The sequence below is a fragment of the Paraburkholderia ferrariae NBRC 106233 genome (genome assembly GCF_000685035.1).
GTDB lineage: Bacteria > Pseudomonadota > Gammaproteobacteria > Burkholderiales > Burkholderiaceae > Paraburkholderia > Paraburkholderia ferrariae.
Genome location: NZ_BAYB01000006.1, coordinates 1 through 55119 on the forward strand (window position 1 = coordinate 1; position 55119 = coordinate 55119).

The 55119-nt window shown below is 65.5% G+C and carries 56 protein-coding genes and 2 pseudogenes (1 of these 58 only partly in view); 28 read left to right on the forward strand and 30 right to left on the reverse strand.

Going from position 1 to position 55119, the window contains the following annotated elements; all coding sequences use genetic code 11:
* Nucleotides 1–174: 174 nt before the first annotated feature.
* From BFE01S_RS06085 to BFE01S_RS06105, 7 genes and pseudogenes are all read right to left on the reverse strand, one after another.
* On the reverse strand, nucleotides 175–804 hold the full coding sequence (locus tag BFE01S_RS06085; protein WP_028224703.1) for a hypothetical protein: 630 nt from the start codon (nucleotides 802–804) through the stop codon (nucleotides 175–177).
* A 133-nt stretch (nucleotides 805–937) separates the two neighbouring features.
* Nucleotides 938–1288 carry a hypothetical protein gene (locus tag BFE01S_RS41785; RefSeq protein WP_052420796.1) on the reverse strand — a complete coding sequence of 117 codons (351 nt, stop codon included), beginning with the start codon at nucleotides 1286–1288 and terminating at the stop codon, nucleotides 938–940.
* The gene (locus BFE01S_RS06095) at nucleotides 1289–1507 is read right to left on the reverse strand and encodes a hypothetical protein (protein WP_028224704.1); all 219 of its coding nucleotides are present in this window, start codon (nucleotides 1505–1507) and stop codon (nucleotides 1289–1291) included.
* Nucleotides 1508–1616: 109 nt separating this feature from the next.
* Nucleotides 1617–2057, reverse strand: coding sequence for a hypothetical protein (locus tag BFE01S_RS45685; protein ID WP_028224705.1), 441 nt, complete (start codon nucleotides 2055–2057; stop codon nucleotides 1617–1619).
* Nucleotides 2003–2251 (reverse strand): annotated as a pseudogene (locus BFE01S_RS45690) (Arm DNA-binding domain-containing protein); the annotation flags it as partial. The pseudogene BFE01S_RS45690 and the gene BFE01S_RS45685, both read right to left, overlap by 55 nt.
* Before the next feature lie 637 nt (nucleotides 2252–2888).
* A complete protein-coding gene (locus BFE01S_RS44040) occupies nucleotides 2889–3317 on the reverse strand; it encodes a hypothetical protein (RefSeq protein WP_156966925.1) in 429 nt (142 codons plus the stop codon).
* Nucleotides 3314–4483, reverse strand: a complete 1170-nt coding sequence (locus tag BFE01S_RS06105) for a DUF6402 family protein (RefSeq protein ID WP_028224706.1) — start codon at nucleotides 4481–4483, stop codon at nucleotides 3314–3316. Before BFE01S_RS06105 ends, BFE01S_RS44040 begins: the two co-directional genes overlap by 4 nt.
* A gap of 247 nt (nucleotides 4484–4730) precedes the next feature.
* Here BFE01S_RS06105 and BFE01S_RS06110 point away from each other — a divergent pair, with 247 nt between their 5' ends.
* The 3 genes from BFE01S_RS06110 to BFE01S_RS06120 all read left to right on the forward strand — a co-directional run bounded on the left by BFE01S_RS06110 (nucleotide 4731) and on the right by BFE01S_RS06120 (nucleotide 7684).
* Nucleotides 4731–5783, forward strand: coding sequence for an NADP(H)-dependent aldo-keto reductase (locus tag BFE01S_RS06110; protein WP_028224707.1), 1053 nt, complete (start codon nucleotides 4731–4733; stop codon nucleotides 5781–5783).
* A 255-nt stretch (nucleotides 5784–6038) separates the two neighbouring features.
* Nucleotides 6039–7100 carry a permease gene (locus BFE01S_RS06115; RefSeq protein ID WP_028224708.1) on the forward strand — a complete coding sequence of 354 codons (1062 nt, stop codon included), beginning with the start codon at nucleotides 6039–6041 and terminating at the stop codon, nucleotides 7098–7100.
* A gap of 161 nt (nucleotides 7101–7261) precedes the next feature.
* Nucleotides 7262–7684 (forward strand): hypothetical protein, encoded by a 423-nt coding sequence (locus tag BFE01S_RS06120; RefSeq protein ID WP_028224709.1) that lies wholly within the window; start codon nucleotides 7262–7264, stop codon nucleotides 7682–7684.
* 38 nt (nucleotides 7685–7722) lie between these two features.
* Here the strand turns inward: BFE01S_RS06120 and BFE01S_RS06125 are convergent, their stop codons facing one another.
* Entirely contained in the window at nucleotides 7723–8559 is an 837-nt protein-coding gene (locus BFE01S_RS06125) for an ABC transporter permease (protein WP_028224710.1), read from the reverse strand.
* A gap of 99 nt (nucleotides 8560–8658) precedes the next feature.
* On the reverse strand, nucleotides 8659–9573 hold the full coding sequence (nodI, locus tag BFE01S_RS06130) for a nodulation factor ABC transporter ATP-binding protein NodI (protein ID WP_028224711.1): 915 nt from the start codon (nucleotides 9571–9573) through the stop codon (nucleotides 8659–8661).
* A gap of 277 nt (nucleotides 9574–9850) precedes the next feature.
* Between nodI and BFE01S_RS06135 the strand changes: the two genes are divergently transcribed.
* Nucleotides 9851–10324, forward strand: coding sequence for a universal stress protein (locus tag BFE01S_RS06135; protein WP_028224712.1), 474 nt, complete (start codon nucleotides 9851–9853; stop codon nucleotides 10322–10324).
* Between the two features lie 89 nt (nucleotides 10325–10413).
* On the opposite strand, the gene BFE01S_RS06140 is transcribed toward BFE01S_RS06135, so the two are convergent.
* The 3 genes from BFE01S_RS06140 to lexA form a co-directional block, all read right to left on the reverse strand.
* On the reverse strand, nucleotides 10414–11133 hold the full coding sequence (locus tag BFE01S_RS06140) for a DUF2939 domain-containing protein (protein WP_028224713.1): 720 nt from the start codon (nucleotides 11131–11133) through the stop codon (nucleotides 10414–10416).
* A 150-nt stretch (nucleotides 11134–11283) separates the two neighbouring features.
* On the reverse strand, nucleotides 11284–11664 hold the full coding sequence (locus BFE01S_RS06145; protein ID WP_028224714.1) for a hypothetical protein: 381 nt from the start codon (nucleotides 11662–11664) through the stop codon (nucleotides 11284–11286).
* A gap of 27 nt (nucleotides 11665–11691) precedes the next feature.
* Complete coding sequence (gene lexA, locus BFE01S_RS06150) at nucleotides 11692–12342, reverse strand: transcriptional repressor LexA (RefSeq protein WP_028224715.1); 651 nt, start codon at nucleotides 12340–12342, stop codon at nucleotides 11692–11694.
* Between the two features lie 271 nt (nucleotides 12343–12613).
* Here lexA and BFE01S_RS06155 point away from each other — a divergent pair, with 271 nt between their 5' ends.
* The 6 genes from BFE01S_RS06155 (at nucleotide 12614) to BFE01S_RS06180 (ending at nucleotide 18878) form a co-directional block, all read left to right on the forward strand.
* Nucleotides 12614–13660 carry a sulfate ABC transporter substrate-binding protein gene (locus BFE01S_RS06155; protein ID WP_028224716.1) on the forward strand — a complete coding sequence of 349 codons (1047 nt, stop codon included), beginning with the start codon at nucleotides 12614–12616 and terminating at the stop codon, nucleotides 13658–13660.
* Nucleotides 13661–13759: 99 nt separating this feature from the next.
* On the forward strand, nucleotides 13760–14671 hold the full coding sequence (gene cysT, locus BFE01S_RS06160; RefSeq protein WP_028224717.1) for a sulfate ABC transporter permease subunit CysT: 912 nt from the start codon (nucleotides 13760–13762) through the stop codon (nucleotides 14669–14671).
* A complete protein-coding gene (gene cysW / locus BFE01S_RS06165) occupies nucleotides 14668–15636 on the forward strand; it encodes a sulfate ABC transporter permease subunit CysW (RefSeq protein WP_028224718.1) in 969 nt (322 codons plus the stop codon). Before cysT ends, cysW begins: the two co-directional genes overlap by 4 nt.
* Nucleotides 15637–15670: 34 nt before the next feature.
* Nucleotides 15671–16735: a sulfate/molybdate ABC transporter ATP-binding protein gene (locus BFE01S_RS06170; protein ID WP_028224719.1), complete on the forward strand. Its 1065-nt coding sequence runs from the start codon at nucleotides 15671–15673 to the stop codon at nucleotides 16733–16735.
* Between the two features lie 50 nt (nucleotides 16736–16785).
* Nucleotides 16786–17712: a CysB family HTH-type transcriptional regulator gene (locus BFE01S_RS06175; RefSeq protein WP_028224720.1), complete on the forward strand. Its 927-nt coding sequence runs from the start codon at nucleotides 16786–16788 to the stop codon at nucleotides 17710–17712.
* Between the two features lie 131 nt (nucleotides 17713–17843).
* Nucleotides 17844–18878: an asparaginase gene (locus BFE01S_RS06180; RefSeq protein ID WP_028224721.1), complete on the forward strand. Its 1035-nt coding sequence runs from the start codon at nucleotides 17844–17846 to the stop codon at nucleotides 18876–18878.
* A 442-nt stretch (nucleotides 18879–19320) separates the two neighbouring features.
* Here BFE01S_RS06180 and BFE01S_RS06185 read toward each other — a convergent pair whose 3' ends face one another.
* The 3 genes from BFE01S_RS06185 to gcl form a co-directional block, all read right to left on the reverse strand.
* Nucleotides 19321–20229 (reverse strand): 2-hydroxy-3-oxopropionate reductase, encoded by a 909-nt coding sequence (locus BFE01S_RS06185; protein WP_028224722.1) that lies wholly within the window; start codon nucleotides 20227–20229, stop codon nucleotides 19321–19323.
* 51 nt (nucleotides 20230–20280) lie between these two features.
* The gene (gene hyi, locus BFE01S_RS06190; protein ID WP_028224723.1) at nucleotides 20281–21078 is read right to left on the reverse strand and encodes a hydroxypyruvate isomerase; all 798 of its coding nucleotides are present in this window, start codon (nucleotides 21076–21078) and stop codon (nucleotides 20281–20283) included.
* Between the two features lie 150 nt (nucleotides 21079–21228).
* On the reverse strand, nucleotides 21229–23013 hold the full coding sequence (gcl, locus tag BFE01S_RS06195) for a glyoxylate carboligase (protein ID WP_028224724.1): 1785 nt from the start codon (nucleotides 23011–23013) through the stop codon (nucleotides 21229–21231).
* Nucleotides 23014–23230: 217 nt separating this feature from the next.
* Here gcl and BFE01S_RS06200 point away from each other — a divergent pair, with 217 nt between their 5' ends.
* Nucleotides 23231–24145 (forward strand): substrate binding domain-containing protein, encoded by a 915-nt coding sequence (locus tag BFE01S_RS06200; RefSeq protein ID WP_028224725.1) that lies wholly within the window; start codon nucleotides 23231–23233, stop codon nucleotides 24143–24145.
* 6 nt (nucleotides 24146–24151) lie between these two features.
* Here BFE01S_RS06200 and BFE01S_RS44045 read toward each other — a convergent pair.
* Nucleotides 24152–24250 (reverse strand): annotated as a pseudogene (locus BFE01S_RS44045) (cupredoxin domain-containing protein); the annotation flags it as partial.
* A 191-nt stretch (nucleotides 24251–24441) separates the two neighbouring features.
* Here BFE01S_RS44045 and rpsF point away from each other — a divergent pair.
* From rpsF to BFE01S_RS06235, 7 genes are all read left to right on the forward strand, one after another.
* The gene (gene rpsF, locus BFE01S_RS06205) at nucleotides 24442–24813 is read left to right on the forward strand and encodes a 30S ribosomal protein S6 (RefSeq protein ID WP_028224726.1); all 372 of its coding nucleotides are present in this window, start codon (nucleotides 24442–24444) and stop codon (nucleotides 24811–24813) included.
* 36 nt (nucleotides 24814–24849) lie between these two features.
* Nucleotides 24850–25149 (forward strand): primosomal replication protein N, encoded by a 300-nt coding sequence (gene priB / locus BFE01S_RS06210; RefSeq protein WP_028224727.1) that lies wholly within the window; start codon nucleotides 24850–24852, stop codon nucleotides 25147–25149.
* A gap of 2 nt (nucleotides 25150–25151) precedes the next feature.
* Nucleotides 25152–25427, forward strand: coding sequence for a 30S ribosomal protein S18 (gene rpsR, locus BFE01S_RS06215; RefSeq protein ID WP_028224728.1), 276 nt, complete (start codon nucleotides 25152–25154; stop codon nucleotides 25425–25427).
* Nucleotides 25428–25454: 27 nt separating this feature from the next.
* The gene (rplI, locus tag BFE01S_RS06220; protein ID WP_028224729.1) at nucleotides 25455–25907 is read left to right on the forward strand and encodes a 50S ribosomal protein L9; all 453 of its coding nucleotides are present in this window, start codon (nucleotides 25455–25457) and stop codon (nucleotides 25905–25907) included.
* Nucleotides 25908–26072: 165 nt separating this feature from the next.
* Entirely contained in the window at nucleotides 26073–27458 is a 1386-nt protein-coding gene (locus BFE01S_RS06225) for a replicative DNA helicase (protein WP_028224730.1), read from the forward strand.
* 180 nt (nucleotides 27459–27638) lie between these two features.
* Complete coding sequence (locus BFE01S_RS06230) at nucleotides 27639–28265, forward strand: DUF47 domain-containing protein (protein WP_028224731.1); 627 nt, start codon at nucleotides 27639–27641, stop codon at nucleotides 28263–28265.
* A 10-nt stretch (nucleotides 28266–28275) separates the two neighbouring features.
* Nucleotides 28276–29286 carry an inorganic phosphate transporter gene (locus tag BFE01S_RS06235; RefSeq protein WP_028224732.1) on the forward strand — a complete coding sequence of 337 codons (1011 nt, stop codon included), beginning with the start codon at nucleotides 28276–28278 and terminating at the stop codon, nucleotides 29284–29286.
* A gap of 70 nt (nucleotides 29287–29356) precedes the next feature.
* On the opposite strand, the gene BFE01S_RS06240 is transcribed toward BFE01S_RS06235, so the two are convergent.
* From BFE01S_RS06240 to BFE01S_RS06295, 13 genes are all read right to left on the reverse strand, one after another.
* Nucleotides 29357–30160 (reverse strand): SDR family oxidoreductase, encoded by an 804-nt coding sequence (locus tag BFE01S_RS06240; RefSeq protein ID WP_028224733.1) that lies wholly within the window; start codon nucleotides 30158–30160, stop codon nucleotides 29357–29359.
* Nucleotides 30161–30284: 124 nt separating this feature from the next.
* Entirely contained in the window at nucleotides 30285–31463 is a 1179-nt protein-coding gene (locus BFE01S_RS06245) for a C40 family peptidase (RefSeq protein ID WP_028224734.1), read from the reverse strand.
* Between the two features lie 225 nt (nucleotides 31464–31688).
* Nucleotides 31689–33512, reverse strand: a complete 1824-nt coding sequence (locus BFE01S_RS06250; protein ID WP_028224735.1) for a PhoH family protein — start codon at nucleotides 33510–33512, stop codon at nucleotides 31689–31691.
* Nucleotides 33513–33617: 105 nt separating this feature from the next.
* Nucleotides 33618–33809, reverse strand: a complete 192-nt coding sequence (locus BFE01S_RS44050; RefSeq protein ID WP_156966926.1) for a hypothetical protein — start codon at nucleotides 33807–33809, stop codon at nucleotides 33618–33620.
* 81 nt (nucleotides 33810–33890) lie between these two features.
* A complete protein-coding gene (locus BFE01S_RS06255) occupies nucleotides 33891–34352 on the reverse strand; it encodes a peroxiredoxin (protein WP_028224736.1) in 462 nt (153 codons plus the stop codon).
* Nucleotides 34353–34497: 145 nt separating this feature from the next.
* Complete coding sequence (locus BFE01S_RS06260; RefSeq protein ID WP_028224737.1) at nucleotides 34498–35394, reverse strand: polysaccharide deacetylase family protein; 897 nt, start codon at nucleotides 35392–35394, stop codon at nucleotides 34498–34500.
* Between the two features lie 25 nt (nucleotides 35395–35419).
* Nucleotides 35420–36466 (reverse strand): bifunctional UDP-4-keto-pentose/UDP-xylose synthase, encoded by a 1047-nt coding sequence (locus BFE01S_RS06265; protein ID WP_028224738.1) that lies wholly within the window; start codon nucleotides 36464–36466, stop codon nucleotides 35420–35422.
* Nucleotides 36463–37407 (reverse strand): formyltransferase, encoded by a 945-nt coding sequence (locus BFE01S_RS06270; protein ID WP_028224739.1) that lies wholly within the window; start codon nucleotides 37405–37407, stop codon nucleotides 36463–36465. The genes BFE01S_RS06265 and BFE01S_RS06270 overlap by 4 nt, the downstream gene beginning before the upstream one ends.
* Entirely contained in the window at nucleotides 37404–38453 is a 1050-nt protein-coding gene (locus BFE01S_RS06275) for a glycosyltransferase (protein WP_028224740.1), read from the reverse strand. The genes BFE01S_RS06270 and BFE01S_RS06275 overlap by 4 nt, the downstream gene beginning before the upstream one ends.
* Before the next feature lie 57 nt (nucleotides 38454–38510).
* Nucleotides 38511–39665: a DegT/DnrJ/EryC1/StrS family aminotransferase gene (locus tag BFE01S_RS06280; protein ID WP_028224741.1), complete on the reverse strand. Its 1155-nt coding sequence runs from the start codon at nucleotides 39663–39665 to the stop codon at nucleotides 38511–38513.
* A gap of 145 nt (nucleotides 39666–39810) precedes the next feature.
* Nucleotides 39811–40182 (reverse strand): EamA family transporter, encoded by a 372-nt coding sequence (locus BFE01S_RS06285; protein ID WP_028224742.1) that lies wholly within the window; start codon nucleotides 40180–40182, stop codon nucleotides 39811–39813.
* A 208-nt stretch (nucleotides 40183–40390) separates the two neighbouring features.
* Nucleotides 40391–42085 (reverse strand): glycosyltransferase family 39 protein, encoded by a 1695-nt coding sequence (locus tag BFE01S_RS37655; protein WP_042337283.1) that lies wholly within the window; start codon nucleotides 42083–42085, stop codon nucleotides 40391–40393.
* A 143-nt stretch (nucleotides 42086–42228) separates the two neighbouring features.
* Nucleotides 42229–42603, reverse strand: coding sequence for an Mth938-like domain-containing protein (locus tag BFE01S_RS06295; protein ID WP_028224743.1), 375 nt, complete (start codon nucleotides 42601–42603; stop codon nucleotides 42229–42231).
* 359 nt (nucleotides 42604–42962) lie between these two features.
* Between BFE01S_RS06295 and BFE01S_RS06300 the strand changes: the two genes are divergently transcribed.
* From BFE01S_RS06300 to BFE01S_RS06335, 8 genes are all read left to right on the forward strand, one after another.
* A complete protein-coding gene (locus BFE01S_RS06300; RefSeq protein ID WP_028224744.1) occupies nucleotides 42963–44210 on the forward strand; it encodes a pyridoxal phosphate-dependent aminotransferase in 1248 nt (415 codons plus the stop codon).
* Between the two features lie 42 nt (nucleotides 44211–44252).
* Nucleotides 44253–45584 carry a homoserine dehydrogenase gene (locus BFE01S_RS06305; RefSeq protein WP_028224745.1) on the forward strand — a complete coding sequence of 444 codons (1332 nt, stop codon included), beginning with the start codon at nucleotides 44253–44255 and terminating at the stop codon, nucleotides 45582–45584.
* Nucleotides 45585–45605: 21 nt separating this feature from the next.
* Nucleotides 45606–47057: a threonine synthase gene (thrC, locus tag BFE01S_RS06310; RefSeq protein WP_028224746.1), complete on the forward strand. Its 1452-nt coding sequence runs from the start codon at nucleotides 45606–45608 to the stop codon at nucleotides 47055–47057.
* A 211-nt stretch (nucleotides 47058–47268) separates the two neighbouring features.
* A complete protein-coding gene (locus BFE01S_RS06315; protein ID WP_028224747.1) occupies nucleotides 47269–48519 on the forward strand; it encodes a molybdopterin molybdotransferase MoeA in 1251 nt (416 codons plus the stop codon).
* A 10-nt stretch (nucleotides 48520–48529) separates the two neighbouring features.
* Entirely contained in the window at nucleotides 48530–48787 is a 258-nt protein-coding gene (gene moaD, locus BFE01S_RS06320; protein ID WP_028224748.1) for a molybdopterin converting factor subunit 1, read from the forward strand.
* A 20-nt stretch (nucleotides 48788–48807) separates the two neighbouring features.
* Entirely contained in the window at nucleotides 48808–49296 is a 489-nt protein-coding gene (locus tag BFE01S_RS06325; RefSeq protein ID WP_028224749.1) for a molybdenum cofactor biosynthesis protein MoaE, read from the forward strand.
* 186 nt (nucleotides 49297–49482) lie between these two features.
* Complete coding sequence (locus BFE01S_RS37660; protein WP_042337292.1) at nucleotides 49483–49809, forward strand: helix-turn-helix domain-containing protein; 327 nt, start codon at nucleotides 49483–49485, stop codon at nucleotides 49807–49809.
* The gene (locus BFE01S_RS06335) at nucleotides 49809–51173 is read left to right on the forward strand and encodes a HipA domain-containing protein (RefSeq protein WP_042337284.1); all 1365 of its coding nucleotides are present in this window, start codon (nucleotides 49809–49811) and stop codon (nucleotides 51171–51173) included. Before BFE01S_RS37660 ends, BFE01S_RS06335 begins: the two co-directional genes overlap by 1 nt.
* A gap of 136 nt (nucleotides 51174–51309) precedes the next feature.
* Here BFE01S_RS06335 and BFE01S_RS06340 read toward each other — a convergent pair whose 3' ends face one another.
* Nucleotides 51310–51852 (reverse strand): group III truncated hemoglobin, encoded by a 543-nt coding sequence (locus BFE01S_RS06340; RefSeq protein WP_028224751.1) that lies wholly within the window; start codon nucleotides 51850–51852, stop codon nucleotides 51310–51312.
* Nucleotides 51853–52020: 168 nt separating this feature from the next.
* Here BFE01S_RS06340 and BFE01S_RS06345 point away from each other — a divergent pair, with 168 nt between their 5' ends.
* Both BFE01S_RS06345 and clpB read left to right on the forward strand, forming a co-directional pair.
* Nucleotides 52021–52530, forward strand: a complete 510-nt coding sequence (locus BFE01S_RS06345; RefSeq protein WP_028224752.1) for an Rrf2 family transcriptional regulator — start codon at nucleotides 52021–52023, stop codon at nucleotides 52528–52530.
* Between the two features lie 114 nt (nucleotides 52531–52644).
* A protein-coding gene (gene clpB, locus BFE01S_RS06350) for an ATP-dependent chaperone ClpB (protein ID WP_028224753.1) crosses the window boundary here: on the forward strand, nucleotides 52645–55119 show its 5' portion. Its footprint extends 123 nt past the window's final position; only the first 2475 of its 2598 coding nucleotides appear in the window; it begins with the start codon at nucleotides 52645–52647; its stop codon lies off the right edge, out of view.

A 55119-nucleotide genomic window follows, 5' to 3' on the forward strand; every position in this document is an offset into this window, starting at 1 on the left:
GGCATGGGTTCGGTGCGGTCCTGTGTGGATAGGGTCGCACCACGCTATGGCGCACCGCATGCAGCGTCAATCAGACAAATGCTGAAAATATGCAAACATTTGTCAGAAAGCAGCCGCTGCGTTGCCTGGCGGACCCCGCCGCGCTCCCTTGGGTTTAGTGCCGCCGCCCGCGCTTCACTCGTTCCGGTTGCAATTGGACACACTTGGCCGGTCCCATTTGTCGAACGGATGCGCCAGCACCGGCAGCAGGTCCACGCGCACCGTGGCGGTGTCAAAATCTTCGAGCGGCCCCACCTCCTCGCGGCACAGGTCCAGCACCTCCCAGGCGGACAGGTCGAAGCCGTGGCCCCTGATCACACAATTGAATGCTGCATCACCCTCCCGGTTTTCAGTGCCCGCCTCGCGCACCTGGAAGCCGCCCCAGTGCCCGTTATCGCGCACCTCACTAAGCAGGGCAACCCAGCCCACGCACAAGGCCGCCTGGCGGGCGCGCTCGTCCTGCGCCTCGTCGTTCCAGTCGAACGTCTGCCCCCAGTCGAGCGCCGCCAGCCGCGCGGCAATCACTTCGCGGCGCAGCGTCACGAAGTCACCGCGCCGGGGCCGCCCGCGCCGCACGGCGGGCGGTTCGGGATTGAGCGGCGGCCCCCCCTCCCGGCGATTGCGCGCCAGTTGCACGTCACTCGCCGCCACGTCCACCAGCGGGCCAGCCATCACAATGCGCCCGTCCTGTTTCCACTGATTGACGGCGGCACGCGTGACGTTGCAGCGCCGCGCATAGTCCGCCTGGGTCATGGTCAACAGCATGATCTCCTCCCCCGTGTGTAAAGCGTCAAGACGTTTTGAAATGCCTCAGCTACGGGAAAATCGCGGTCTGCGCAACCCGCGTATCAGATTCACCCAGGAAGGACCCATCGTGGGTGGGGGGGGGTGTAAGCCTTCAGTGGCCGCGCCCGTCCGCTCCCTCCGCACGCCCGCGCCCGGCGTGGCCCTCCTGAAGAATCGCCATCAGTTCTTCGTCGCTCATGGCCCTCACATCAAGCGGAGCGGACTTCAGTGCACCTCTTACCTCGGCATACACGGCGGGCCTGCCTGCGGCACGGTCCAGCAGTTCGCGCGCAGCACCCAGGCGAACCTGTTCGCTTTCGGCGTGCTGCATCAGTGCCACGAGCGTTTCAATGGCGCTTGCCGTGTACTCGCCCGCCAGCGTCTTTACGTCCGCCGTTGCGCGGTTCGGCGTGCCGCGCGCCCTGCCACCAGATTTAAAACCTCGCGCCATGATCGATCCCATCTACTTGCCACTACTACAGACGCGCGGCGCGCCTTCGTAGCAGCCGTCGCACCCGCAGTCGCCCTCATCCTCGCCGTCGTCGTCGGCCCCGTACTGGCGGCCAGCGCGCAGGCGATACGGCGCGTGTTCAGGCTCGCGCGCCACCCAGTGTGCCTGGCCGCTTTCGAGTTCGCGGCGGATGCGTTCGAAAGTGGCGCGGCCCGTCTCGTGATTGCCCATGATCGCCCCGGATACACCATATGTTGCACGATCCTCCGTAATCACAACATACGACGCATCTCGCGCCACCGCCAGCAAACCGGGCTTCTCCGCCGCGTTTCACGCCCGGCTAGAACGGGATGTCGCCCGACATCGAATCGAAGCCCCCAGCGGTGTCGAAGCGGGCCGCCGCCTCGGGCGTGGGGCGAGGCACCACGCGCTCGCGCGGGCGGCGCGCAGGAGCCTTGCCGCGCGTCCCGGCACCATTCGCCGTGGCAAGGTTGGCCCCGCTGCGGGCGTTCGCCGTAGCGGCCCAGTCGCGCGACTCCATCGCCTGCTCCTGCAACCAGGCGGGCAGGCGGTCGAAGCCCTCGCAGCGGCCCTCGCGCACGTCATACAGGCCCGGCTTGTTGTAGGTGGGTGGCAGGCTGGCGGCATCGCTCCCGGCGAGCGGTGCAAGGCCCGGCAGACACGCATAGACGCGCCCGTTGCGTGTCTCGTGGGCAATGGTTGCGCATCCACAAGTACCCGTAGCCGTGCGGCCTCGGTGCGCGCTTTCTTCAGCGGCCATGCGTGCGCTGTCCCGATGGTGATCCGCACCGTGCGACCGTGCAGACGGCTTTCAAATATGTAGGCCCGCGCACCGCCCTCCGTCACACGCAATCCCAAACCGGGCGTATCAGCGTCCCAGTGGATGGTCTGCCGTCTGCCCGACTCGCACTCGAAAGCGGCGACCCGCGCCGCCGTGAAAGTGATTTTCGCCATGTTCGTTTGCCTATAACTCGTGCCGTGTAGGCACCATGTAGGCAAATTCTACGGCAATCGGTCAATTTCAATCAACGTGAGAGCTAGTGAAAAAACCGATAACTATCTGTATTTATTGATATTTACAAACACCAAGCAATCACCATCAACTTAGAGGAATACACGTTGGACAGGATTGTGATTCCTGTCGTCGTGGGTTCGAGTCCCATCAGCCACCCCAAAGAATTCAGCGATAACAACCGGTTAGCCGCTACCGAAAATTGCACATAGCGAAATTCGGAGTGAAAATCAGAATTTCGGAATCGAGCCCACGCACTGACGTGGGCTTTTTCGTTTCTGCGGGGCTTATTCCGTAGCGCTGGCGCGCATCGAGCTTCGCCGTGATGGCGGCGCTCCGCACGTCTGAGAGGGCGAAGTAAGCCGGGTGATTGACCTGCTTCAGATCGACTTCGTTACGCCTCTGGAATTCTCGGCCTTGACGGAGGGCTGGCGGCGTACGGGCATAGCCCCGGTCCCCCGCGCACCGGGGCGTGGGCGGCGCATGTGCGAGGGCTGGCGGGTTGACTCAATGGACAAAGCCGCCACAAGGTTGGCCTTCTGGTGCAACGAAATGGGGGCGCGCGGGGCGTCTAGCTAGTCAGCGGTTCCAGGGCAGCCGGGGCCTCATTGCTAAGAGTCGGTCCCACAAAGATGGGGGTAGTTCGAAATTTGAACCGTCGCCTTCCTCGCCGCCACGTTGAAAATAAACTGAGGCCCCGTCGTGCTTGACCGTTTTTCCTCCATCGTCAGAGTAATCGAGGCCATTCGACCAGTTGAACGAGGTTTCCATTGTGTCAAATGTACTTTGAGCCAGCAGCTTTCCGGTTTTTTTGTCAAATAACCTGGCAACATACTCATAATCACCGGGCCACGTATTGAGACTTAAAGTACATCGTTCGGCCATGTATTTGCTATTCGGCGAGATGGATGTTTCGCAGTTCACTCCATTTGGAGTGTGATCAAAAACAAGGCTATACGCGATAATGAAAATAGAAAAAGTCAAAATTAATTTAGTTCGGCGTTTCATAGGTGCACCACGATCGCCTTTTTAAGGCTGACAAATTTTTTGTCAGAAAAGCTTATAAAATCGCCGCCGCGATTATGTTTTTTCTGCCATGCCCGGAAGTCATTGTTGTGAACCGGATAATATAAATTCGATTTTATGCGCATGTCGCCAACCGCGACAGGGTAATCCAGATAGGGAGCCTCAGATACCTTGGATTCGATAAAGGCATAGGGAGCGAGTGTAACTCCATTCATTCCCCAATGCCCGAGATAGGTTGACCGAGACTGACCAATGTCGCTGAATGAGAAGGGATTTTTCACATACACCCATATCCCGGTTATAGAGACAACACGCCCTCCCGATGGGGTTTTCTCAAAATTGGCCTGGGCTATTGCCGCATAGAACGCAAATCCACCCAATGCGGCATAAAGATCATCAGGAATTCCACGATTATCTTTGGTAAAACGCAAAAAATCTTCGATCTTTTCGGGTGGCGTTGTGTCAACCGGCATCTTCTGGAATTCAAGGTGGTCATGCAGTTCTTTCAGATTATTGTCATCACATACGCGGCCTGAGAGAAGCAAGCCATAATGATTTTTGTAAGATTCGAGTATTCCTTTGGCCGCTTTTAGTGCTGCAGTGTCGTAAATCTTCGATTTGATGAGTTCATCAAATTTAATCTTCGCCCTGTTGTGCTTGAGCACCCAATCAAGCTTGATGTCATCGTAATCATACATATCGTCTGAATAGGGATTTCCATTCTGATCAATACCATTATTGTCTGGCGAATAATTAAGCCTTCCTGCGAACCACCGCTCCATAAGTCTGGCCCCAATCGGCATATGTTCCTTGCGCATGGCGTTGGGAATTTCCTGAATGTCGAATGGCGGCACCGTTTCCACTTTTGGCTCAGATTTGGCCTTGGGTGGTTTGGGCGGGTCAGGGGTGTCGAGCCACTTCTTGAAGCGCGAGAAGGCCCCAGCGGCCTTCAAAATGTCGCTCGCCATCTTTGCAGCCGGGGCGGGCCTGGGCGTGTGCGGGACTTTCGGTTCAGGTGGCTTTGGCAAGGCCGGCGGGGCCTTGTCCATTGACAAACTGACGTCGTGCACGAGACGAGCGCCATCCTTTTTGCTCCAGCGCCACAACAGCTTGTTGATTTCGTAATAGGGGAGTGCATTACCCGCCATAACATGCCCATTCGAATTGAGTTTGAGTGCTCACCAGGGTGTGCGGAGCCATCCTTCGATGGTGACTAAAACGCAATCACGGAGCCATCGGACAGATTCGAAAAAGGGCCAACCAGAAATTCAAAAAAGCCGCACGGCTTTTCTTTTTCTGCGTATTTCCAGTCCACCGCCCGACCGCCTCCCTGAAAAATCCGCGCCGCCGTGGTAGGTTTCGTCGCCTGACCAACTGACGACGGAATACGCTTCGATGGAATACCGCACACTCGGCGATACGGACGTAAAAGTGAGCCTGATCGGCCTCGGCACGATGACCTGGGGCGAGCAGAATACCGAGCGCGAAGCACACGAGCAGATCGACTACGCACTTGACCACGGCGTCACGCTGATCGACGCCGCGGAGATGTACCCCGTGCCGCCGCGGCCCGAGACGCAGGGCTCGACCGAGCGCTATATCGGCACGTGGATCGCGCAGCATCGCGGCGCGCGCGATCGCTTCGTGCTCGCCACCAAGATCACGGGGCCGGCGCGCCAGCCGCACAATCCGCGGCACATTCGCGGCGACGCCAACCAGTTCGACCGCAAGAACCTCACCGAAGCGCTGGACGGCAGCCTCAAGCGCCTGCAGACCGACTACGTCGATCTCTACCAGCTGCACTGGCCCGACCGCAGCACGACGACGTTCGGCCGCAGCGTCTATCCGTGGATCGACGACGCCTATACGGTGCCGATCGAGGAAACGCTCGCCGTGCTCGCCGATTTTGTGAAGGCCGGCAAGGTGCGCCACATCGGCGTGTCGAACGAGACGCCCTGGGGTGTCGCGCAGTTCCTGCGCGCAGCCGAAAAGCTGGGCCTGCCGCGCATCGTCAGCATCCAGAATCCGTACAGTCTCGTGAACCGCACGTTCGAGGGCGGCCTCTCGGAGTTCTCCCATCGCGAGGGTGTCGGCCTGCTCGCGTATTCGCCGATGGCGTTCGGCTGGCTCTCCGGCAAGTACGAGGGCGGGGCGCGTCCCGAAGGCGCGCGCATCACGAAGTTCGAACGCTTCCAGCGCTACAGCAAGCCGCAGGCCATCGCGGCCACGTCGCGCTATGTGGCGCTGGCGAAGGAGCACGGCTTGACGGGCGCGCAGTTTGCGCTCGCCTTCGTCAACAGCCGGCCATTCGTCACGAGCAACCTGATCGGCGCGACCTCGATGGCGCAGTTGAAGGAAAATATCGCCAGCGTGGACGTGAAGCTCTCGCCCGAAGCGCTGGCCCAGATCGACGCGCTCCACGAACTCCAGCCCAATCCCGCGCCCTGAATGGCCCGGCGCCACGGGGCGCCGCGGCCGTGTTACGGCGGGTAATACCGCCTGATTTCCCGCCTGCACCGCAGCAATGGCGGCGCAGGCTTCTGCGCGCCTTCCCGGGGCGCGCTGTGACGCCCATTTGCCTCATCGGTCCACAAGCCGTTTGGCGATTCCCGCCGCATACACTACGATCCAGCTTGCACTGTCGGGGCCGCATCACGGACGCGATCCGCGGCGGCCATCCCCCTTTCCCGGAGAACCCTCACGATGACGAGCGCACGCGACGCGCAAACGACGCCCTCGTACGGCTGGCCCATCTTCCTTTTGCTGGCGGTGGCCGGTCTCTTTTACGTGAAGTGGTTCCCTTATTACCACCGCACTTTCACGGCGGAGGCGACGCATTCGATCGGCAAATCCATTCTGATGGGCGCGAACGCCAGCCCGCCGGGACCGTCGTTTACCGCGGCGCTCGATTACGCGTGGGCCTACGGCAAGGCGATCTGGCAGGCGATGGTGCTGGGCCTGCTGCTCGGATCGGCGGTTCAGGCGCTCTTGCCGGTGCAGTGGGTCGCGCGCGTGCTCGGGCGCCAGGGCTTCGGTAGCGTGGCGGCGGGCGGGCTGCTCGCCGTGCCCGGCATGATGTGCACCTGCTGCGCCGCACCCGTGGTGGCCGGCCTGCGCGAGCGCAATGCGTCGGCGGGCGGCGCGATCGCGTTCTGGCTTGGCAATTCCGTGCTCAATCCCGCCACGCTCGTATTCATGGGCTTCGTGCTGGGCTGGCAGTGGAGCGCGTTGCGCCTCGTGCTGGGCGTGCTGATGGTCTTCGGCCTCGGCTGGCTCGCCAACCGCTTCGTTACGCGCGAGGAGGCGCGGGCCGCCGACGACCGGCTCGCCCAGCTCGCGCAGCAGCAGGCGAGCGGCGGCAATATGTTCGTGCGCTGGCTGCAGCTCTTCGTGCGCATGGCCGTGCGCCTCATTCCCGAATACATCGTGCTCGTGCTGCTGCTCGGTGCGGCGCGTGCCTGGCTGTTCCCGCACATCGGGCCCGAGGTGACGAGCAGCCTCGGCTGGATCGTCGCGTTCGCCGTGGCCGGCATGCTGTTCGTGATCCCGACGGCGGGCGAAGTGCCGATCATTCAGGCGATGCTCTCGCTCGGCATGGGAGTCGGCCCGGCCGGGGCCTTGCTGATGACCTTGCCGCCCGTGAGCGTGCCTTCGCTGGCGATGCTGGCGGGGTCGTTCCGCACGCGCATCCTGGCGCTGGTGGCGGCGGTGGTGGTGCTGTTCGGCATCGTCTCCGGGCTGGCGGTGGTCGCGCTGGGGTTTTAGCGGCGCGCAGCATAGGGGACAGGGCGGATACCGCGGACACGGCAGCGCGCCGCGTTGGCAATGCCAGGTTGACAGCGCAACGGATTCACGCATCAATGGCGGACGACGCGAAGCACGTCGGCCCGCACGCATAGGAGAGGGGCTTCGGCCCGGCAATCAGCATGGCACAGCAAAAGACGAATCCGAAACTCGAACAGGCGCTCACGCGCGGCGATCTCGCCATACGCCAGGCCAATTCGGCCCGCGCCACGGCAGTGCTGCGCGCGCTCGGCAAGATGATCGTGGAGGCTTCGGCGACCATCGGCGTCGAGGCGCACACGTCCATTCCCGACGGCGACCGCATCTACGATCCCGGCGAGGGCCTGTGGCCCCAGCAGCTTCTGGTCTCGCTCGACGGTCCGGTGGAAGACTCGGACCCCGAAGAGATCCGCACGGTGCGCCTGCTTGCGGAAACGACAGCCACGATGTTCCGCGTGGAGTGGCACCGTGCCGACGGCAAGCTCGGCCGCCAGGAGGGCGGCCCGTTCGCGACGGTCGCCTTTATTTCGGACGTCGATATTCCCTGGGGCGACGACGAGGATTGAGCGGCGCAGGCGTGTCGTGCCCCGTGCGCGGCGGCGCCTTAGCGCATCATGCGTCGGCGGAACAGCACCGTTGCGATCGTGAAAGGCACTGCCACGTACAGCGCGAGCACGAGCAGATGCGTGCCCGCGTTTTCGATCGGCCGCCCGAGCATGGCCGGACGGATCAGCGCTACCGCATGAGCGAGCGGCAGCATCAGCGTGATGTGCTGGGCAGCCGACGGCAACTGCGTGATCGGGAAGAACACGCCTGAGAGCAGCAGCATGGGCGTGAGCACGAGCGTCTGGTAGAACATGAAGAAGTCGTACGAAGGGGCGAGCGCGGTGACGATCATCGCGCAGCTCGCGAACGCAAGCCCGGCGAGCGCGATCACGGGCAGCGCGAGCAGCATCGACGGAAAGCTCGCGTAGCCCAGCACCCCGGCGACGATCATGATGGCCGCGCCCGAGAGCATCGACTTGCTGGCGGCCCACACGATCTCGCCCAGCACGATGTCGCCGAGCGAAAGCGGCGTATGCATGATTGCCTCCCACGTGCGTTGCACGTGCATGCGCGAGAAGCCCGAATACATCGACTCGAAGCTCGCCGACATCATCACCGACGACGACACCGTGCCCGCTGCGAGAAAGGCGATGTACGAGACGCCGTCCACATGGCCGACCATGAGCCCGAGCCCGAAGCCGAGACCGAACAGGTAGATCATGGGATCGGCGAGATTGCCGAACATCGAGGCGATCGCGAGCTTGCGCCACACGAGGTAGTTGCGGCGCCACACGGCGATCCAGTGCGTGGCGTTCGAGGGCAGCGCGGCGCGCGGCTCGCGTTGCGGGGAACGGGCGGGGCGCGCTGCCGCGCGGTCTTCGGTGCGTGCTTGCATGGTGGAGAGGGGGAGTCCTTGCGGGTTTCGTCGTGCCGGGACATGCGCGTTGTCGTCGCTGCGGCCCTTGGGCTTTAAGTCCTTTGTCCCTTAGCCCTTTTAGTCCTGCATCTCGCGGCCCGTGAGCCGCAGGAAGACGTCTTCCAGATTCGCGGGCCGGTGCAGGTAGCGCAGGTCCGCGCGATGGCGCAGGCGCTGGTGCACGGGCTGGGGGTCTTCAACGTAGCAAAAGAGCGTCTCGCCGCTGATCTCCGTGCGCACGGCGAAAGGCGCGAGTTCGTCGCGCAGCGAGGCGGGGTCCGGGCCATAGACCTCGATCACGTCGCAGCCGATCTCCGATTCGATCAGCGCGTTCGGGGCGCCTTCGGCGATCTTGCGGCCTTCCTCGATCACGCACACGCGCTTGCAGAGTCGTTCGGCCTCCTCCATGAAATGCGTCGTGAGCAGAATCGTCTTGCCGCGCGCGAGCAGCGAGCGCAGCCGCTCCCAGATGAGATGGCGCGCCTGCGGGTCGAGGCCGGTGGTGGGTTCGTCGAGCACGAGCACGTCGGGATCGTTGACGAGCGCGCGGGCGAGCGTGAGCCGCCGGCGCATGCCGCCCGAGAGTTCGCCCACGCGCGCATCGGCCTTGTTTTCGAGGCGCGCGAATTCGAGCAGCGGCGCAACGAGCGCGCGCGATTCGCTGGCGGAGAGGCCGAAGTAGCGGCCGAACACCAGCAGGTTCTCGCGAACGGTGAAGTCCGGATCGAGATTGTCGAACTGCGGCACGACGCCTACCCGCGCGCGGGCTTCGCGCGCTCGCGCGGGCACGGGTTCGCCGCACAGGCTGATGCGGCCCGCATCGGGCGCGACGATGCCGAGCAGCATGCGCAGCGTCGTCGTCTTGCCCGCGCCGTTGGGCCCGAGAAGCCCGAAGCACTCGCCGGGCATGACTTCGAACGACAGGCCGTTGACGACCCGCCTGTCTCCATAGTGTTTGATGACCTGCTCGAATTCGATGGCGGGTGCGGGCATGGGCCGTAATGGGCAATGAAGGAAGAGAGTCGATCAAGTGGTGCACGCGATGCACCATGAGGGGGCCTATTCTAGAGCAATCCTGCGTATCCGTCTGACAGCGAAACCTGTCGCGACAAGCTTTGCCTCAGCAACGACGCCCGCCGCCGCGAGGCACTGTGCACGCAACGCAACGGGGGCCGGACCTGGCGTTTTCCAGCCCTTGCATGTGCAATTGCGGCGCACCATCATAAAGTTGCACGGCCCGCGCTTCCGAGCGGGCGGGGGAGAAAACATCATGGCGAGCTACAAAAAAATTCTGCTTTGTTACGACGGCTCGCGCGAAGGCCGCAAGGCATTGCGCTGCGGCGCGGATCTCGCGCTGGACCTGCATGCGGAAACGCATCTGCTCTCGGTGGTCGACATGCGCTCGACGATCGCACAGAGCGCGGGTCTGCTGACTGACGTGGCCTGCGGCCGCTTTGAAGAGACGGCGCGCGAAATCCTGCAGGAAGGGGTGGACTGGCTGACCGAGCGGGGTGTGCACGCGCAAGGTCACTTCGCGTTTGGCCATCCGATCGACGAGATCGCCAATCTGGCCAACGAGTTGAACGTCGATCTGGTGGTGGTGGGGCATCGCTGCCGTACCGGGCTCTCGCGCTGGTGGATGGGGGCGGGCAACACGCTGCTGCTCGACCGGGTGTCGTGCAGCATTCTGGTGGCGTGTTCCTCGGCAGCGGAGCAAAAGCAGCAGGCGCAAGCGGCGGCTTGAGTGCTGCCGCGAGCGCCGCTGCGTGAGACGGGTGCGCTGCAGGCGTTAAACGTACTATAGGCGCGTGCTATAGGTGCGTGCTATAGGCGCTACTGGCCGGAATCGTTCAGTTCGACGGCCGCGAGCTTCCACGAAAACAGCCCATGGCGCTGCAGGATGGCGGCATAACGTTCGCCATTCGCGTCGTGCTGCCACGTCACGACGAACTCGTTGAGGCTGCGATAACCCGCCGTGGTTTGCGGCCGGGATGCCGGTTGCTCGCTTTCTGCGGGCGCTGTTGACGTGGCGGGAGCGGTTGAGTTTTCCGGTGCCGTGCCAGGTGCGCTGCCCGATGTGCTATCCGATGTGCTACCCGATGTACCACCCGGTTTGCTGCCGTCTGCGGCCGCTGTCGCGCCATTGTCGGCGGCACCTGCCGGTGGCGGCGCTTCGCCGGGCTTGCCCGAGGGCGGCATGCCGTTGAGCAGCGCGGCTACGCCATCGGGTGTTGCATACGCGTCCACGAGCGGACCGATGAGCGCGGCGCCGATCACCGCGCCGAACAGCAATAGCGGATTGCTGCTGTGCTGCGCTTCGATGCGCCGCTGCAGCAACTCGCCAACCTGCTGTTTCAGGCTCGCCCGCAAGGCCGGGTAATCGACATACTCGTTCAGCGTCGCCGCGTCACGCGCGTCGGCGGCCGTTTTCAGGCGGTTCAGCGCCACATACGGCGAGGCGTAGCCGTAGCCCAGCGCTGCCACGATCACCAGCGCTATCAGCGCGATGGCGACCGGTTGGGTCCAGCTTTTTTTCGAAACGGATTCGGTCATCGTTCAATTCGGGTATCAGCCCGGTGCAGTGGGACACGTCGTGTTGACCGCGCCGGCACCGAAACGATCCCGAGTTCTTCCCTTTACGCTCCGAATTGCGTCCGGCGTGCACGCTCGCGGCAAGCCGGCCGGCCGCCCCCGACTTTCTGTTCAGCGGGCGGGCGCCGACGGATCGGCCTGCTGTTCGGCGATGCAGCGGTCGATCATGCGGCACACGGCATCCACGGTGCCCACCATGATCAGGCGCGACTGCCCGTGATACACGCGCACCGGCGCGCGGCGTGCGGGCTCGGCGTGATTGAGCGCGCTATTGAGCGAAACACGCGCGAACGCCGGCTGGGCGGAAGGCAGCGGCGGCAGATCGACCGGGGTCGGAGCGGCCGCTGACTCGTAATCGGCCGCCTCGAAGAGCGAGCCGGACAGTGCCGCGGCCGTAGCGCGCGCATTGCGTGCAGCACAGTCGGCGAGGCCGCGCAGATGGCGCAGGCGGCCAAATTGGCGAAAGGGCAGCAGACGGGCAAGACGTTCCATAACTCCCTCCAGACAGCGTTCGGATTATCAGAATTCGGTGGGGCGGATCAGGCCGACCGCAATGCCTTCCAGCGCGAAATCCGCGCTGCCGGCTTCGACGAAGATGTTGTCGTAATCCGGGTTTTCGGCAATCAGCTCGAGGCCGTTCGGGCGGCGCTTCAGGCGCTTGACGGTCACGTCGTCGCCAAGGCGCGCGATGATGATCTGGCCGTCCTTCGCTTCGCTTTTCTTCTGCACCGCGAGCAGGTCGCCGTCCAGAATGCCGGCGTCGCGCATCGACAGGCCGCGCACCTTCAAGAGGTAGTCGGGCTTGCTCGAGAAGAGCGCCGGGTCGCAGGCGTAGTGCTGCGAAATGTGCTCCTGCGCGAGGATCGGGCTGCCCGCCGCCACCCGGCCGACGAGCGGCAGCGAGAGCTGCATGATGCTGGCGTGCGGCAGCGTGAACTGGTGCGGGAGGTCGTCCGGGCCGGGCATGAGACGGATGCCGCGCGACGCGCCTGCGGCCAGTTCGATCACGCCCTTGCGCGCCAGGGCGCGCAAGTGCTCCTCGGCGGAGTTCGCGGAGCTGAAGCCCAGCTCGGCCGCGATCTCGGCGCGGGTGGGCGGGAAGCCGGTGCGCTCGATCGCGCGCCGGATCAGATCGAAAACCTGCTGCTGTCGTGCGGTGAGTTTGGTCATGGCGCCACTGTATGGATAGACAGGTGACTGTATTTTTATACAGTATCGGGCGCTTTTCAAGTGTTACTTGAACTTCTCCGTTCCGCCGACGCTGATGCGCCGCATTCCGGCGTCCTGACGGCTGAAAACACGCCTTGGCGGACGCGTCGTCCGCCCTTACCACTTTTACGTATTAAAAAATGAGCAAACATTATTTTTAATGATTTAAGCCAATCGTTAGACTTCCCCTCATCGTTCGCGGCAACCACATACGACAACACGGAGAAAGTGGATGGGTCACAGGAATACGGGGAAAGCAGGCTGGCTGAAGACGCTGGCGGCGAAACTGATCATCGGCCTCGCGCCGCTCGCCGGCATGGCCGCACTGGCGCCGGCCGCCCATGCGGATACGTCGCTGCTGAACGTGTCTTATGACCCGACGCGCGAGCTCTATCAGGACATCAACGACGCCTTCATCAAGAACTGGAAGGCGAAGACCGGCGAAACGCTCACGATCAAGCAGTCGCACGGCGGCTCGGGCGCGCAGGCGCGCTCGGTGCTCGACGGGCTGCAGGCCGACGTCGTGACGCTCGCGCTCGCCTACGACATCGACGCGCTGGCGAAGAAGGGCCTCGTTGCCGCCGACTGGCAAAAGCGCCTGCCCGACAACGCCTCGCCGTACACCTCGACCATCGTGTTCCTCGTGCGCAAGGGCAACCCCAAGCACATCAAGGACTGGGACGATCTCGTGAAGCCGGGCGTTTCGATCGTCACGCCGAACCCGAAGACCTCGGGCGGCGCGCGCTGGAACTACCTCGCGGCCTGGGCCTACGCGGAGCATCAGCCGGGCGGCAACGACGAGAAGGCCAGGGAGTTCGTCACGAAGCTCTACAAGAATGCCGGCGTGCTCGATTCGGGCGCGCGGGGGGCGACCACGAGCTTCGTGCAGCGCGGCATCGGCGACGTGCTGATCGCATGGGAAAACGAAGCGTTTCTCTCGCTCAAGGAATTCGGCCCGGACAAGTTCGAGATCGTGGTGCCTTCGGTGAGCATCCTGGCCGAGCCGCCGGTGGCCGTGGTGGACAAGGTGGTGGACAAGCGCGGCACGCGCAAGGTGGCCGAGGCGTACCTGCAGTTCCTGTACTCGGAGCAGGGCCAGGAGATCGCGGCGAAGAACTTCTACCGCCCGCGCTCGGACAAGGTTCCGGCGGCGCTCACGGCGAAGTTCCCGAAGCTCAAGCTGTACACGGTGGACGATACGTTCGGCGGCTGGGCGAATGCGCAGAAGACCCATTTCGCGGATGGCGGCGTGTTCGATTCGATCTACCAGCCGCAGTGACGCGACAGGCGGCCTGAAAGGGCTCACGACGAGCGCGCCCGCGAGGGCGCGCTTTTTGGCGCACGGCGCCGCAGCATTCTGAACGAAAGAGCGACGAGCATGACGACGTTTCGATTCCGCAAGCCCAGCGCGCTGCCGGGTTTCGGCCTGACGCTCGGCATCACGGTGGCCTACCTGAGCCTCGTGGTGCTGATTCCGCTTGCGTCCACCTTTCTCAAGACGGCGACGCTCGACTGGAGCCAGTTCGTGCGCGCCGTGGCGTCGCCGCGCGTGCTCGCGTCGTACCGGCTCACGTTTTTCTCCGCGCTCGGCGCGGCGCTCATCAACGCGGCGTTCGGCTTCCTGCTCGCGTGGGTGCTCGTGCGCTACACGTTCCCGTTCAAGCGCATCGTCGATGCGCTCGTCGATCTGCCGTTCGCGCTGCCCACCTCGGTTGCGGGCATTTCGCTCGCGGCCGTCTATGCGGGCAACGGCTGGATCGGGCAATTTCTCGAACCGCTCGGCCTGAAGGTCGCGTTCACGCCGCTCGGCGTGCTGGTGGCGCTGACCTTCATCGGCCTGCCGTTCGTCGTGCGCACGGTGCAGCCCGTGCTCGAAGAGTTCGAACGCGAGCAGGAGGAGGCCGCGGCCTGCCTCGGCGCGTCGCGCTGGCTCACGTTTCGCCGCGTCGTGCTGCCCGCCGCGCTGCCCGCCCTGCTCACGGGCTTCGCGCTCGCGTTCGCGCGCGCGCTCGGCGAATACGGTTCGGTGATCTTCATCGCCGGCAACGTGCCGATGAAGTCCGAGATCACCTCGCTCCTCATCATCACGAAGCTCGAGCAATACGACTATGCGGGCGCCACCGCGCTTGCCGTCGTGATGCTGTGCGTCTCCTTCCTGATGCTGCTGCTCATCAATACGCTGCAGTGGTATCTGCAACGGCGCACGAGCCGCGGCGCCTCGTCCGGTCCGGCAGCGGGCCCCGGCACCGACGATGCCACGCGTGTCGCCCTTGCGGGAGGTGCACAATGAGCCCCCAGGCACAACGCGCACGGGCGCCGCGCCGACCCGATCCCGTCACCGAGGCGCCGTGGGTGCGCTGGCTGCTCACCGGCATCGCGCTTGTCTTTCTCGCGCTCTTTCTGGTGGTGCCGCTCGTGGCGGTGTTCTGGCAGGCGCTTGCGAAGGGCATCGGTTTTTACTTCGAATCGCTCGCCGACCCGGACGCTATCTCTGCGATCAAGCTCACGCTCATCACGGCCGCGATTGCGGTGCCCCTGAACCTCGCGTTCGGACTCGCGGCCTCGTGGGCGATCGCGAAATTCGAGTTTCGCGGCAAGGCGCTGCTCACCACGCTGATCGATCTGCCGTTCTCGGTCTCGCCCGTGATCTCGGGCCTCATCTACGTGCTGATGTTCGGCGCCCAGGGCTGGCTCGGCCCGTGGCTCGAAGACCACAACGTGCAGATCATCTTTGCGGTGCCGGGCATCGTGCTCGCCACGATCTTCGTGACGTTCCCGTTCGTCGCGCGCGAGCTGATTCCGCTCATGCAGGCGCAGGGCAACGACGAGGAAGAGGCCGCGCACGTGCTGGGCGCCTCCGGCTGGCAGATGTTTCGCCGCGTGACGCTGCCGAATATCCGCTGGGGCCTGCTCTACGGCGTGATTCTCTGCAATGCGCGGGCGATGGGGGAGTTCGGCGCGGTGTCGGTGGTGTCGGGTCACATCCGCGGTCAGACCGACACGATGCCGCTGCACGTCGAAATCCTCTACAACGAATACAACTTCGCGGCTGCCTTCGCCGTGGCGTCGCTGCTCGCGCTGCTCGCGCTCGTGACGCTCGGGCTGAAGCTGCTGGCGGAGCGCCACCTTGGCGCGCAGCTTCGCGACGAAGGCGAGGTGCCGGCGCATGCCGGGGCCGGGGGCACCGCGGCAACTGCTGCACAAACGCAATACAGCGCGCAGTCGGGCCTTGCCCGCCAGGCGCTCGAACCGTAATCACACTCCGGATCGACAGGGAGAGCCGTACATCATGGGCATCATCGTTCGCAATCTGCAAAAGCGTTTTGGCGACTTCACCGCGCTCGACAATGTTTCGCTCGATTTTCCGCCGGGCGAACTCGTGGCGCTACTCGGGCCGTCGGGCTGTGGCAAGACCACCCTGTTGCGCGTGATCGCGGGCCTCGAGTACGCCGATTCGGGCGAGGTTCTGCTGCAGGGCCTGGACGTGGGCGAGGTGGGCGCGCGCGAGCGCCAGGTGGGCTTCGTGTTCCAGCACTACGCGCTCTTTCGCCATATGACGGTCTTCGAGAACGTGGCGTTCGGCCTGCGCGTGAAGCCGCGCAGCGAGCGCCCGAGCGAAGCCACGATACGCGAGAAGGTGCACGAACTGCTCAAGCTCGTGCAGCTCGACTGGCTCGCGCAGCGCTATCCGTCCGAGCTTTCGGGCGGCCAGCGCCAGCGTATCGCGCTGGCCCGCGCACTCGCCGTCGAACCCAAGGTGCTGCTGCTGGACGAGCCGTTCGGCGCGCTCGACGCCAAGGTGCGCAAGGAACTGCGCGGCTGGCTGCGCCGCCTGCACGACGACCTGCACATCTCGACGATCTTCGTCACGCACGACCAGGAAGAGGCGCTCGAAGTGGCCGACCGCATCGTCGTGCTCAATCGCGGGCACGTGGAGCAGGTGGGCAGCCCGCAGGCCGTCTACGATCATCCGCAGACGGCCTTCGTGTATGAGTTTCTCGGCGCCGCGAACCGGCTCTCCGGCCATGTCGATGCGCGCGGTTTCGTCGCCGACGGCGCCGCGCAGCCCATCTCGGTGCAGGCGGGCTTCGAAGGCCGCGCGCTTGCCTATGTGCGCCCGCACGATCTCGTGCTTTATCCGCAGCAGAGCGATCATCGCGACGGCATCGTCGTCGATGTGCGCCGCGTGGTGACGCTGGGCGGTTCGGTGCGCGTCGAGCTCGAAAGCCGCACGGGCGGTGCGCTCGAAGCGCAGCTCGACCGCGAGGCCTGGCGCGCGCTCAGTCTTGCCGTGGGCGACAACGTGACGGCGGTGCCGCGCGGACTGCGTGTGTTTCCCGCGCAGCACGCCTGAGACATTCATAAAATCAACTGAATCCTTCGGCCTTTCCGGAGACAAGAGCGATGAACTTCCAGCAATTGCGTTTCGTGCGCGAAGCCGTGCGCCAGAACATGAACCTGACCGAAGTGGCGAACGTGCTGTATACGTCGCAGTCGGGTGTATCGAAGCAGATCAAGGACCTCGAGGACGAGCTCGGCGTCGATATTTTCGTCCGTCGCGGCAAGCGCCTCACGGGCCTGACCGAGCCCGGCAAGGCCGTGCATCAACTGATCGAGCGCATGCTGCTCGACGCCGAGAACCTGCGCCGCGTCGCGCGCCAGTTCGCCGACCAGGACAGCGGCCATCTGGTCGTGGCGACCACGCACACCCAGGCGCGCTATGCGCTGCCGAAGGTCGTGCACCAGTTCCGCGAAGTGTTTCCCAAGGTGCACCTCGCGCTGCGCCAGGGCAATCCGCAGCAGATCGCGCAGTCGATCATCAACGGCGAGGCCGACATCGGCATCTCGACCGAGGCGCTCGACCGCTATCCGGACATCGTGACGTTCCCGTGCTATTCGTGGCATCACGTGGTGGTGGTGCCGAAGGGCCATCCGCTCGTGGGACGCGAGAACCTCACGCTCGAAGAGATCGCCGAGTATCCGATCATCACCTATGACCAGGACTTCACGGGCCGCTCGCATATCGACCAGGCCTTCGCGAAGGTGGGGGCGGTGCCCGATGTCGTGCTGACCGCCATCGACGCGGACGTGATCAAGACCTACGTCGAGCTGGGCATGGGGGTGGGCGTGGTGGCGGCGATGGCCTACGACCCGAAGCGCGACACGGAGCTCGTCGCGCTCGACACGGAGAACCTGTTCGAGGCGAGCACGACGCGGGTGGGCCTGCGCAAGGGCGCGTTCCTGCGCCAGTATGCGTACCGGCTGATCGAGATGTTCGCGCCGCACCTCACCGAGCAGCAGATCGCGAGCCAGTTGCGCGAAGTGGCCTGATGGCGTTTGCGGCTCGTTTGAGGCCCGTTTGAGGCCTTTCGGCCGCAGCCTGGCTGCTTCTGACCGCACCTGGCCGCACCTGGCCTTTCGGCCAGGTGGCGCGTGGCGGCGGATCGCTTAAAATCGCCGCCATGAATACTCCCGTTCCGACTCCCTCTTCCTCGGCGGCGGCCCGGCCGCTGCCGCGCATCGCCCTGCTGGCCACCGGCGGCACCATCGCGGGCGCCGCGCCCGACGCGGCCAACACCGCCGGCTACCAGGCCGGCGTGATCGGCGTCGCGCAGTTGCTGGCGGCCGTGCCGGGCCTTGGCGCCATCGCCGATATCCAGGCCGAACAGGCCGCGAGCATCGACAGCAAGGACATGGCGCTTGCGCTGTGGACCACGCTCGCGCAGCGCGTGAACACGCTGCTCGCGCAGGACGATATCGACGGCGTGGTGATCACGCACGGCACCGACACGCTCGAAGAAACCGCCTACCTGCTGCACCTCGCGGTGAAGAGCGCCAAGCCCGTGGTCATGACGGCGGCGATGCGGCCGGCTTCGGCGCTTTCGGCCGACGGCCCGCTCAATCTGCTCAACGCGGTCACGGTGGCGGCCAGCCCCGCGGCGGCCGGGCAGGGTGTGCTCGTCGCGTTCAACAACCGCATTCATTGCGCGCGCGACGTCGTCAAGGTGAGTACCTACGCCGTGGACGCGTTCCAGTCGCCCGAAATCGGCGCGCTGGGGTGGGTGCAGGATGGGCGAGTGGAGTTTCAGCGGCGCGCGTTGCGTCCGCATACGGTTGCCACGCCGTTCGCAGCCGTCGAGCGGTGGCCGCAGGTGGAAATCGTCGCGAGCTATGCGGGCGTTTCGCGCGTGGCCGTCGATGCGCTCGTGGCGGCGGGCGTGCGCGGGATCGTGGTGGCGGGCACCGGCAACGGCTCGATACACGCTACGCTCCAGCAGGCGCTCGCGGAGGCCGCGGCGCAGGGCGTGGCCATCGTGCGCGCGTCGCGCGTGGGGTCGGGCCACGTGATGCACAACGGCGCGGCCAGCGACGACGCGCTCGGCTTCGTCTCGGCGGGCACGCTCAATCCGTACAAGGCGCGCGTGCTGCTCGCGCTGGCGCTCGCACAAGGCACGGCGGAGCGCGTGGCCTTGCAAGGCGTGTTCGATCGCTATTGAGGGAGTAGCAGAGCGGGCGGCCATGCCGGGCGTCCCGCGGAAAGTGTGGCGCGTGCGCTTCGATCGAAGCGTGGCCATTTGCGATGCCTGCAAGCGGCTTGCGAATAAGGATGGCTGTATGCAGCGGCAAAGGGCAATCCGACAAGCGGACACCCGATGACGACGTCTGACCGACCAAGGCTTCCCCGCCGTCACCGGGCGCCGCTGCGGACCCCACTGGCCGCCCTCAGCCCAGAGCGGCCCCGATTTGCCCCGCGACGTTGCCGCCGCCGCGGAGCGCCCCACCATTGGCCGTCGCGCGTGGCGCGCCAGCCTGAATCTGTGCGTACCGTGACAGGCTGCCTTGCGGCGATGTCACGATGTCCAGCCTGCCCGGGCGGCACGGGGCCGCCCGGTATACGACATGACTTCCTGCGTGCTGCTTACGCGCCAATCACGCGTTTCAGGCCGCCTTCTCCTTCGCCTGCTCGCCTTCGGCGATCTCGAAGTTCGCCATGATTTCCAGCGCGCGGATCAGGGCCGAGTGGTCCCATGCCTTGCCGCCGTTCGCTGCGCACACGCTGAAGAGCTGCTGCGCGCTCGCCGTATGGGGCAGCGCGATGCCAAGCTTGCGCGCGCCGTCGAGGGCGAGGTTCAGATCCTTCTGGTGCAGCTCGATACGGAAGCCCGGGTTGAACGTGCGCTTCGTCATGCGCTCGCCGTGCACTTCGAGAATGCGCGACGATGCGAAACCGCCCATCAGCGCCTTGCGCACGCGCTCCGGGTCCGCACCCGAGCGGGCCGCGAACAGCAGGGCTTCGGCCACGGCTTCGATGTTCAGTGCGACGATGATCTGGTTCGCGACTTTGGTGGTCTGACCGGCACCGTTGTCGCCGACGAGCGAGATGTTCTTGCCCATCAGGTCGAAGAGCGGCTTCGCGATGTCGAACGACTTCTGCGGGCCGCCGACCATGATCGAGAGCGTCGCTTCGCGTGCGCCCACTTCGCCGCCCGAGACCGGCGCGTCGAGGTAGTCGCAGCCGAGCGCGTTGATCTTCTTCGCGAATTCCTGCGTTTCCAGCGGCGAGATCGAGCTCATGTCGATCACGAGCTTGCCGGCCGTGAGGCCCCTGGCTACGCCGTCGTCGGCGAACAGCACGTTCTGAACGTCAGGCGTGTCCGGCACCATCAGGATGACGATGTCGGCGGCTTGCGCCACGGCCGTCGAATCGGCGACCACGTTCGTCTGCGTGCGCAGGTCGTCCGGCACCGGATACTTGCCGTTCACGGTGAGCGTGTGGCCGCCCTTCAGAAGGTTGCGCGCCATGTGGGCGCCCATGATGCCGAGGCCGATAAAACCAATCTTTGCCATCTTGCGTTTCTCCGTTAAGTCTTTTCAGTGCGTTGCCGTGTCGGGGTGCGCTCAGGCGAGCGCGGCGGCGCGCTGCTGCGCGTTGCGCAGCCAGCCGAGACCTTCCACGGTCGTCGTGCGCGGCTTGTACTCGCAGCCGATGTAGCCGTCGTAGCCGAGCGTGTCGAGCAGGTCGAACAGGAACGGGTAGTGGATCTCGCCCGTGCCCGGCTCGTTGCGGCCCGGGTTGTCGGCAAGCTGGATGTGCGCGATCTTCGCGAAGTGCTTCCTGATCGTCGCCGCGAGTTCGCCTTCCATGCGCTGCATGTGATAGATGTCGTACTGCAGGAACACGTTGTCCGAGCCGGTCTGCGCGATCACGTCGAGCGCTTCGGCCGAACGGTTCAGCGCGAAGCCCGGGATGTCGTACGAATTGCACGGCTCGACGAGGAGGCGAATGCCTTCGCTCTTGAGCGCGGCGGCGGCGAACGTGAGGTTATCGACGATCGTCGCAAGCGCCGTGTCGCGCGAAATGCCCGCGGTCGGAATGCCGACGAGGCAGTTCAGTTGCGGCACCTTCAGCGCCTTCGCGTATTCGATCGCGCGGCCCACGCCTTCCTGGAACTCGCCTTTGCGCTCGGGCAGGCAGGCAATGCCGCGCTCGCCCGCTTCCCAGTTGCCGGCGGGCAGGTTGTGCAGCACGAGCTTGAGCTTGTTCGCTTCGAGGCGTTCTGCCAGTTCGGCGGCCCGGTACGGATAGGGGAAGAGGAATTCCACGGCGTCGAAGCCCGCGCCCGCGGCCGCGGCGAAGCGGTCGAGGAAGGGGACTTCGTTGAACAGCATGGTGAGGTTGGCTGCAAATTTCGGCATGATGCTGGGTCTCGCTGGTCGGTCGGTAAAAGAAACTACGGGAAGCGGCGGGACGCCCGGGCGGCGGCGCGCCGATGCTGCGCGCGCTGCCGCCGCGTGCGAGGCATGGCCGGGCGCGGGGGCCCGGCTGCCTGTACCCGGTTACTACGATCAGTCGAGCGCGTTCAGTGCGCTGACTGCCGTCGGCGCGTCCTCCGGCTTCTCGGCCAGTTCTTCGAACTCGTTGATCGCGTCGATTTCGGCGCCCATCGCGATGTTCGTCACGCGCTCGAGGATCACTTCGACCACCACCGGCACGCTGTACTCGGCGGCGAGTGCCTGGGCCTGCTTGAGCGCCGGTTCGATCTCTTCGGGCTTGAACACGCGCAGCGCCTTGCAGCCGAGGCCTTCGGCCACCGTGACGTGATCGACGCCGTAGCCGTTCACTTCGGGGGCGTTGATGTTCTCGAACGCGAGCTGCACGCAGAAGTCCATGTCGAACGCGCGCTGCGCCTGGCGGATCAGGCCCAGATATGAGTTGTTCACCACCACGTGAACGTACGGCAGCTTGAACTGCGCGCCCACGGCCAGCTCTTCGATCATGAACTGGAAGTCGTAGTCGCCCGAGAGCGCCACGATCGGACGCTGCGGATCGGCCGCACGCACGCCGAGCGCCGCCGGAATCGTCCAGCCGAGGGGGCCGGCCTGGCCGCAGTTGATCCAGTTGCGCGCCTTGTACACGTGCAGGAACTGGGCGCCCGCGATCTGCGAAAGGCCGATCGTGCTCACGTAGCACGTGTCGCGGCCGAACACCTTGTTCATCTCTTCGTAGACGCGCTGCGGCTTGATCGGCGCGTTGTCGAAGTGGGTCTTGCGCAGCAGGGTGCGCTTGCGCTGCTGGCAATCGGCCACCCAGGCGCTGCGGTCCTTCAGCTTGCCGGCCGCCTTCCATTCCAGGGCGACTTCGAGGAACAGTTCGAGCGCTGCCCTGGCGTCCGAAACGATGCCGAGGTCGGGGCCGAACACGCGGCCGATCTGCGTCGGTTCGATATCGACGTGCACGAACTTGCGGCCCTTCGTGTAGACCTCGACGCTGCCCGTGTGGCGGTTCGCCCAGCGGTTGCCGATGCCGAGCACGAAGTCCGAGGCGAGCATCGTCGCGTTGCCGTAGCGGTGCGACGTCTGCAGGCCGACCATGCCGGCCATGAGCGGATGGTCGTCGGCAATGGCGCCCCACGACATCAGCGTCGGGATCACCGGCACGCCTACCGTTTCGGCGAACTTCACGAGGAGGTCTTCGGCTGCCGCGTTGAGCACGCCGCCGCCCGAGACGATCAGCGGCTTCTCGCTCGCGTTGAGCAGTTGCAGCGCTGCTTCGATCTGCTTGCGGGTTGCCTTCGGCTTGTAGACCGGCAGCGGCTCGTAGGTGTCGATGTCGAATTCGATTTCGGCGAGCTGCACGTCGATCGGCATGTCCACCAGCACCGGACCCGGACGGCCCGAGCGCATCAGGTGGAAAGCCTGCTGGAACACGCGCGGCACGAGCGCCGGTTCGCGCACCGTCACCGCCCACTTGGTGACGGGCTTGGCGATCGACTCGATGTCGACGGCCTGGAAGTCTTCCTTGTAGAGGCGGGCGCGCGGCGCCTGACCCGTGATCGCGAGGATCGGAATCGAGTCGGCCTGGGCCGAATAGAGGCCCGTGATCATGTCGGTGCCCGCGGGGCCCGAGGTGCCGATGCACACGCCGATGTTGCCCGGCGCGGCACGCGTGTAGCCCTCGGCCATGTGCGAGGCGCCCTCGACGTGGCGCGCCAGCACGTGGGTGATGCCGCCGGCCTTCTTGAGCGCCGAATAGAACGGGTTGATGGCGGCGCCCGGCACGCCGAAGGCGGTGTCGATCCCTTCTTTCTCGAGCACCAGCACGGCGGCGTCGACGGCTCTCATCTTGGCCATGAATGTCTCCTGAATGTCGCGAATTGCACAAGTAACCAGGTGGTTGAGGCGACTTTAGGGGGCAACGAAAGGTTTGATAAGATGAGTCCGGGTCGCTTATTTCGAAACCAAAAGTATCGAATGCCGCTCGGGCGGCCCCGCGGCGGCATTTCGCGCCGCGCCGAGCCCGGCCTTGGGCCCGCTTTGAACTCTCTTCGCGGCATTCCGGAGACACGCCATGGACCGCTTCAAGCAGATCGAAACCTTCGTGCGCGTGGCCGAGGCAGGGAGCCTCGCGGCCGCCGCGCTGGAGGAGGGCGTTTCGCCCGTGATCCTCGGGCGGCGCATCGACGCGCTGGAAAAGCGCCTCGGCGTGAAGCTCATGTACCGCTCCACGCGGCGCCTCGTGGTGAGCGAGGAGGGTGGCGCGTTTCTGGAGCGCTGCCGGGGGCTGCTGGCCGAGTGGGAGCAGGCCGAGAACGAGCTTTCCGCCGGGCGGCGCGTGGTGAACGGCCACCTGATCGTCTCCGCGCCGGCCGCGTTCGGCCGCAAGCACGTCGCGCCGCTCGCGCCCGTATTTCTCGCCGACAAGCCCGAACTGCAGGTTTCCTTCAATCTCACCGACCGCGTGGTCGATCTCGTGCGCGAGGGCTACGACCTGTCGATCCGCATCGGCGGCGCCGTCGATCCGAACTTCGTCGCGGTGAAACTCGCGTCGAACCGGCGCGTAGTGTGCGGCACGCCCGAGTATTTCCGCAAGCACGGCAAGCCGAAGACGCTCGAAGACCTGCCGGGTCACAACTGCCTCGCGTTCAACCTGCAGGGCGGCCAGAACCGCGGCTGGTATTTCCGGCGCAACGGCAAGCTCGTGACGGTGCGCGTGGGCGGCACGCTCGACTGCAACGACGGCGAACTGCTGCACCGCTGGGTAACCGAGAGCCTCGGCCTCGGCTGGCGCTCCACCTGGGAGATCGACGCGCAGCTTGCGCGCGGGGAGCTCGAGACCGTGCTCGACGAGTACGCGCTGCCCGACTACGACATCCTCGCCGTCTATCCGCAGCAGCGTTACGTGCCGGCCAGGGTGCGCTATTTCATCGACTACCTGAAGGACATCTACGCGCAGCCGGGCTACTGGAGCGGCGAGGCGCCCTGATTCGCGCTACCCCATCACGAGCACGCCGTTCATCGTCTCGTGCCCGGACCCGCAGAAGATATCGCAGAGAAACTCGACGTTGCCCGCATCGCCCGCCGTGGCCGCAGGTGCCCAGAGCGGCCCGGCGCGGCCCGGAACGATCCCAAACCGCGCAAGTCATTGAAAACACGCCCGAATCGGCATCCCGAATCACGATTTGGCTTGCGCGCGGTGCTTGGCCGCGCTACAATCTTCGGCTTCTCACTTGCCGCACCGGTTCCGACGCCCGGGTGGCTTTAATCCACAAGGAGTGATACATGCGTCATTACGAAATCGTCTTCATCGTGCATCCGGATCAAAGCGAGCAGGTGCCCGCGATGATCGAGCGCTACAAGGGCACGATCACGTCGCACGGCGGCCAGATCCACCGCATCGAAGACTGGGGCCGTCGTCAACTGGCCTACATGATCGAGAAACTCGCGAAGGCTCACTACGTCTGCATGAACATCGAATGCGACCAGGCGACGCTCGACGAACTGGAACACGCGTTCAAGTTCAACGACGCCGTTCTGCGTCACCTCATCGTCAAGATGAAGAAGGCCGAAACCGGCCCGTCGCCGATGATGAAGGAAGTGCAGCGCGAAGAAGCCAAGAAGGCGGCTGCACAGCCGACCGAAGCGCAGGCTTAAGACAGTAAGCCATCAGGGTTCAGGCGAACTGGCCACGTGAACAGGCTGCAACTCACGGCGAGCGTCGTCGAGCGAGAACCGGTGCGGTACACCCCCGCCGGCGTTCCGATCGCAAGCTGCACGTTGCATCACCGCACCGAAGTCGTCGAGGCCGGCATTGCCCGCCTCGTGGAACTGACGATGGATGCGGTGGCGGCCGGCGAGGCTTGCGGCAAGCTGGAAGGCTGCGAGATGGGCGTCGAAACGCTCTTCACCGGCTTTCTCGCCAAAAAGCACCGCAACGCGCGAACCCTGGTGTTTCACATCACCGAAATGCAAGGCACAGGAAAGGACTAATCATGCCCCGCCCGACTGGTAAGAAATTCGACAAGCGTCGTCAACAGCAAAACCCGCTCTTCAAGCGCAAGAAGTTCTGCCGCTTCACGGCTGCAGGCGTCGAGCAGATCGACTACAAGGACATCGAAACGCTGAAGGACTTCATCGGCGAAAACGGCAAGATCACGCCGGCTCGTCTGACGGGTACGAAGGCCCACTATCAGCGTCAGCTGGACACGGCTATCAAGCGCGCGCGTTTCCTCGCGCTGATGCCGTACACCGACCAGCACAAGGCCTAACAAGACGACGCGATAAGGAGCAATAGAATGCAGATCATTCTTCTGGAAAAAGTCGTCAACCTGGGCAACCTCGGCGACATCGTCAAGGTGAAGGACGGTTACGCACGTAACTTCCTGATCCCGAACAAGAAGGCACGCCGTGCGACGAAGGACGCAATCGCCGAATTCGAAGTTCGCCGCGTCGAACTCGAAAAGGCTGCCGCTGAAAAGCTGGCTGCCGCTCAGGCAGAAGGCGAAAAGCTGAACGGCCTGACCGTTCAGATCGGCCAGAAGGCCGGCGTGGACGGCCGTCTGTTCGGCTCGGTCACGAACGCCGACATCGCCGAAGCGCTCGGCAAGCAAGGCTTCGCAGTGGAAAAGGCGCAAGTGCGTCTGCCGGAAGGCCCGCTGAAGATGGTGGGCGACCACCCGGTCCAGGTTTCGCTGCACACCGACGTTCTCGTGGACATCACGGTGTCGGTGCTGGGCGAGCACGCCTAAGGCATCCGGGCGGTCCGCTGGACCGCTTGAACGCTGCAATCGAAAAGGCAGGAGCCTCACGGCTTCTGCCTTTTTTCTTGCCCGAGCGCTTTACGGTCCTCCCCGCACTTCCACGTCATTTCGGCGTGTTCCAGGCAGCCGCCTTTTGCCCGATAATTGCCCTCCATGAACGCTCCGAAAGATCCCCAACTCGAATCGCTGAAAGTCCCGCCCCACTCGATCGAGGCCGAGCAGTCGGTGCTCGGCGGCTTGCTGCTGGACAACGCCGCCTGGGACCGGATCGCCGATTTCCTCTCGCAAAGCGACTTCTACCGCTACGATCACCGCATCATCTTCGAGCATATCGGCCGGCTGATCGCGTCGACGCGCCCGGCGGACGTGGTGACCGTGTACGAAGCGCTCGGCACCTCGGGCAAGGCTGACGACGTGGGCGGCCTCGCGTATCTGAACGCGCTCGCGCAGAACACGCCGAGCGCGGCCAATATCCGCCGCTATGCGGAAATCGTGCGCGATCGCGCGGTGCTGCGGCGCCTCGTTTCGGTGGCGGACGAAATCTCGGCCGATGCGTTCAATCCGCAGGGCAAGGAAGTGCGCCAGTTGCTCGACGAGGCCGAGGCGAAGGTGTTCTCGATCGCCGAAGACGGCGCGCGCGGCACCCAGGGCTTTCTCGAGATCGGGCCGCTGCTCACCCAGGTCGTGGAGCGCATCGACACGCTGTATCACACGGCCAATCCGAGCGACGTGACGGGCACGCCCACGGGCTTTGTGGACCTCGACCGCATGACCTCGGGCATGCACGGCGGCGAGCTGATCATCGTGGCGGGACGCCCTTCGATGGGTAAGACGGCGTTCTCGATGAACATCGGCGAATACGTGGCCGTGGAATATGGCCTGCCGGTCGCGGTGTTCTCGATGGAAATGCCGGGCACGCAGCTCATCATGCGTATGCTGGGCTCGGTGGGTCGACTCGACCAGCACCGCATGCGCACGGGACGTCTCACGGACGAAGACTGGCCGAAGCTCACGCACGCCGTGCAGAAGATGAGCGAAGCACAGATCTTCATTGACGAAACCGGCGGCCTGAACCCGATGGAACTGCGCTCGCGTGCGCGACGCCTGTCGCGCCAGTGCGGCAAGCTGGGCCTCATCATCATCGACTACCTGCAGCTGATGAGCGGTTCTTCGTCGGGCGAGAATCGCGCGACCGAAATTTCCGAAATCTCGCGTTCGCTCAAGAGTCTCGCCAAGGAGCTCGACGTGCCGGTGATCGCGCTTTCGCAGCTCAACCGCGGGCTGGAGCAGCGGCCGAACAAGCGTCCGATTATGTCGGACCTGCGCGAATCGGGTGCTATTGAACAGGATGCCGACGTGATCCTGTTCATTTACCGCGACGAAGTTTACAACCCCGATAGCCAGGAAAGGGGCACGGCCGAAATCATCATCGGCAAACAGCGTAACGGCCCGATCGGGCCTGTTCGCCTCACGTTCAACGGTCAATACACGAAGTTCGATAATTTTGCCGGGGCGCAGACTTTCTACGGCAGCGAATAGCGCGTGCTTGGCGCCTGTCAAGCCGGGCGGGGCGGCATATTGCGCAATCGTGGCGCAAATGCTGCTTCCATGTCCGCCGACGAGTGCGGGTCATTGCCCATAACGCTACAATATTGCCGTTCTATGACGGATATTTTGCTGTTTTGTGACGGCAATCCGTGACCCATTTCCAGGATCCCAATGTTCGGTCGATTCATGCCCACCGAGGGCAAATTCTTCGAAATTTTCAACGCGCATGCCAGGTGCATCGTTTCGGCGAGTGAGGAACTGGAACTTCTGATCGACAATCTGGCCGATGCGGAAGTCCACAAGCAGAATGTCCAGGTGGCCGAAAAGGCCGCCGACAAGCTGACCCACGAAGCGATCGATCTGCTGCACAAGACCTTCATCACCCCGCTGGACCGCGACGAGATTCACAAGCTGATTTCGACGATGGACGACGCGCTCGACCTGATGGAGGACGTGGCCACGGCGATTTCGCTTTACGACGTGCAGGCCGTGACGGCCGAGGCGAGCCAGCTCGCCCACATCTGCACCGCGAGCGCGAAGCGCGTCCAGGCGGCCGTGGCGCTGCTCTCCGACATGAAGCAGGCGCGCGAGATCCTGAAGGCATGCGAGGACATCGACCGCCTGGAGTCGGACGCCGACCGGCTGCTGCGCTCGGCCATCTCGAAGCTCTTCCGCGAGGAAGACAACGTCAAGACGCTGATCAAGCTGAAGGCGATCTACGAATTGCTCGAGGCGATCACCGACAAGTGCGAGGATGTCGCGAACATCATCGAAGGCATCGTGCTGGAAAACGCCTGAGCCCGCCGCGATGCAATCGATACAACTCGCCATCTGGGTGGTCGCGGCGCTCGTCGCCATCTCGCTGATCTTCGACTTCATGAACGGCTTTCACGACGCGGCGAACTCCATCGCCACCGTCGTGTCCACGGGCGTGCTCAAGCCGCAGCAGGCGGTGGCGTTCGCGGCCATGTTCAACGTCATCGCCTATTTCGTGTTCCACCTGAAGGTGGCGCAAACGGTGGGCAAGGGCACCATCGACCCCGACATCGTCGATCACTACGTCGTGTTCGGTGCGCTGGTGGGCGCCATCGGCTGGAACGTGCTGACCTGGTACTACGGCATTCCGTCGAGCTCGTCGCACGCGCTGATCGGCGGGCTCGTGGGCGCGGCGCTCGCCAAGTCGGGCTGGCACTCGCTCAACTTCGACGGCCTCATGAAGACCGTCGCGTTCATCTTCATCTCGCCGCTGCTCGGCTTCATCCTCGGCTCGTTCTTCATGCTGCTCGTGTCGTGGCTGTATTTCCGCACGCCGCCGAGCAAGGTGGACCGGCGCTTCCGCCGCCTGCAACTGATTTCCGCGAGCCTTTACAGCCTCGGCCACGGCGGCAACGACGCGCAGAAAACCATCGGCATCATCTGGATGCTGCTGATCGCCACCGGCTACGCTTCGGCCACGGCCGCGGCGCCGCCCATCTGGGTGATCGGCGGCTGCTATCTGTCGATGGGCATCGGCACGCTGTTCGGCGGCTGGCGGATCGTGCGGACGATGGGGCAGAAGATCACCAAGCTCAAGCCCGTTGGCGGCTTCTGCGCGGAGACGGGCGGGGCGCTCACGCTCTTCACGGCCTCCTGGCTCGGTATTCCCGTTTCGACCACGCACACGATCACCGGCGCGATTGTCGGCGTGGGCGCCACGCGCAAGCTCTCGGCGGTGCGCTGGGGCGTGGCCGGCAACATCGTCTGGGCGTGGATACTCACGATCCCGGCTTCGGCGGCGCTCGCCGCCGCGGGCTGGTGGGCCGGCCGTCATCTGATGTAATGCCCGATGCTGTGCGGCACTACCCGGCGCCCTCGCAGGCGGGAGGCGCCGGGCAGCCCCTCCGCCGGATTCAGATGATCGGCGTCGAGGCGCCGTCCATGGGGATCAGCGCCCCGGTCACATAGCTTGCGCGGCGGCTCGCCAGAAAGAGCGCGACGTCCGCGATTTCCTCCGGCTTCGCATAGCGCCCGAGCGGCACTCTCGCTTCGCCGCGCGCCAGCGCCGTCTCCTTGTCGATCCCCTCTCTGCCCGCTTCGAGCTGGAGCGCCTCCTGCAGGCGCTCGGTGAGCGTCGCCCCCGGATTGATCGCGTTGATGCGGATGCCGTAGCGCGCGTGGTAATGCGCGAGGCCCACCGTGGCCAGCATCAGCGCGGCGTTGGCCGCGCCGCCCGCGATATGGATGTCGTTCGCGTACTTGCCGCCCATGCCGACGATGTTCACGATCGTACCCGGCTCGGCGGCGCCGGCTTTCACGCGTTCGACCATGCGGCGCAGCACTTCCTGTTGCGGATAGATGTACGGGAAGTATTTCGCCTCCATGGTTGCCCTGAAGGCTTCGGCGTCGAGCGATTCGGGGTCGTAGCGCCGGGCCGCGCCCGAGCTGTTGATGAGCACGTCGATCGGGCCGACGGTGGTGGAGACGTCTTCGACCACGTCGGCCGCGCTGTGCGGCTCGTGCAGGTCGGCGCGCGTGAGGTGGACATGCAGGCCCTCGCTCGCCAGTTGCTCGCGCGCCCGCGCCAGATTGGCCGGGTCGCGCGAGACGATCGCCACTCTTGCGCCTTCTTTCGCGAATGCGCGGGCGCAGGCGAGGCCGATTCCCTTGCTGCCGCCCGTGACCAGAACCACCTTGTTGTTGAGTCCGAGATCCATTGCCGCCTCACTGCCTCGCTACGAAAGGAGTATCAAGACGATAGCAGACGCAGCGGGCCGCGCAAGCCGCGCTGGCCATCCGGCCAGGGGCGGCCGGTCTGGAAGGCCGGCCGAGCCGGTGGCTTTAGAAGGTGCCGTTGGCGAAGCGGGCGATGGGATCGTCGTTCGATTGCGTGGGGGCGCGCTGCGAAGTGCCGGCTGTCGAGGCGCGCATGATCTGCACGGGTTCTGCGCCGGACGGCGCAGGCGCGACCGAAACCGATCCGGCCTGGGCAGCCTGGCGTTCCGCGGCGGAGGCAACGGGCGGAGGCGGCTCGAACGCGTCCGCCGCGGCGTCGATGGCATCGGGCGGCGCGGCCGCGCTGGCGGGGGCGGAAGCCACCGGTGCGGCGTTGCTGGAGGAATACGCACTCGATACCGCCGGCGCCGCGACCGGTGCAATGGCGCCGGCGTTGCGCGCCTGCATTTGCGCGGCGCTCAGGACGGCGGGTGGCGGCTCGAAGGCGTCGGCCTGCGCGGGTGCGGCGGGTGCCGGGACATACGTGGGCGCCGCCGTGGCCGCAACCGGCGCGGTGGCGCCCGCAACCGTCAGACGGCGCTGGTCGGCAGCGCCAGGCGGCGCGTAAGGTGCGGGGGCAACGGCGGCGGTCGCGACCGGAGCGGGCGCAGTAACGGCCACCGCAGTCACCGCAGCCGCACCCGCCGCGTTCGTGCGGGGAGCCGGCGTGGAAGCCTCCCAGGTCGGCGTATCGAACGGCGTCGGCGCCTGCCTGGGCGGCGCCATCCGGCGAATGCCGTCGAAGTGCTTCGCCCAGTAAGGATTGGTCAGATAGTCGAGCCGCACCGTCCCGCCGGTCGAAGGCGCGTTGACGAAGCGCAGGTTGCCCACGTAGATGCCGACATGCGAATGCGGCCGCCCGGTCGTATTGAAAAAAACGAGGTCGCCGGCGGCGATTTCGTCGGGCTCGACGGACTGGCCGCGCTCGCTCATCTCAGCCGTGGTGCGCGGCAGGTCCACCGAAGCCGCGCGGGCCATCACATACTTCACGAGACCACTGCAATCGAAGCCGCTATTGGGCGTATTCCCACCCCAGCGGTACGGAATGCCTACCAGTCCCATCGCCTGGATCGAGATTTCCTCGCGGCCTATGCTGTGATCGACGAAATTGGGGAAGCCCGGCGGGCGGGTGCGCCAGGCGTTGGCGGTCGTGGCGCTGCCCGTGCTGCGCGAAACCCGTTCCGGGGCGCTGGAGCACGCGGCAAGCAGAACCACGACGAATAACGAAAGCCAGAGTCGGCGCATGAAACGCTCGGGCGGGCGGACGACAGCGACCGCCCGGGGTAGCCGGTAATGCGCCGATGGTAGCCCGTCCGGCGGGCCGCTCGCAAGAATTCCTGATAAATTACATGAAGTTTGTGCGCCAAGTGTTGCTTCGCCGGGACGACTCGGCATGAAAAAAGGACCGTATCCGGCGTGCCGGAACGGTCCTTTTTGTCCTTCTGGATCGAGCCGCGAGGCTCGCGACGCTTACAGAATGTCGGAAGCGTAGTCGGCGAGACGCGAGCGTTCGCCGCGCGCCAGCGTCACGTGGCCGCTGTGCGCCCAGCCCTTGAAACGATCCACGACATACGTGAGGCCCGAGCTCCCTTCGGTCAGGTAAGGCGTGTCGATCTGCGCGATGTTGCCGAGGCACACGATCTTCGTGCCGGGGCCCGCACGCGTGACGAGCGTCTTCATCTGCTTCGGCGTGAGGTTCTGCGCTTCGTCGATGATCAGGTACTTGTCGACGAAGGTGCGCCCGCGCATGAAGTTCATGCTCTTGACCTTCAGGCGCGAACGGATCAGTTCCTGGGTCGCGGCGCGGCCCCATTCGCCGGCGGCGTCATCGGTCTTCTGGAGCACTTCGAGGTTGTCGTCGAAGGCGCCCATCCACGGCTGCATCTTTTCCTCTTCCGTGCCGGGCAGGAAGCCGATGTCTTCGCCGACGGGCACCGTCGCGCGCGTCACGATGATCTCGTTGTAGCGCTTCTCGTCGAGCACCTGGGCGAGGCCCGCCGCGAGCGCCACCAGCGTCTTGCCCGTGCCGGCCTGGCCCAGCAGCGTCACGAAGTCGATGTCCGGATTCATCAGCAGGTTGAGCGCGAAGTTCTGCTCGCGGTTGCGCGCCGTGATGCCCCACACGTTGTTCTTGTGGTGGCCGTAGTCGCGCAGCGTCTGCAGGAGCGCCGTCTTGCCGTTGAGCTCGCGCACGATCGCGTGGAAGGCGGGTTCGCCGTTCTGCGGCTCGAGATAGACGAACTCGTTCACGAGCATCGAGGCGCACTCGGGGCCCGTCACGCGGTAGTAGGTCGTGCCGGACTTGGTGTCCTGCCACGATTCCATGCCCTTCGCGTGGCGGGTCCAGAAGTCCTGCGGCAGCGCGCGGATGCCCGAATAGAGCAGGTCCTTGTCTTCGAGAACCTGATCGTTGAAGTAGTCTTCGGCGGGCAGGCCCAGCGCGTGGGCCTTGATGCGCATGTTGATGTCTTTCGACACCAGCACCACGAGGCGGTCCGGCCGGTCGCGCTGGAGCGCGCGCACGACGCCGAGGATCTGGTTGTCGGCCTTGCCTTCGGGCAGGCCGTCGACCGGATCGATATGGGTGAGCGTGGTCTGGAAGTACAGGCGCCCGAGCGCCTCGCGGCTGCCGAGACGGGCGAGCGAAATGCCTTCCGAGATCGTGCCCGCGTTGGCGACCAGCTGGTCGAGCGTGCGGCTCACCTGACGCGCATTGCGCGCCACTTCCGACATGCCCTTCTTGTGGTTGTCGAGCTCCTCCAACGTCATCATGGGCAGATAGACGTCGTGTTCCTCGAAGCGGAAGAGGCAGGTGGGGTCGTGCATCAGCACGTTCGTGTCCAGCACGAAGAGCTTCTGCACTTCGGTGCCTTCTTCCGGGTGCAGGCGTTTTTTCCCCGTGGCGCGCGCGCCGGGGGCCGTGGGAGCGCCGCCTGCTTTGGCGGAAGCCGGTTTGCCGCCGCGGGCGACCGGCGCCTCGGGTTCGGCGCGGGCTTCGAGCGGCTGCAGCAGGGCGGCGGTCTGCTTGCGCTTGCGGGCGGGCGCGGGCGCCACCGGCTCGAGCGCTGCCAGCTCGGCGCTGCCGACGGGCAGCGGCACGGTGCGCAGCGTCGTCGCGGCGTTGGCGGCGGCCGTCATCGGCTCGGCGACGCTGGCCGGACCGTATTCGGCGACATCGAGCGCATCGTTTTCGCTCGCGGCCTTGCGCGTGCTGCGCGTGTTGCGCGCGCGCGCCTTGTACTCTTCAGGCGGCAGCAGATTGCCGAGCTTGCTGGGGGGGGTAGGCAAAGGCATGGTGTCCCTCGAAAAGATCGGGTCGAGTGGTCGAGTAGGGTGCGCTTTCGGGCGGTGCACCCGGGAGCCGGATAGGCGCCCGAAGCTGCCGCGCTGGGTGCGCGCTCAGGTCTGAAAATGCCGGTTCGCCTGGTTTTCGATCGGCTCCTTGACGAAGACGCCTGACCGGAAGGTTTTCCGGCGCGGCGCGGGCGGGACTGCAAACGAAAAAGCCAACAAAAAAGCCGCCGCCCCGGCTAACGAGGCAAGCGGCTCGACTGCGGTGTTGCGGTGCTCCCGACATGCGCTGCCGGCCATCGGACGACCGGCTGCGCGAGCGGCGCAACGCGACAAAAAATGGGGTGGACAGGCACTCATTGAAGCCCAATATAACGCGCCTCACAGCGCTTGTACAGCCTCCAGAACCTCTTCGACATGGCCCGGAACCTTGATGCCGCGCCACTCCCGGCGCAGTACGCCGGTGGCGTCGATGAGGAACGTGGAGCGTTCGATTCCACGTACTTCTTTGCCATACATTTTCTTCATTTTGATGACGTTGAAGAGCGAGCAGAGCGCTTCGTCGGCATCCGATACCAAGGTAAACGGCAGTTCGAGCTTCGCCTTGAAGTTCTCGTGCGAGCGAACGCTGTCGCGCGACACGCCCACGATCTGCGCGCCCGCCTTCCTGAACTTCGGATAGAGGTCGCGGAACTGCAGGCCCTCGGTCGTGCAGCCCGGCGTGTTGTCTTTCGGATAGAAGTACAGGACCACCTTGCTGCCCGCGAGGCTCGACAGCGTGAAATCGCCGCCGGTGGCGGGCGCGGTGAAGTCAGGGACGGCTTGATCGACTGCGATGGGCACGGGTTTCTCCGGTTGTTATTGTCAGACGAAGCGGCGGGCTTGCGGGTCGGGCGGCGCGGTTGCCGGCGGCAGCCGGCAGTGAGGCAAGGGGCGCGGCGTGCGGAGCCTTCGCGCGGCCTTTAGCCGCTTCGCCGGGACGGCGGATTCAGTCGGGCTGGACGATCAGCTGGCCCGAACGGCCGGCGATCTCGCCCCAGGTGACAGGGTACGATGGGAGCGTATCGCGGTCCAGCGTCGCATGGTAGTCGCCCATCGTGGCAAACGTATGGCCTTGCGCGCGCCAGCCCGCAAGCAACTGCTCGAAAACGGGCGCGAGCTTCTGGCCTTCGAGTTCCGCGTGCAGCGTGAAGACCTGGTCGTGCGGATTGTTTTCCGTGAGCTTGAGCATCCACGCGGCCACGCTGTCCGTGTCGACGCCGTCCACGCCCAGCACTTCGTCGAGCGTGGGCAGCGTGGTGGGCATCTGCACGTGGTTCAGCGTGCGGCCTTCCACCACCGGCAGGTACGGCGAATGGCCGCGCCCGTCCGAGGCGTAGCGCATGCCCCACGCGTCGATCTGCTCGAACGCCGCCTCGTTCATCTGCCAGCCGGCCGCGCCGTGGGTCGCCGGCGGCGCCCCGAAGATCTGCGTGAAGCGCGCGTAGCTCTTGCCCATCTCGCGCGCGGTCCAGTCGCGCTCGCGGCTGCGCACGTTGTCCTGCCAGTACACGTGGTCCCACGTGTGGATGCCGCATTCGAAGCCGGCTTCGTGAATCGCGCGCATGTCGGCCGCGGCGCGCACGCCGATGTCGGGGCCGGGCAGCAGCACGCCGTACATGAGCTGTTTCACGCCGTAGTGCTCGACCACCGAGGTGCGCGACACTTTCTTCAGGAAGCCCGGGCGGAACACCCGGCGCAGCGCCCAGCCCGTGTGGTCCGGGCCGAGGCTGAAGAGGAACGTGGCGCGCGCCTTGTAGCGGTCGAAAATGCGCGCGAGATTCGGCACGCCTTCGCGCGTGCCGCGCAGCGTATCGACGTCGATCTTGAGGACGATGCGGGCCAAGTGGCAGGGTCCTTCGCGCGCGGCGTTATTGCTGCTCGACGAGCGCGCGGGCCTCGGCCACGTGGCCGCGGTACGCTTCGAAAATCTTGCGCAGCGCTTCGTCGAAGCTCGATTTCGGCGCCCAGCCGAGTTCCTGCATCGTGTTGTCGATCTTCGGCACGCGGTTTTGCACGTCCTGGTAGCCGGCGCCGTAGTAAGCCCCCGACGACGTTTCGACGAGCTGCACCTTCCTCGCCGAGTCGGCGTACTCGGGGAATTCGGCGGCGAGCGCGAGCATCTTGTGCGCGAGTTCGCGCACCGAGAAGTTGTTGGTCGGGTTGCCGATGTTGTAGATCTTGCCCGTAGCGATGCCGTCCTTGTTCTCGATGATCTTCATCAGCGCTTCGATGCCGTCGTCGATGTCGGTGAACGCGCGCTTTTGCGCGCCGCCGTCCACGAGGCTGATGTTCTCTCCGCGCACGATGTGGCCGAGGAACTGCGTCACCACGCGCGAAGAACCTTCCTTCGGCGTGTAGATCGAGTCGAGGCCCGGGCCGATCCAGTTGAACGGGCGGAACAGCGTGAAGTTCAGGCCCTCCATGCCGTAGCCCCAGATCACGCGGTCCATCAGCTGCTTCGAGCACGCGTAGATCCAGCGCGGCTTGTTGATCGGGCCGTAGGTCAGCGCCGAAGCGTCCGGGTCGAACTGCTCGTCCGAACACATGCCGTACACCTCGGAGGTCGAGGGGAACACGAGGTGCTTGCGGTACTTCACGGCCGAACGCACGATGGGCAGGTTCGCCTCGAAGTCGAGTTCGAACACGCGCAGCGGCTGCTGCACATAGGTGGCGGGCGTGGCGATCGCGACGAGCGGCAGGATCACGTCGCACTTCTTGACGTGGTATTCCACCCACTCCTTGTTGATCGTGATGTCGCCTTCGAAGAAGTGCATCCGCTCATGCTTGACGAGGTCGCCGAGGCGGTCGGTCTGCATGTCCATCCCGAACACTTCCCAGTTCGTGGTTTCGAGGATGCGCTTGGAGAGGTGGTGGCCGATGAAGCCGTTCACACCCAGGATCAGGACTTTTTTCATTGACGGGAAGCGGATGAAGTGAGTTCGGCGAAGGCTGCGGGCGTGACGACGGTTTCTGCACCGTCTTGCTGGCGCCGCAGTTCGTGGATCGCGATGGCGCGGCCGTCGCCGCAGAGGGCGAATAGCGCATTATCGCTTACGTGGATACCGGCGGGCAATCCGGCGAGCCCGGCGGGCGCCGCGCCCGGGCGCACGAGCCGCGCGCGGGCGATCACGAAGCGCTCGCCGCCGATATCGGCGAACGCGCCGGGGTAGGGCGGCGCGACGGCCCGGATCAGGTTGTAGACCTGCTGGGCGCTCTGGCCGAAGTCGATGCGGCCGTCCTCGGGCTTGCGTCCGCCAAAATAGCTGCCCTGCGCGAGATCGTTGGGCAGATGGGGCGCTTCGCCCGCGATCAGGGCGGGCAGCACGCGCCAGAGCGTCTGCTCGGCGGCCACCGTGACCTTGTCGAAGACCTGCGCGGCGGTGTCGTCGGGCAGGATCGGCACCGGCGTCTGGGCGACGATGGCGCCCGCGTCGGGCTTCGCGGCCATTTCGTGCAGCGTCGCGCCGGTTTCGCTCTCGCCGCGCAGCACCGCCCAGTTGGTCGGCACGCGGCCGCGGTACTTCGGCAGGAGCGAGCCGTGCATGTTGTACGCGCCGCGCGCGGCGAGCGCGAGCAGGTCGGTCGGCAGCATGTGCCGGTAGTAGAACGAGAAGATGAAGTCCGGGCGCGCCGCGCTCACCGCCGCGCGCAGTTCGGCGCTTTTCGGGTCGGCGGGCGTGACGACGTCGATGCCGTGCTCCCCGGCCACCGACTTCACGCTGCCGAACCAGATGTTCTCGGTCGGGTTGTCCTCGTGGGTGACCACGAGGGCGACGTCCACGCCGCCCGCGAGCAGCACCTGGAGGCAGCGCACCCCGACGTTGTGATAGGCGAAGACGACGGCGCGAGGCTTCATTTTTGCACTCCCTGGCCGGCCGTTATGGCCTGCACGGCCTGTACCACGTCCTGGCGCGGCGTCGCCGCGATGGCTTCGCCGTTGCGCTCTTCGAGAATGGTCTGCACGAGATAGCGCGGACGCGCGCGCACCTGCTGATAGATGCGGCCGATGTATTCGCCGAGCAGGCCGAGCGCGAAGATGATGACGCCGAGCAGGAAGAACGTGATGGCGAACAGCGTGAACACACCCTGCACTTCCGCGCCGATGATGAAGCGGCGGATCAGCAGCAGGACGAAGAGGCCGGCCGAGCCGAGCGAGAGGATCACGCCGATGAACGACAGCCACTGCAGCGGCACGACGGAGAAGCCGGTGACGAGGTCGAAATTCAGGCGGATGAGGCTGTAGAGCGAGTACTTCGACTCGCCGGCGAAGCGCTCCTCGTGCGCGACCTCGACTTCCACGGGGTTCTGCGCGAACGTGTAGGCGAGCGCCGGGATGAAGGTGTTGATTTCGCCGCAGCGGTTGATCGTGTCGACGATGTGCCGGCTGTAGGCGCGCAGCATGCAGCCCTGGTCGGTCATCTTGATGCGCGTGATGCGCTCGCGCAGGCGGTTCATCATCTGCGAGGCCTTGCGGCGCCACAGGCTGTCCTGGCGCTGCTTGCGGATCGTGCCGACGTAGTCGTAGCCTTCGCGCATCTTCTCGACCAGCTTGCCGATCTCCTCGGGCGGGTTTTGCAGATCCGCGTCGAGCGTGATGACGATCTGGCCGCGCGCCTGCTCGAAGCCCGCGAGGATCGCCATGTGCTGGCCGTAGTTGCCGTTCAGCAGGATCGCGCGCGTGGTGTCGGGGCGCGCGCGGAACTGCTCCGCGAGCATCGCGGCCGAGCGGTCGCGGCTGCCGTCGTTGATGAAGATCACTTCATACGGCGTGCCGAGCTGGTCGAGCGCCGGGTACAGGCGCGCAAACAGCGCCGCGAGCCCGGCTTCCTCGTTATAGACCGGAATGATGACCGAGACTTCCGGCGTTTCCGGGGTCAAGGTGCGTTGTTCCGTTTGACTCATGAGTGCGTCTTTTCCGTATATTCGTAGTGCGTGTGCGTAAGAGGGGCGTAGAGGGTGTCAGCCCTTGCCGTACTGCTCGCAAATTTCATTCACGGCGCGGCACACGCGCGCCACGTCGTCTTCGGTCATCTGCGTGAAGAGCGGCAGCGTGACCGTGGTCGCGCCGAACCGTTCGGCGTGCGGGAACATCCCGGGCTTGAAGCCGCGCTCGCGGTAGAGCGTGAAGAGGTGGATGGCCGGGTAGTGCACGCCCGAGCCGATGCCGCGCTCCTTCAACTGCTCCATGAATTGCGCGCGGCTCACGGCGAGCTTCTCGAGCGGCAGCGTGATCTGGAACATGTGCCAGTTGCCGTTCGTGAAGTCCGCCACCGGCAGGCCCACGCCCAGTTTCGCCGCCGCGCCGCCCTCGAAATGCGCGAAATATGCGCGCGCGAGCTTGCGCCGCTGTTCGGTGAAACGCTCGATGTGCCTGAGCTGGCCGAGGCCGACGCGCGCCGCGACGTCGGTGAGATTGTACTTGCCGCCGAGCACGTCGCAGTCCATGCCGTCGAAGCCCGTGCGCGTGATGCCCTGCAGGCGGTACTTCTGCGCCAGCACGGCTTCGGCTTCGTCGTTCAGCACGAGCGCGCCGCCTTCGATCGACGTGAGGTTCTTGTTCGCGTGGAAGCTGAACGACACGATGTCGCCGATTGCGCCGATGCGCTTGCCGTTCCACGTCGAGCCGAACGCCTGCGCGGCGTCTTCGATCACGCGCAGCTTGTGCTGGCGGGCGATCGCGTAGAGGCGGTCCATATCGACGGGCAGGCCCGCCAGGTACACCGGAATGATCGCCTTCGTGCGCGGCGTAATGGCGGCTTCGAGCTTGTCGAGGTCGAGGTTGCGCGTAATGGGGTCGATGTCGGCGAACACCGGCGTCGCGCCCACTTCGTAAATCACGTTGCTCGTGGAAACCCACGAGGCCGGCGTGGTGATGACTTCGTCGCCGGGACCCACGCCTGCAATGCGCAGGCCGATTTCGAGCGTCGCCGTGCCCGAATTGAAGGTGCGTACCGGGCGGCCGCCGCAGAATCCGGAAAGGGCCGCCTCGAACGCCTGGTTTTGCGGGCCGGTCGTGATCCAGCCGGAACGCAGGACGTCGACGACGCCCTGGATGGTTTCTTCGTCGATCTCGGGCCTGACGAACGGCAGGAACGCAACGCTGGATTGGGTCATGAGTGCTGGGCTCGTGAAAATTGAGACGAAGCGCAAGGCGGGTCTGCAACCTTGCGAATCTGTAATGTGGGGCGCGAAACCGCCCGCTACAAGGGGGCGCTGCTCGTCGTCGCGACCGGTGGCCGCACTTGCGAGCGCGCCCGGGTCAGCTGCGTGCGAGCACGACCACGCCGATCAGGATGATGCCGATGCCGAGAAGGCGCTGGACGGACAGGACCTCGCCGAACAGATACCACGCTGCGAACGCGTTCACCACGTAGCCGAGCGAGAGCATCGGATAGGCAATCGAGACGTCCACGCGCGAGAGCCCGACCACCCACACGACCACGCTCACGACGTAGCAGCCCAGCCCGCCGATGATCGGCAATTGCGTGGCGAGCTTCAGGCCGATGGGCAGGATGTTCGCACGGCTGAATTCGAAGTGTCCAACGGCATTGACACCGGCTTTCAGCAACAGTTGCGCGCAGGCATTCAGGCCGACGCCGGCAAGGATGCAAAAGAGGGAAATCGGGTTCATCGTCGCACGGTGAGCTATTTATGGGGTCTGATCTTGGGGCCGCTGGGTTGCTTTTTGCCGCCGGAGCGCGCCCAGCGGCAGGAGCGCCCGGGCGCGATTATCGCTCAAGCGCGGCGGGAGCCGGTCATCGGGCTGTCGCGGGAGGCTGCTGGATCGCTGCCGGGCGGGTATCGGGTGGCCTCGGGGGGCGGATCGGGCGGCTCTCCGGTCAGGGCTGGGCGGGCTTTTCCACCACCACACGGCGGGAATCGCGCGCGACCACCTGCATCGGCAGACCCTGCGCGGCCAGTTCGTCGTAGCGTTGCGCCGGGAGGAGCGCCAGCGCGTAGCGCTCGGTCTTCCAGCGCCGTTCCCAGTCCTCGATGGTCGGCACCCATTTCTGCGGTTCCTCGTCGATGCCGAACTTCAGTTCGTCGGTGACGGCGACCATCGTCATCGTGTGGCGCACATAGAACGGCAGCGTATGGTCGAGCACGCCGACCGAGTAGAACGGCGTGTCGGGCGGCAGTTTCGCGATGGCGGCGCGCACGGCCGGCGCGAGCGGCGCGCCCGAACTGAGCGTGCCGAAGACGTCGTGGCCCGTGCCGGCGATGGTCGCGAGCAGCAGCCACGCGGCGCCCTGGGCGACGGCCGGCGACGCGGCGCCGGTGGCCGGCGTGCGTTTCGCGCGGTTCAGCCACAGGCCGACGGCGGTCGCCACGAAGCCGACGGCGGCTGCGGCGAACACCCACACCTGGAACTCGCGGTACAGCGCGTTGGGATTGCGCGCGTCGCCGAGACGCGTGAGGTAGAACGAGCCGAACGCGAGCGCGAGGCACAGCAGCAGGTAGCCGCCCAGGTGGCGGCGCCACTGCTCGCGCTTCATCAGCGGCAGGTAGAGGCCGATCACGAGGGCGAGCGCCGGGGCGACCGGCAGCACGTACGAGATCAGCTTCGAGTGCGACGCGCTGAAGAACACGAAGATGAACGCGCTCCACACCAGCAGCAGCGTGACCGGGGCGAAGCCGTTGGGCTGGCGCGGGGTGGCGAGCGCATGGCGCAGGCTCTGTACGCTTACGGAAAGCCACGGCAGGAAGCCCACCAGCAGCACCGGCACGAAGTACCAGAGCGGGCCCGGGCGGTTCTGCTCGGGCGTGAGATAGCGGCGGAACTGCTGGACGACGAAGAAGAAGTTGAAGAATTCGGGATTGCGGTCCTGCACGAGGATGAACCACGGCGAGACGACCGCGAAGAACACGATCAGGCCGCTCGCGAGGTACAGGCGCTTCCAGAGCGCCCAGTCGCGCGCGACGAGCGTGTAGAGCACGAGCACGGCGCCGGGCAGGATCAGGCCGATCAGCCCCTTGGAGAGCACCGCGAGCGCCATCGAGGCCCAGCACACCCACATCCAGAGCCGCGCTTCGCCCTTCGCGAGGCCCGGGCGCTGGGCGAGGAGGAGGGCGCAGAGCGTGAGCTCCATCCAGAACGACAGGGCCATGTCGAGCGTGTTGAAGTGGCCCATGAGGTTCCAGTAAGGCGCGGTGGCGAGCACGAGCGCCGCGAAGAACCCCGTGGCCGCATTGAACACGCGCGTACCCGTGAAGCCGACGAGCAGCACGCCCGCGAAGCCCGTGAGCGCCGTGTAGAGGCGCGCCTGCCATTCGCCGAGGCCGAACCACATGAAGGTCAGCGCATTGGCCCAGGTCTGCAGCGGCGGTTTCTCGAAATACTTGTAGCCGTTGTAGCGCGGCGTGATCCAGTCGCCGGTCGCGAGCATTTCGCGCGCCATTTCGGCGTAGCGGCCTTCGTCGCTCGGCAGCAGGTGGCGCCAGCCGAGCGGCACGAACCAGATCACGGCGAGCGCCAGGATCAGGAGCAGGATGGCGGCGCGGTTGAGCGGGGGCCTCGAAAGCGTTTCGTTCATGGGTTCCAGGCGGTTATGGCATTCGGGGTTCTTCGGGGCACGGCAGTACCGGCAGCTTCCGGCGCCGGCGGCGCGCAAGTGTACGTCATCGCGCGGCCGGCAGGCTTAAGGCGGGTTAAGGCGCGAGCGCCCCCCGGGGCGGATCAGCGCTCGATCAGGAGCGCGGCGGCCACCCGGCGGCCTTCGGACATCAGGATGTTGTAGGTGCGGCAGGCCGCCTTGAAGTCCATCGCTTCCACGCCGATGCGCTTCGCGGCGAGCGCCGCGGTCAGGCGCGGGTGCGGGAAGCGCAGGCGGGCGCCGCTGCCGAACACCACGACTTCGGGCGCGGGGGCGAGCAGCATGTCGAAGAGTTCGGGGGTCAAGTCATCGAACGAGGCGACCGGCCAGGGGATGACGGGCAGGTCGGGCAAGACGATGAGGCTGCTTTCGTGGCGTTCGAGGTTGACTTCGACGTAATCGGCGCCGTAGCCGGTGACGGTGTTCAGGGCGCCGCTCGAGTCCTGGTGTAGTTTCAAAACGGGGTTCCGGGTTGTCGCGGCCGTGGCGTCTTGCGCATTGCGGAAATCGGCCAAAATCCGCTAAATTATAACTTTTTAGCCGCTGCTGCGGCGCCCCTCGCCTTGCGCGCCGTTTGCCACAAGCAGCCGGGCGCCGTCCGGCCAGCCTTTGCGGCATCCCCAAGGCGCGATCTCGTCCCCGATGTCCCGGTCCCGCCGGCCGCCCGGGCGCCGGCCGATACAGCCGGCCGGCGGCCCGGCAGGCACGCAGCGCACCGCCCGCCCGATCAACCTTGTTGCGCCGCAGCATCCGGCCCGGTTGGCCGAATGCCGCCACGGCCCGATGTGGCCCGATCTAGCCCAATTTACTAACCGGATTGCCCGCTTTGAAACCGATTCTCAAATCCAACAAGCTGCAAAATGTCTGCTACGACATTCGCGGGCCGGTGCTCGAACACGCGAAGCGCCTCGAAGAAGAAGGCCATCGCATCATCAAGCTCAATATCGGCAACCTCGCGCCGTTCGGCTTCGACGCGCCGGACGAGGTCATTCAGGACATGATCCTGAACCTGCCGGGCTCCTCGGGCTACTCGGATTCGAAGGGCGTGTTCGCCGCGCGCAAGGCGATCATGCATTACGCGCAGCAAAAGGGCGTCAAGGGCGTCGAGCTCGACGACATCTACATCGGCAACGGCGCTTCCGAGCTGATCGTGATGGCGATGCAGGCGCTCCTGAACGACGGCGACGAAGTGCTGCTGCCGGCGCCCGACTACCCGCTCTGGACGGCCGCGGTGAGCCTTTCGGGCGGCACGCCCGTGCACTACGTCTGCGACGAATCGAACGCGTGGATGCCCGACCTCGACGACATCCGCGCGAAGATCACGCCGAACACGCGCGCGCTCGTCGTCATCAACCCGAACAACCCCACCGGCGCGCTCTATTCGGACGAGCTCCTGCGCGGCCTGATCGAGATCGCGCGCGAGCACGGCCTCATCCTGCTGGCCGACGAGGTCTACGACAAGATCGTCTACGACGGCAAGACGCACACGGCGCTCGGTTCGCTCTCGGAAGACGTGATCACGGTGACGTTCAACAGCCTCTCGAAGAGCTACCGCGCCTGCGGCTACCGCGCGGGCTGGATGTTCCTCTCGGGCATGACGGGCGAGAACCGCCGCCGCGCGAAGGACTACACGGAAGGCCTCGGCATCCTCGCCTCGATGCGCCTGTGCGCGAACGTGCCGGGCCAGTACGCGATCCAGACGGCGCTGGGCGGCTACCAGAGCATCAACGAGCTGATCCAGCCGGGCGGGCGCCTCTATCGCCAGCGCGAGCTCGCCTACACCATGCTCACGGCCATTCCCGGCGTGACCTGCGTGAAGCCCGAGGCGGCGCTCTACATGTTCCCGCGCCTCGATCCGAAGCTCTATCCGATCCAGAACGACCAGCAGTTCATTCTCGACCTGCTGCTGCAGGAGCGCGTGCTGCTCGTGCAGGGCACGGGCTTCAACTGGAAGCAGCCGGACCACTTCCGCGTGGTGTTCCTGCCGAACGTGGACGACCTGACCGATTCGATCAACCGCATCGCGCGCTTCCTCGACGGCTACCGCAAACAGCACGGCAACTGATTTCCCGATTCCCTTTCAAACTTTTAGACGAACACACGCTGCATGGAACCGATCAAAGTAGGTCTCTTGGGCTTCGGCACGGTAGGCAGCGGCACCTTCACGGTACTGCGCCGCAACCAGGAAGAAATCAAACGCCGCGCGGGCCGCGGCATCGAGATCGCGCGCATTGCCGTGCGCAATCCGGCCAGGGCGACGGCGGCGCTCGGCACCGAGGCCGGCACGGTCGAGCTGACGACCGACTTCGACGCGGTCGTCGACGACCCGTCCATCTCGATCATCGCCGAAATGATCGGCGGCACGACGCTCGCGAAGGACCTCGTGCTGCGCGCCATCGCGAACGGCAAGCACGTCGTGACCGCGAACAAGGCGCTGCTGGCGGTGCACGGCACCGAGATTTTCCAGGCGGCGCGCGCGAAGGGCGTGATGGTGGCGTTCGAAGCGGCGGTGGCGGGCGGCATTCCCATCATCAAGGCGCTGCGCGAAGGGCTTACGGCCAATCGCATCCAGTACATCGCGGGCATCATCAACGGCACCACGAACTACATCCTTTCGGAAATGCGCGAGCGCGGCCTCGACTTCGCGACCGCCCTGAAGGCCGCCCAGGAGCTGGGCTACGCCGAAGCCGATCCGACCTTCGACATCGAAGGCGTGGACGCCGCGCACAAGGCCACGATCATGAGCGCGATCGCGTTCGGCGTGCCGGTGCAGTTCGACCGCGCCTACGTGGAAGGCATCAGCAAGCTCGACGCCATCGACATCAAGTACGCGGAAGAACTCGGCTACCGCATCAAGCTGCTCGGCATCGCGCGCCGTACGGACCGCGGCATCGAACTGCGCACGCACCCGACGCTGATCCCCGCCAAGCGCCTGCTCGCGAACGTGGAAGGCGCGATGAACGCGGTGGTGGTGCATGGCGACGCCGTGGGCACGACGCTCTACTACGGCAAGGGCGCGGGCGCGGAGCCGACGGCCTCGGCCGTGGTGGCCGATCTCGTGGACGTGACGCGCCTGCACACGGCCGACCCCGAGCACCGCGTGCCGCACCTCGCGTTCCAGCCGGACAGCCTCTCGAACACGCCGATCCTGCCGATCGACGAAGTGACGAGCGGCTACTACCTGCGCCTGCGCGTGGCCGACCAGACCGGCGTGATGGCCGCCATCACGCGCATCCTCGCCGACGGCGGCATCTCGATCGACGCGCTGCTGCAAAAGGAATCGGAGCAGGTGGATGCGCAGGGCAAGTCGGAAACCGACATCATCCTGATCACGCACAGCACGCTCGAAAAGAACGTGAACGCGGCCATCGCGCAGATCGAAAAGCTGGCGACGGTGAAGTCGGCGGTGACGAAGCTGCGCATGGAAGGACTGAACTAAGGCGCATGTGAGGCTAAGGCAATGAATTACGTATCTACGCGCGGCGCGGGCGCCGGCGAGCATCATTCGTTTTCGGACATCCTGCTGGGCGGTCTTGCCCGTGACGGCGGCCTGTATCTGCCGGCGCAGTATCCGCGCATCGCGCAGGAAGAGCTCGCGCGCTGGCGCGGCCTCTCGTACGCGGACCTCGCGTTCGAGATCCTCTCGAAGTTCGCCGGCGATATTCCCGCCGCCGACCTGCGCGACATCACGCGCCGCACCTACACGGCCGCGACCTACTGCAACGTGCGCCATGGCGAGGACGCGAGCAGGATCACGCCGCTCACCACGCTCGGCGAGGAAAACGGTGCGCAGCTCTCGCTGCTCGAACTCTCGAACGGCCCGACGCTCGCGTTCAAGGACATGGCGATGCAACTGCTCGGCAACCTGTTCGAGTACGCGCTCGCGAAGGCGGGGCAGCAGTTGAACATTCTCGGCGCGACCTCGGGCGACACCGGCAGCGCCGCCGAATACGCGATGCGCGGCAAGAAGGGCGTGCGCGTGTTCATGCTCTCGCCGCACAAGAAGATGAGCGCGTTCCAGACCGCGCAGATGTTCAGCCTGCAGGACCCGAACATCTTCAATCTCGCAGTGGAAGGCGTATTCGACGACTGCCAGGACATCGTCAAGGCCGTCTCGAACGATCACGCGTTCAAGGCGCAGCACAAGATCGGCACGGTCAACTCGATCAACTGGGCGCGTGTGGTGGCGCAGGTGGTCTATTACTTCGCGGGCTACTTCGCGGCGACGAAGAGCAACGACGAGCGCGTTTCGTTCACGGTGCCCTCGGGCAACTTCGGCAACGTCTGCGCGGGCCACATCGCGCGCATGATGGGCCTGCCGATCGACAGGCTCGTCGTCGCGACCAACGAGAACGACGTGCTCGACGAGTTCTTCCGCACCGGCATCTACCGCGTGCGCGGCTCGGCCGAAACGTGGCACACCAGCAGCCCGAGCATGGACATCTCGAAGGCCTCGAACTTCGAGCGCTTCGTCTACGACCTGCTCGGCCGCGATCCGGCGCGCGTCACGCAACTGTTCCGCGACGTGGAGGAGAAGGGCGGTTTCGATCTCGCGGCGAGCGGCGACTTCGTGCGCGTGCAGCAGTTCGGCTTCGTGTCGGGCCGCAGCAGCCATGAAGACCGCATTGCCACGATCCGCGACGTCTACTCGCGCTACGGCACGATGATCGACACCCATACCGCCGACGGCGTGAAGGTCGCGCGCGAGCATCTGCAGCCGGGCGTGCCGATGGTGGTGCTGGAGACGGCCCAGCCGATCAAGTTCGGCGAGACGATCCGGGAAGCGCTCGACCGCGAGGCCGAGCGTCCGGCGGCGTTCGCGGGGCTGGAGTCGCTGCCGCAGCGCTTCGAGGTCGTGCCCGCCGAGGCGCAGCGCGTGAAGGACTATATCGCGGCGCATACGGCCGATTGAGGGCTGGCTGGGGGCTAACCGTGCAGCCCACGCGGTCCCACCCCGCTCTGCCCGAATCTGCGGCATACGGAGGACGCGGCGCAACGCCGCGGCTCTCGCCGCTACAATATCGGGAGACCAACCGTTGCCGGCGGCCTGCGGGCCACCGGCCAAGCCGACAGCCGCTCCGATGTCCACTTCCCCCCCTTCAGCACCGGCGCCGCGCGCGCCGATGCTTTCCACGGCCGACGCCCTCGCAACGCTGCTCGGCGCCGCCCGTCCCGTGACCGGCGTGCCGCAGGAAGCCCAGGCGGGCATCGAAACCGTCCCGACGCTCGACGCGCTCAACCGCGTGCTGGCCGCCGACGTGGTTTCGCCGCTCGACGTTCCGCCCATGCACACGAGCGCCATGGACGGCTACGCGGTGCGCGTGGCCGATCTCGTGCAGGGGAGCCGCCGCCTGCCGGTATCGCAGCGCATTCCCGCGGGCCATGCGCCGCAGCCGCTCGCGGCGGGCTCGGCCGCGCGTATCTTCACGGGTGCGACGGTGCCGCCCGGCGCGGACGCGGTGGTCATGCAGGAGCAGACGGAGCTTGGCGAGGGCGACGTGACGTTCCTCCACACGCCCAAGGCCGGCGAATGGATCACGGCGCAGGGCGCGGACATCCGCAAGGACGCGGTGATCCTGCCCGCGGGCACGCGGCTCACGCCGCAGGCGCTCGGCCTCGCGGCATCGGTGGGGTGCGCGACGCTGGCGGTCGTGCGCCGCGTGAAGGTGGCGGTGTTCTTCACTGGCGACGAGCTGACGATGCCGGGCGAGCCGCTGCGCCCCGGGGCGATCTACAACTCGAACCGCTTTACGCTGAACGGCCTGCTGCGCAACCTGGGCTGCGAGGTGACGGACTACGGCATCGTGCCCGACCGGCTCGACGCGACGCGTGCGACGCTGCGCGAGGCCGCGGCCGGCCACGATCTGATTCTCACGTGCGGCGGCGTGTCGGTGGGCGAGGAAGATCACGTCAAGCCGGCGGTGGAAGCCGAAGGGCGGCTCGCCATGTGGCAGATCGCCATGAAGCCGGGCAAGCCGCTCGCGTTCGGCGCGGTGCGGCGTGGCGCTCAGGAGGCAGGCGCAGCGGAGAGCGAAGCGTTCTTCATTGGCTTGCCGGGCAATCCGGTATCGAGCTTCGTCACGTTTTTGCTGTTCGTGCGGCCGTTCCTGCTGCGCCTCGCCGGCACGACGCACGTGAGCCCGCGCGCGCTTTCGCTGCGCGCCGACTTCACCCAGGCCAAAAGCGACCGCCGCAACGAATTCCTGCGCGCACGCGTGAACGCGGCGGGCGGGCTGGAACTCTTTTCGAACCAGAGCTCGGCCGTGCTCACCTCCACGGTCTGGGGCGACGGCCTGATCGACAATCCGCCGAATCACGCGATCAGCGCGGGCGAGACGGTACGCTTCATTCCTTTCACAGAATTGCTGTATTGAGCCGGACTTCATGAAGATTCAGTTGAGATTTTTTGCGAGTGTGCGCGAAGCACTGGGCGTGGCCGAGGAGACAGTGAGCGTGCCCGACGGCATCGCCACCGTTGGCGACGTGCGCGGCTGGCTGCGCGCGCGCGGCGGCGTCTGGACCGAAACGCTGGCGGAAGGCCGCGCGCTGCGCATGGCCTGCAATCACGTCATGACGGAGCCCGGCACGCGCATCACCGAAGGCTGCGAAGTGGCCTTTTTCCCGCCCGTGACGGGCGGCTGAGGCAGCCGAGGAGAGCGATCGTGCTCGTGCGCGTGCAAACTGAAGATTTCGACCTGACGACGGAAGTCGCGCAACTGCGCGCGCGCAATCCGGCGATCGGCGCCGTGGCGTGCTTCGTCGGCACGGTGCGCGACCTCAACGACGGCAGCACCGTCGCGACGATGGAGCTGGAGCACTATCCGGGCATGACCGAGAAGGCGCTGGAGGGCATCGCTGTCGAGGCGCAACGGCGCTGGCCCGGCATCGAAGTGCTGATCGTGCACCGGGTGGGCAAGCTCGCGCCGCTCGACCAGATCGTGCTGGTGGCGACGACCGCCATGCATCGCGGCGACGCGTTCGCGTCCTGCGAATTCGTGATGGACTATCTCAAGAGCGAAGCGCCGTTCTGGAAGAAGGAAGAGACCGAACACGGCGCGCGCTGGGTCGATGCCCGCGCGACAGACGATGCGGCGCTGGCGCGCTGGGGGATCGCTTCGGGTAACGCCCCCGGCCCCAAAAACCAGGATTAGCCGCCGCGGCGGGCGATTGTTCTCATCATTCAGGAATTATCGCCCGCGAAAAGCTTGAGATCGCCATTATTCCTTGTTTGTCGGAATTATCGTATCCCAGCGTCGGTTTATCCTATAATTCGCGTATTGCCGGAATTATCGATGAATCAAGGCCGCTCGGCCTTTTATTCCTGGAATCCGCGAATTATGCCTCGCACCCTGCCGCGCCCTGTCGACGATCCCGATCCGCTTGCCGAGAACATGGCCGCGCTCGGCCGGCTCGTGCGTAACCGGCGCGCGCAAAGCGAAATGCGCATCGACGATGCCGCCCAGATGCTGGGCGTGTCGAAGGATGTGCTCTCGCGGCTGGAGAACGGGCGTCCGGTGGGGCTCGACAAGGTGTTCGCGGTACTCGACGGCCTCGGCTTGAACCTGCTGGTGTTTCCCCGCCGCGATGCCGCGCTCGTGCGCAAGAAGTTCGGTCCGGGCGCCAAAGCGGTCCAGACGCCGGCGGGCCTTGCGGAGCCGCGCTGATGGCTTCCCATACCCTGCTGGTCAAGGCCGGTGCGGCGGCCGTCGGCACGCTCGCGTTCGACTCGGGGGAGGGGCGCTACGACTTCGCCTACGACGCCGGCTGGCTGCGCCGCGACGACGCCTTTCCTCTGTCGCCGCACATCCCGCTTTCGGGCGAGCCGCCGCCGGCTGGCGCCGTCCAGCGGTTTCTCCAGAACCTGCTGCCCGAGGGCCATGCGCTCGACGTGGCGTCGATCGTCAACCAGATCTCGAAGGACAACATCTTCGGACTCGTGCGCATCCTCGGCAAGGAGCCGGTGGGGGCGCTCAGCTTCACGGTTCCGGGCGACGCCGCAGCCACTGCCGCGGCGCCGGAGTTGCAGGAAATGCCGGTGCGGCGGCCCATCGGCGGCGACGAGCTGAGCCAGCGCATCCGCGAGCGCGACCAGATGCCGTTTCCGGTCTGGGACGGCAAGGTGCGTCTTTCGGTCGCGGGCTATCAGGACAAGCTGCAGGTGCTGGTGGAGGGAGGGCGGATCGCTCTCGCGGACGGCTCGCTCAGTTCCACCCACATTCTGAAGCCCGAATCGCGCCACGCCGGCACGCCGTTCATGGTGGCCAACGAGCACTTCTGCATGACGCTTGCGGCACGTCTCGGCCTGCGGACGGCGCCCGTCGAGATTCGCCGGATTCCGGAGCCGATCCTGCTCATCGAGCGCTTCGACCGCGAAGTGACGCGCGACCCGGGCGACGGCGAAACGGCGCTGGCGGTGCGCCGGCGCCATGCAATCGACGGCTGCCAGGCGCTCGATCTGCCCGTATCGTTCAAATACGAGCGTAATTTCGGCAATTCGGCCGACGTGCGCACGATCCGCGAAGGCGTGAGCTTCCAGAAGCTCTTTTCCCTCGCGCCGTATTTCGACAATCCGCTGGCCGCGCGGACGTTTCTCGTCCGTTGGGCAGTGCTGCAACTGCTGATCGGCAATAGCGACGCGCATGGCAAGAACCTCTCGTTCTTCATGCGGGCCTCGAATCTCGAACCGGCGCCGCTCTACGACCTCGTTTCCGTGAACGTCTATGGCGAGCACATCGAGCAGGAACTGGCGATGGCCTATGGCGACGCCTTCCTGCTCGCGGACATCACGCCGTTCTCGCTGGCGGATTTCGCGCTGCGTACCGGCACGCAGCCGCGCTTTCTCGAACGCGAGATGACGCGCATGGCCCGGCAGGCCGTGCCGCTCGCGCGCGAGCTGGCGCAGTCCAAAGTCTACGTGGGGGGCGAGCGCGGCATGGTGGACTCGATCGCGGGATTCGTCGCCGCCCAGGCGGAGCGATTGCTGAAGATCGCGCCTGATATTCCGAGGGTCGATCGGGCGTTGCTTTGATGGGCAAGAAGCGTGCGAGGGCCAGGTGAGAACCAGGCGAGAAGCGGATTCCTCGTGGGTTCCACAAACGCAACTAACAGCCAATTCAACCTGAAATCAACCAGCGCGCCGCTCAGCGGCGCGCCCGTGCTTCGTTTCAATCCATCGTGCGCCCGATGATCTTCGCCGGAAAAGGCTCACCAGCCGGGCGATCCGGCAGGTCGTGCCCGTGCCCCCCGGACGCCGGGTGGCGGCGGGGCGCGACGCGCTCCAGCAGCGCCTGCTGCTCGGCCGGGATGGTGTAATCCCAGCCGAAGCGGCTCAGTTGCAGGCTTTGGGCGATCCGCAGCGCAGGTTCCATGAACTCGACGGCGGCGGCCGGCCGATAGCGCGACTCGACAGTATCGAGAAACAGATAGAGCCAGCGGCTGAAATGGCGCGGCTCGATGCCGGGCAACGGCTGATGCACTTGCTGGACATTGCCCCGGTAGGTTTTCGCGCCCAGCACGAGGCTCGTCCAGAAGCGGCACATCTTCGGCAGATGATCGTCCCAGCGGCCCGCCAGCACGCCATCGAAAACGGGGCCCAGCAGGGCGTCCTCGCGAACGCGATCATAGAACGCGTAGACGAGTTCGCGGATCGTGTCTTCGGTGGGTTCGGCGTGCCGCGTGTCGGCGGCGCTCGCATCGGTCGGGGTCATCGTGCTGTTGCCTGGCGAATCGGAAAAGCGGGGAAGCGGGGGAAGCGGGGGAAGCGGGGGAAGCGGTCCTGCTTGCGTGCATGTGCCATGATACCGAAGCGCGCTAAAACGTGCATGATTGATGCATGTTATGGTGTGGTTTTCCGACGTTCGCCTTTCCCGACGCTCATGAAGCTGACCGACTACACCGACTATTCGCTGCGCGTGATGCTCTATCTCGCGCTGCGCCGCGACAGTCTTGCAACCATCCAGGAGATTTCCGAGGCGTACGGCATCTCGAAAAACCACCTGATGAAGGTTGTCCAGCGCCTCGGCGAACTGCGCTGGGTGGAGACGATCCGTGGGCGCAACGGCGGCCTGCGGCTGGCGGAGGCCTCGCTTGGGCTTTCCGTGGGCGACGTGGTGCGGCAGACCGAGAACGATTTTGCGCTGGTCGGCTGCTTTCCCGACGAGCACGGCGAGCGCCGCGCCTGCGTCATCGAACCCCACTGCCGTCTCAAGCATGCGCTGGCGGCCGCGCGCGAGGCGTTTCTCGCCGAACTCGACCGCCATACCTTGGGCGAGCTGGCGCAGCCGCAGACCGAACTGGCGGGCCTGCTGGGCCTCGCGCCAATCACCTTCGTGTCGCCTGCGAGGGCAAAAACGCCGGCATCGCGCGTGCGGCCGGGCGACCCTTGAGCCGCGCTCCGGGCCCGATGCAGAAAATCGGAAAAAATGACGTAAACAGCGCTTGAAACCAGCGTAATGCCCCTCAAATTTGGTGACAGTTAAAAATCTGGAGGTCTCGTTTAAATGAGAATCGACAAGCTCACCACCAAATTCCAGGAAGCCATTTCCGACGCGCAGAGCCTCGCCGTCGGTCACGACAACCAGTACATCGAACCCGTCCACCTGCTGGCCGCGCTGGTCGCGCAGCAGGATGGCTCCGCGCGTTCGCTGATGTCGCGTGCGGGCGTGCAGGTCCAGGCTCTGCAGAATGCGCTCAACGACGCCATCAACCGTCTGCCGCAGGTGCAGGGCACCGACGGCAACGTGCAGATCGGCCGCGAACTCGCGGGCCTGCTCAATCAGGCCGACAAGGAAGCGCAGAAGCTCAACGACAGCTATATCGCGAGCGAAATGTTCCTGCTCGCCGTTGCCGAGGACAAGGGCGAGGCGGGCCAGATCGCCCGCAAGCACGGTCTCTCGCGCAAGGCGCTCGAAGCGGCGATCGTCGCCGTGCGCGGCGGCGCGCAGGTGCATAGCCAGGACGCCGAAAGCCAGCGCGAGGCGCTCAAGAAGTACACCGTCGATCTGACCGAGCGGGCGCGCGCCGGCAAGCTCGATCCCGTGATCGGCCGCGACGACGAAATCCGCCGCTCGATCCAGATCCTGCAGCGCCGCACCAAGAACAATCCGGTGCTGATCGGCGAGCCGGGCGTGGGCAAGACGGCGATCGTCGAAGGGCTCGCGCAGCGCATCGTCAACGGCGAAGTACCGGAGACGCTCAAGGGCAAGCGCGTGCTGTCGCTCGACATGGCGGCGCTGCTGGCCGGCGCCAAGTATCGCGGCGAGTTCGAAGAACGCCTGAAGTCCGTGCTCAACGACATCGCCAAGGACGAAGGCCAGACCATCGTCTTCATCGACGAGATCCACACGATGGTCGGCGCCGGCAAGGCCGAAGGCGCGATGGATGCGGGCAACATGCTCAAGCCGGCGCTCTCGCGCGGCGAGCTGCACTGCATTGGCGCGACCACGCTCGACGAATACCGCAAGTACATCGAAAAGGATGCCGCGCTCGAGCGCCGCTTCCAGAAGGTGCTCGTGGACGAACCGTCGGTCGAGGCGACCATCGCGATCCTGCGCGGGCTGCAGGAGAAGTACGAACTGCACCATGGCGTGGAAATCACCGACCCGGCGATCGTCGCGGCCGCGGAACTTTCGCACCGCTACATCACCGACCGGTTCCTGCCCGACAAGGCCATCGACCTGATCGACGAAGCGGCTTCGAAGATCAAGATGGAAATCGATTCGAAGCCCGAAGAGATGGACAAGCTCGACCGCCGTCTCATCCAGTTGAAGATCGAACGCGAAGCCGTCAAGAAGGAAAAGGACGAAGCGTCGCAGAAGCGCCTGCAGTTGATCGAAGAGGAAATCGACCGCCTGAGCCTCGAATATAAGGACCTCGAAGAGATCTGGACGGCGGAGAAGGCCGCGGTGCAGGGCAGCGCGCAGATCAAGGAAGAGATCGACCGCGTGCGCGCCGAAATCACGAAGCTCCAGCGCGAAGGCAAGCTCGAAAAGGTGGCCGAGCTGCAGTACGGCAAGCTGCCGCAACTCGAATCGCAACTGAAGCAGGTCGCCCAGGCCGAGGCCGACGAGCAGAGCAACCCGACGCGTCATCGTCTCCTGCGCACCCAGGTGGGCGCGGAGGAGATTGCCGAGGTCGTGTCGCGCTCGACCGGCATTCCCGTGTCGCGCATGATGCAGGGCGAGCGCGAGAAGCTGCTGCTGATCGAAGACAAGCTGCACGAGCGCGTGGTGGGCCAGGACGAGGCGATCAACGCCGTGGCCGATGCGATCCGCCGTTCGCGCGCCGGTCTCGCGGACCCGAACAAGCCCTATGGCTCGTTCCTGTTCCTCGGGCCGACCGGCGTGGGCAAGACCGAGCTCTGCAAGGCGCTCGCGGGCTTCCTGTTCGATTCGGAGGAGCATCTCATCCGCATCGACATGAGCGAGTTCATGGAGAAGCACAGCGTGGCGCGGCTCATTGGCGCGCCGCCGGGATACGTGGGCTACGAGGAGGGCGGCTACCTCACGGAAGCCGTGCGCCGCAAGCCGTATAGCGTGATCCTGCTCGACGAAGTCGAGAAGGCGCACCCGGACGTGTTCAACGTGCTGCTGCAGGTGCTCGACGACGGCCGCATGACCGACGGCCAGGGCCGCACGGTGGACTTCAAGAACACGGTGATCGTGATGACGTCGAACCTCGGCTCGCATCTGATCCAGGCGATGGTGGGCGAGCCGCAGGAAGCGGTGAAGGACGCGGTATGGAACGAAGTGAAGCAGCAGTTCCGCCCCGAGTTCCTGAACCGGATCGACGAGGTCGTGGTGTTCCACGCGCTCGGCCGCGAGAACATCGAGTCGATCGCGAGGATCCAGTTGCAGCGCCTGCGCGAGCGTCTGGAGAAGCTCGACATGGAACTCGTGGTGTCGGACGAGGCGCTGGAGCGCATCGCCAAGGTGGGCTACGACCCGCTCTTCGGTGCGCGGCCGCTCAAGCGCGCG

Coding starts and splice junctions, on each gene's coding strand:
- BFE01S_RS06140 (WP_028224713.1), bottom strand. CDS start 11,133: ATGACCGAATCCGTTTCGAAAAAAAGCTGGACCCAACCGGTCGCCATC.
- BFE01S_RS06315 (WP_028224747.1), top strand. CDS start 47,269: ATGCTTTCCACGGCCGACGCCCTCGCAACGCTGCTCGGCGCCGCCCGT.
- BFE01S_RS45685 (WP_028224705.1), bottom strand. CDS start 2,057: ATGGCCGCTGAAGAAAGCGCGCACCGAGGCCGCACGGCTACGGGTACT.
- BFE01S_RS06170 (WP_028224719.1), top strand. CDS start 15,671: ATGGGCATCATCGTTCGCAATCTGCAAAAGCGTTTTGGCGACTTCACC.
- BFE01S_RS06265 (WP_028224738.1), bottom strand. CDS start 36,466: ATGAAAAAAGTCCTGATCCTGGGTGTGAACGGCTTCATCGGCCACCAC.
- BFE01S_RS06175 (WP_028224720.1), top strand. CDS start 16,786: ATGAACTTCCAGCAATTGCGTTTCGTGCGCGAAGCCGTGCGCCAGAAC.
- BFE01S_RS06155 (WP_028224716.1), top strand. CDS start 12,614: ATGGGTCACAGGAATACGGGGAAAGCAGGCTGGCTGAAGACGCTGGCG.
- BFE01S_RS44050 (WP_156966926.1), bottom strand. CDS start 33,809: ATGGCCGGCAGCGCATGTCGGGAGCACCGCAACACCGCAGTCGAGCCG.
- BFE01S_RS06200 (WP_028224725.1), top strand. CDS start 23,231: ATGGACCGCTTCAAGCAGATCGAAACCTTCGTGCGCGTGGCCGAGGCA.
- BFE01S_RS06125 (WP_028224710.1), bottom strand. CDS start 8,559: ATGCAAGCACGCACCGAAGACCGCGCGGCAGCGCGCCCCGCCCGTTCC.
- rpsF (WP_028224726.1), top strand. CDS start 24,442: ATGCGTCATTACGAAATCGTCTTCATCGTGCATCCGGATCAAAGCGAG.
- BFE01S_RS06085 (WP_028224703.1), bottom strand. CDS start 804: ATGCTGTTGACCATGACCCAGGCGGACTATGCGCGGCGCTGCAACGTC.
- cysT (WP_028224717.1), top strand. CDS start 13,760: ATGACGACGTTTCGATTCCGCAAGCCCAGCGCGCTGCCGGGTTTCGGC.
- BFE01S_RS06235 (WP_028224732.1), top strand. CDS start 28,276: ATGCAATCGATACAACTCGCCATCTGGGTGGTCGCGGCGCTCGTCGCC.
- BFE01S_RS06240 (WP_028224733.1), bottom strand. CDS start 30,160: ATGGATCTCGGACTCAACAACAAGGTGGTTCTGGTCACGGGCGGCAGC.
- BFE01S_RS06280 (WP_028224741.1), bottom strand. CDS start 39,665: ATGACCCAATCCAGCGTTGCGTTCCTGCCGTTCGTCAGGCCCGAGATC.
- BFE01S_RS06145 (WP_028224714.1), bottom strand. CDS start 11,664: ATGGAACGTCTTGCCCGTCTGCTGCCCTTTCGCCAATTTGGCCGCCTG.
- BFE01S_RS06270 (WP_028224739.1), bottom strand. CDS start 37,407: ATGAAGCCTCGCGCCGTCGTCTTCGCCTATCACAACGTCGGGGTGCGC.
- BFE01S_RS06115 (WP_028224708.1), top strand. CDS start 6,039: ATGACGAGCGCACGCGACGCGCAAACGACGCCCTCGTACGGCTGGCCC.
- BFE01S_RS06230 (WP_028224731.1), top strand. CDS start 27,639: ATGTTCGGTCGATTCATGCCCACCGAGGGCAAATTCTTCGAAATTTTC.
- BFE01S_RS06305 (WP_028224745.1), top strand. CDS start 44,253: ATGGAACCGATCAAAGTAGGTCTCTTGGGCTTCGGCACGGTAGGCAGC.
- thrC (WP_028224746.1), top strand. CDS start 45,606: ATGAATTACGTATCTACGCGCGGCGCGGGCGCCGGCGAGCATCATTCG.
- BFE01S_RS06225 (WP_028224730.1), top strand. CDS start 26,073: ATGAACGCTCCGAAAGATCCCCAACTCGAATCGCTGAAAGTCCCGCCC.
- BFE01S_RS37660 (WP_042337292.1), top strand. CDS start 49,483: ATGCCTCGCACCCTGCCGCGCCCTGTCGACGATCCCGATCCGCTTGCC.
- BFE01S_RS06340 (WP_028224751.1), bottom strand. CDS start 51,852: ATGACCCCGACCGATGCGAGCGCCGCCGACACGCGGCACGCCGAACCC.
- BFE01S_RS06275 (WP_028224740.1), bottom strand. CDS start 38,453: ATGAGTCAAACGGAACAACGCACCTTGACCCCGGAAACGCCGGAAGTC.
- BFE01S_RS44040 (WP_156966925.1), bottom strand. CDS start 3,317: ATGAAACGCCGAACTAAATTAATTTTGACTTTTTCTATTTTCATTATC.
- rpsR (WP_028224728.1), top strand. CDS start 25,152: ATGCCCCGCCCGACTGGTAAGAAATTCGACAAGCGTCGTCAACAGCAA.
- lexA (WP_028224715.1), bottom strand. CDS start 12,342: ATGACCAAACTCACCGCACGACAGCAGCAGGTTTTCGATCTGATCCGG.
- BFE01S_RS06345 (WP_028224752.1), top strand. CDS start 52,021: ATGAAGCTGACCGACTACACCGACTATTCGCTGCGCGTGATGCTCTAT.
- BFE01S_RS37655 (WP_042337283.1), bottom strand. CDS start 42,085: ATGAACGAAACGCTTTCGAGGCCCCCGCTCAACCGCGCCGCCATCCTG.
- BFE01S_RS06250 (WP_028224735.1), bottom strand. CDS start 33,512: ATGCCTTTGCCTACCCCCCCCAGCAAGCTCGGCAATCTGCTGCCGCCT.
- BFE01S_RS06185 (WP_028224722.1), bottom strand. CDS start 20,229: ATGGCAAAGATTGGTTTTATCGGCCTCGGCATCATGGGCGCCCACATG.
- BFE01S_RS06110 (WP_028224707.1), top strand. CDS start 4,731: ATGGAATACCGCACACTCGGCGATACGGACGTAAAAGTGAGCCTGATC.
- BFE01S_RS06335 (WP_042337284.1), top strand. CDS start 49,809: ATGGCTTCCCATACCCTGCTGGTCAAGGCCGGTGCGGCGGCCGTCGGC.
- rplI (WP_028224729.1), top strand. CDS start 25,455: ATGCAGATCATTCTTCTGGAAAAAGTCGTCAACCTGGGCAACCTCGGC.
- nodI (WP_028224711.1), bottom strand. CDS start 9,573: ATGCCCGCACCCGCCATCGAATTCGAGCAGGTCATCAAACACTATGGA.
- moaD (WP_028224748.1), top strand. CDS start 48,530: ATGAAGATTCAGTTGAGATTTTTTGCGAGTGTGCGCGAAGCACTGGGC.
- BFE01S_RS06245 (WP_028224734.1), bottom strand. CDS start 31,463: ATGCGCCGACTCTGGCTTTCGTTATTCGTCGTGGTTCTGCTTGCCGCG.
- BFE01S_RS06095 (WP_028224704.1), bottom strand. CDS start 1,507: ATGGGCAATCACGAGACGGGCCGCGCCACTTTCGAACGCATCCGCCGC.
- BFE01S_RS06285 (WP_028224742.1), bottom strand. CDS start 40,182: ATGAACCCGATTTCCCTCTTTTGCATCCTTGCCGGCGTCGGCCTGAAT.
- cysW (WP_028224718.1), top strand. CDS start 14,668: ATGAGCCCCCAGGCACAACGCGCACGGGCGCCGCGCCGACCCGATCCC.
- hyi (WP_028224723.1), bottom strand. CDS start 21,078: ATGCCGAAATTTGCAGCCAACCTCACCATGCTGTTCAACGAAGTCCCC.
- BFE01S_RS06135 (WP_028224712.1), top strand. CDS start 9,851: ATGGCGAGCTACAAAAAAATTCTGCTTTGTTACGACGGCTCGCGCGAA.
- gcl (WP_028224724.1), bottom strand. CDS start 23,013: ATGGCCAAGATGAGAGCCGTCGACGCCGCCGTGCTGGTGCTCGAGAAA.
- BFE01S_RS06180 (WP_028224721.1), top strand. CDS start 17,844: ATGAATACTCCCGTTCCGACTCCCTCTTCCTCGGCGGCGGCCCGGCCG.
- BFE01S_RS06120 (WP_028224709.1), top strand. CDS start 7,262: ATGGCACAGCAAAAGACGAATCCGAAACTCGAACAGGCGCTCACGCGC.
- BFE01S_RS41785 (WP_052420796.1), bottom strand. CDS start 1,288: ATGGGATCGATCATGGCGCGAGGTTTTAAATCTGGTGGCAGGGCGCGC.
- BFE01S_RS06105 (WP_028224706.1), bottom strand. CDS start 4,483: ATGGCGGGTAATGCACTCCCCTATTACGAAATCAACAAGCTGTTGTGG.